This is a genomic window from Aliirhizobium wenxiniae (genome assembly GCF_014201355.1).
Classification (GTDB): Bacteria; Pseudomonadota; Alphaproteobacteria; order Rhizobiales; family Rhizobiaceae; genus Neorhizobium; species Neorhizobium wenxiniae.
In genome coordinates this window covers 1-57,671 of the sequence record NZ_JACHEG010000004.1, presented here as the reverse complement: position 1 = coordinate 57,671, position 57,671 = coordinate 1, and the positions used below count along the sequence as shown (strand labels likewise).

The window sequence follows — 57,671 nt, the reverse complement described above, 5'->3', positions numbered from 1 at the left end:
CGTGCCTATGGCACGCTGCAATTCGCCATCATCCCGGCAGAAGGCGAGCCGACCCTGTTCTGCCGTGACGTCGAGGAATATTATCTCGACAGCACCTGTGTCTTCTCCGACCGGGTCATGTGGAGCGATAGCGACGACCGCATGGCCGTTGCCGCCTCCGCCATCGAAAGCCGTATCGGCAAAAGTGCCAAGCTCGGCATCGAGCTTTCCGCATGGCCGCTTTCGGCCGGCCGTTACGAATATCTGAAATCGGCTCTGCCCGGCATCGTCTGGCAGGACGAAAGCGCCATGACGCCGCAGATGCGCCTCATCAAGTCGCCTGCCGAAATCGCCTATCAGCGCCGCGCGGCAAAGGCCGCCGAAGCCGGCATGCAGGCGGCGATCGACAGTGCCGCAGTCGGCGTCAGCGAGCGCGAAATGGCAGCCGAAGTCTGCGCCGCAATGATCCGCGCCGGCTCCGACCTGCCGGGTCCGGGCGTCATGTCATCCGGCGAGCGCGCCTTCCACCTGCATGGCGGTTATTCCGACCGGGTGCTCGAAGCCGGCGATATCGTCCAGATCGAGACGACGCCGAACGTCAAACACTACCACGCCCGTTTCATGCGCCCGATCCGGGTCGGACCGGTTCAGGATGACGATTACAAGGTCGTCGAACAGCTGATCGCCATTCAGGATGCCGCCATTCGCGAGGTAAAGCCGGGCGTTTCGGTGCGCGTACCCGATGCGATCTACCGCGACGGCGTGCTTTCGGCAGGCCTGCGCGAAACCTACACGAACAAGACCTTCTATTCCGTCGGCTTGCTTCTGCAACCGAATGGCGGCGAACCGCTGGAATCGGCCGAAAACAGCACCTGGGTCTTCGAGCCCGGCCAGACCTTCCACACCTATGTGCTGGCCCGCGGTTTCGGCATGTCGGAAACCATAACGATCACCGAAACCGGTTACGAAAAACTGACCAATTTCCCGAGGCAGCTCTTCGTCAAGTAAGCCGACCTATCCCGGAACACCCTGCGGCGGCGCGCCCGTCAGGCTGAAATAGGCATAGATCGCGGCGAACGCGGCGATCACGGTCAGAATGGTAAGAACGCGCTTCAGCCACGGCGGCGTCTGGCGCGGCGGCTTCGGTTGTTCGGGTCGTTTGAACTTGATGACATTATCGCTCATGCAAATGTTCTAGCCGAGCCGCAGGGCAAAGCCAACGAGGATTGCGGGTCCGTCCCCGGCGCGTCATACGCTGTCTTCTCTTTTCTGTTTGGGCACGGCCGCCGAGCTCTCTACGGATTCCCATCTGCGATCGCGCTGACGCGCCACCTGAGACACAGGTGCACGCCGCGATACTGACAACCTGTCACGACATTCACTTGAACGTCACAAAACCGAAATGAGCGCGTCACAAACCGCAGATATTCGTCCTGAAAGTTCAAATGAACATTCGGATGAACATGCCAAGCATAACGCCGCGCCAGCAGGAAATTGTCGACCTTGTCCGGGTCAACGGGTTCACCCCCGTGGAGAAACTGGCCGAACATTTCGCCGTCACGCCGCAGACGATAAGACGCGATGTGAACGGTCTGTGCGACGCAAATCTGCTGCGCCGCAAGCATGGCGGCGCCGAATATGTGGATTCGCCGGCGGTCAACCTGCCCTATGGTTCGCGTCGCATCAGCAATCTGGCCGCCAAACAGGCGATCGGCGCCTATGTCGCAAGCCAGATTCCCAATCACGCCTCGGTTGCCTTCGGCATCGGCACGACGCCCGAATTCGTCGCACGGGCCATGGTCAACCACGAAGATCTCACCATCGTCACCAACAACGTCAATGTCGCGGTGGCGCTCAGCGCCAATCCGTCCAACAGGATCGTCATGCCCGGCGGCGTGATGCGGCTGCCTGATCTCGATTTCCTGGGGCCGCAGGTCGAGGAAATGTATCGCAGTTACCGCGTCGACTTCGGCGTCTTCGGCGTCGGTGGCATCGAGCCTGACGGAACATTCGTCGATTTTGACCGTACAGAAGTCCTTGCGCGCATGGCCATTCTGGAAAGCTGCAGGCTTTCGGTTCTGGTTGCCGATAGCAGCAAATTCGGGCGGCTTGCCCCTGCCAGCGGTGGTGGCCTCGCCGATCCCGACATGATCGTGCTCGACAGCCTGCCGGATCTTGCAGCCCATCCGCGGCCTGCCGAAGCCGCGATTGCCGATAAAATCCGTATTGCCGGAGAGATTGCGATATGAGCGCCCAGCCATTCGTCCGCTTGAAAAACGTCACCCGCACCTTCGACGGCGGCGGTGGGGTGGACAATCTGTCGATCGACATCGCCAAGGGCAGTTTCACCGTCTTACTTGGCCCATCCGGTTGCGGCAAGTCGACGACGCTGAGGCTGATCGCCGGGCTGGAAACGCCGGATCGCGGCCGGATCGAAATCGGCGGGCGCGACGTCACGGCTGCAGGCCCATCCGAGCGCGGCCTTTCCATGGTTTTTCAGTCCTATGCCCTGTTTCCGCATCTCGATGTCGCCGAAAATGTCGTCTTCGGTCTGCGCGTGCGTGGCGTTGCCAGGAAAGAGCGTGACAAGCGGCTCGCGGAGGCTTTGGCGCTGACCGGGCTTGAAGGCCTTGGTGATCGCAAGCCCGGCCAGCTTTCCGGCGGCCAGCGGCAGCGCGTGGCCTTGGCCCGCGCGATTGTGGCCGACCATCCGCTCTGTCTGATGGACGAACCGCTTTCGAACCTCGACGCCAAACTTCGTCATTCCGTCCGGCAGGAAATTCGCGCCCTGCAACGGCGGCTTGGCATGACGGTCGTCTACGTCACCCACGACCAGACGGAAGCCATGGGCATGGCCGATCAGATCGTGCTTCTGCAGAAGGGCCGCGTCGAACATATGGGGCCGCCCGCCGAACTGTACGAACAGCCGGCCACCGCTTTCACCGCGAGCTTCATCGGCAGCCCGGCCATGACGCTCATCCCGGCAGCGGCTCTCCCGCACCAGTTCCTGCCTTCCTCCGCCAGGGTTTCGGAGCTGCAGCTCGGTCTTCGTGCCGAAGATATCGAGCTGATGCCCGAAGGTCGCGGCCCACTTGCCGCCACCATCGTTTCCAGCGAATTCCTCGGCGCGGAGACCTATGTCTATCTCGCCGTCGACGGAGCACCGCCGCTCATCGCGCGCCTGCCCGGCCGCGACGAAAGGGCAGCCGGACAGCGCGTTTCGCTCGGCTGGTCACCCGCATCCCCTCATTGGTTCGATCGTGAAAGCGGCAAGCGAATTACGCTCAGCTCCGATCAGACCTCGTCTGAATTGGTCAGCCAGCCCGCAGCCGTCTGACCCTTTATGCCTGCTTAATCCTGTTATCCATTGATGGAAGGAACTTGTCGTGAAAAACTTTATGACTGCTGCCGTCATGTCGGCCGGCCTTCTTGCCGCCACCGCCATGCCTGCCTTTTCCCAGACCGAACTCACCATGTATTACCCGGTCTCGGTCGGCGGCCCGCTGACCAAGGTCATCGACGGCATGATCGACGGTTTTGAAAAGGAAAACCCGGAGATCAAGGTCAAGGCCGTTTATGCCGGCAATTATGACGATACCCGCGTGCGTGCGCTGTCTGCCATCCAGAGCGGCCAGCCGGCCCAGCTTTCCGTGCTGTTCTCGATCGACGCCTACGACCTGATGGAACAGGACCTCATCGTTCCGTTCGAGGACGTGGTGAAGACCGACGAGGAAAAGCAGTGGCTCTCCAGCTTCTACCCGGCGCTGATGGCCAATGGCCGCATCGAGGACAAGACCTGGGGCATCCCGTTCCAGCGCTCGACGATCGTCATGTACTACAACAAGGACATGTTCCGTCAGGCCGGCCTTGATCCTGAGAAGGCACCGAAAACCTGGCAGGAAATGATCGACGCCGGCAAGAAGCTCACCAAGGACGGCCAGTATGGCCTGATGGTTCCCGGCACCGGTTATGCCTATTGGATGCTGCAGTGCTTCGCCATCCAGAACGGCAAGGAACTGATGAGCGACAACGGCACCAAGGTTCATTTCGATGATCCGGATGTGATCGACGCGCTTTCCTTCTGGCGCTCGCTGACGACCGAGCACAAGATCTCGCCGGAAGGCCTCGTCGAGTGGGGCACGCTGCGCCAGGCCTTCGTTCAGGGCCAGACCGCCATGATGTGGCACACGACGGGCAACCTCACCGCCGTCAAGAACGAAGCCAAGTTCGACTTCGGCGTCGCCGAACTGCCGGCTAACAAGCAGCCGGGTTCGCCGACCGGCGGCGGCAATTTCTACCTGTTCAAGAAGGCCACCGACGAGGAGCGTGCCGCTTCGCTGAAGCTGATCCGCTACATGACTGCTCCGGACCGCGCTGCCGAATGGTCGATCACGACCGGTTATGTCGGCGTCAGCCAGGCATCCTACGAAACGCCGAAGCTCGAGGCCTATGGCAAGGAATTCCCACAGGCTCTCGTCGCCCGTGACCAGTTGAAGGTTGCCATCGCCGAGTTCTCCACCTGGGAAACCGCTCGCGTTCGTGAAGCCCTCAACAACGCCGTCCAGGCGACGTTGACCGGCACCAAGAGCGCTGCGGACGCCCTGAAGGAAGCTCAGGCAACCGCCGACACCCTGCTGAAGCCCTACCAGGAATAAGCAACATCTGATCGGGGCGGATCATCCGCCCCGATCATTCCCCAATGGCTGCCGCGAGCGGTAGCTCCCAAGACGCTCCGCCGGGTTTCACCATGGATCAGATCGCCCTTTACCAGCGCCGCAGGCAATCGCTCTACGGCTGGATGCTCGCCGCACCCGCGCTCATCCTGCTCACCATCTTCGCCTTGATTCCGACAGTCACCACGCTCTGGGCGAGCTTTTACTCCAAAGGCACCGTTCGCCGCCCGTCCGCATTCAATGGCCTCGACAACTACACAAGCCTTATCCACGATCCTGCCTTCTGGACCGTGGTCTGGAACAATGCGCTTTACGCCGGCATCACCATTCCCTTTTCGATCGCCATCGCGCTTGCCATGGCGCTCTGGGCCAATGCCAGCATTCCTCTGCGCGGTGTCGTACGCGGCGCCTATTTCACCCCCACCATGCTGCCGATGATCGCCGCCGCCAATATCTGGCTGTTTTTCTACACGCCCGGCCTCGGTGTTATCGACAGCATAACCGGGCTTTTCGGCCTGCCACCCGTCAACTGGCTCGGCCAGCCGCAGACGGCGCTCTGGTCCGTCATCGTCGTGACGATCTGGAAGGAAGCCGGCTTCTTCATGATCTTCTACCTTGCCGCCCTTCAGACCATTCCGCCCGATTTCAAGGAAGCCTCCGCGATCGAAGGGGCGGGGCGCTTCACCTATGCGCGCCGCGTGCTGATCCCCCTCCTGATGCCGACTACCGCCTTCGTCTTCATCAATGCGCTGATCAACTCGGTCAAGCTGATCGATCACCTGTTCATCCTTACCAAGGGCGGACCGAACAACGCGACCAAGCTCATCCTCTACTGGATCTGGGAAATGGCCTTCGCCTATTTCGACCGGCCACATGCAGCGGCAATGACCGTGCTGATCCTGCTCTTCCTCGGTGCCGTCGCCATCTTCCAGTTTCGTGTTCTCGACAAGCGGATCCACTATCGATGACCAGTTCCGCCATAACGCTACGCCGGACCATTCGCATTGCCCCTCTTCTCGACACCGCGGGCGCCTGGCTGCTTGCGCTGATCTGGGTCGCGCCACTGCTTTTCGCCATCTGGGCGTCGCTCACGCCATCCGGCCAAGCGCTGAATTTCTCCGGTGAGGTTCGCCTGACACTGGAAAATTACCGCAGCGCCTGGGACGCGGCACCCTGGGCGATCTATTTTCGCAACACGCTGTTTCTCGTCACTTTCACTCTGATCGGCCAGTTCATTTTCTGCACACTTGCCGGCTATGCGTTTGCACGGTTTGATTTCTTCGGCCGCGAATTCGTCTTCGTGCTGGTGCTGCTGCAGCTTTTCATCCTGCCGGAAGTGCTGATCGTCGAGAACTATGCCATGGTTTCACGGCTTGGCCTGTTCGATACGATCGCCGGCATGGGCTTGCCCTATATTGCCTCGGCCTTCGGCATCTTCCTGCTGCGCCAGGCGTTCAAATCGGTTCCCGTGGAGCTTGAGGAAGCGGCGCGCATCGAGGGCTGCACCTGGCTCGGCGTGCTCTGGCGCGTCTATGTGCCGGCCGCAAAACCGACCTATCTCGCCTATGCACTGGTCTCGGTCGCCACCCACTGGAACAACTTTCTCTGGCCGCTGATCGTCACCAACTCCCCCGACACACGTCCGGTGACTGTAGGCCTCTCCCTGTTTGGAGCGCCGGAAAGCAGCGTCAACATCTCGACGATCAGCGCTGCCACGGTCATGGTGATCGCGCCTCTGATGATCGCCTTCCTGATATTCCAACGGCAGTTCGTTCAGGCGTTCCTGAGGGTCGGTATCCGTTAGCGCTGAACGCTCGGCTGGAGGGAACGTTTCCTGACCTCAAAAAGAAAAGGGCGGCCCCAAGGCCGCCCTTTCTTATTTTCGATGACCTGGCGCTATCAAGCAGCCTTGGCGTCGCCGTCGAACTGGCCGCACCAGTCGTTGGCGGAAACCACTGGCCAGAAGCCACGGGAATCGGCCGCCGGCTGCGTGACCGGCGGGTTGACGCGACAGAGACCGGCATCTGCCGGAGCCGAACCGGCGTTTACAACGTGATCTTCATAAAACGAGCAGGCCTTGCAGGAATTTTCTTTAGACATGGTAGCTCTCCTTCTTCAAATGTTGGGCTCAAAACCTGAGACCCATACTCATAAATCTTAGAATGATTCTAAAAGAAGGATCCGAATTTGGCAACTGTCCAAAGGCTCTCTGGAGATGTATTCCATCAATTTCGTCTGCGGCATTTGATCGCCCGGTCGCTGATTACGCGGAAGCCTGAGATTGCCGCGCGCGTTCCTCGGGCATCGTTCAATCCGATTATTTCACCTCCACTGGCGCGTGAACGCGCGCAAGCCAGCCGGTACGACTCACTCTCGTTCCGCTGATACTGATTCTCACTTTCCGGAGACAAAAACCCGCCGTTTTGCCACCAGCCTTGCTGATGCCGGCGAGGGTGTTCGACATCGGCATCGGTTCCTGATAAGCTTGAAAACCAAGTATTATCAGATAGATAGCGAAATTTTCACGGAATTGGATTCTGTTGGATTAAGGGTCGGTTTACTAGAAATTCCTTGTAAGCCTTCGAGAAAGGCGGATACTGGCGGCAGTTTCCCTGAAACTTGAGTTTTATCGCCAGAACGGTTCCCTATATGAACGCGCATTCGAAATTGCCGTCTTTCGAGTTTGACGAAAAGATCCTGCTGCAGGGTGCAGAGATCTCGCGTCGCCTCGATCAGCTGAGGATGGAAAAGTTTCCACCGAATGCAAGAAAAACGTTGCGTCTGTTCTCCATGGCGGAAGTGGCACATTATCTCGGTGTCAGCCCCAACAATCTGAAGCGCCTACATCTCGAAGGAAAGGGCCCGACCCCAAAGACCTCGACGGGCGGCCGCCGTTTTTACACCGGTGAGCAGATGCGCGAACTGCGCTTCTTCCTCGACAAGACCGGCAAGTCCGACGCCAAGAAATACGTCCCGCATCGCAAGGATGGCGACAAGTTGCAGGTGATCGCTGTCGTCAACTTCAAGGGCGGTTCCGGCAAGACGACAACGACGGCCCATCTTGCCCAGCATCTGGCGCTGACCGGCCATCGCGTACTTGCCATCGACCTCGACCCGCAGGCCTCGCTTTCGGCACTTCACGGTTTTCAGCCGGAACTGGACAAGAACCCCTCCGTCTATGACGCGATCCGTTATGACGACGAGAAGAGGCCGATTGCCGATATTATCCAGCAGACCAATTTTCCGGATCTGGACATCATTCCGGCCAATCTGGAACTGCAGGAATACGAATACGACACCCCGCTGGCGATGCAGACTTCCAGCGAGGGCAAGCGTTTCTTCACCCGGCTCGGCAAGGCGCTGCAGCAGGTCGAGGACCGCTATGACGTGGTGATCGTCGACTGCCCGCCGCAGCTCGGTTACCTGACACTGACCGCCTTGACGGCAGCGACCTCGGTGCTGATCACCGTCCATCCGCAGATGCTCGATTTGATGTCGATGAGCCAGTTCCTGCTGATGCTCGGCAATATCATCAAGACGATCAAGCGTGCCGGCGCCAATGTCGAGATGGACTGGTTGCGGTATCTGATTACCAGATATGAGCCGACCGATATACCGCAGGCTCAGATGCTCGGCTTCATGCAGTCCATGTTGGCTGAGGAAATTCTCAAAAATCCAATGGTGAAGTCGACGGCGATCTCCGATGCCGGTCTGACCAAGCAGACGCTCTATGAAGTCGAGCGCGCGAATTTCACCCGCGAAACCTATGACCGCGCCATCGATTGTATGGACAGCGTCAATTTCGAGATTCAGGGACTGATCCATCGTGCCTGGGGGAGAATGTGATGGCGCGCAAGAACCCGTTTGCCAATGTGATGAACGAGGACCGGCCGGATAACGGCGTGGCGCTCGACTACACCGTCAAAGGCGCGTCCCGTACGATCATGTCGACGATCGACGAGCTGGCCGAACGTGCCGACAAGATGCTGGAAGGCGAAACCGTCGTCGAGCTTTCGCCCAAGACGATCGAGGAATCCTTCATTCGGGACCGTCTGGAGGAAGATCCGCAGGCGTTCGAGGATCTTGTCGCGGCCATCCGTGAACACGGCCAGACGAGCCCTATCCTTGTGCGCCCTCACCCGCATCACGACAGCCGCTATATGGTGGTTTTCGGCCACCGACGGCTGAAGGCCGCAACCGTGCTCGGCCGTAATGTCCGTGCAGTCGTCAAGCCGATCTCCGACCGCGAACACGTCATTGCCCAGGGGCAGGAAAATTCCGCTCGTGCCGATCTTTCGTTCATCGAAAAGGCAACCTTTGCTCGTCGGCTTTCAGAGTTACACTACGACAATGACAGCACGATTGTGATGACCGCCTTATCTGTGGATAAGGCGACGCTCTCCAAGATGATGTCGGTTGCCAACATGCCCCGCGACATTCTGGACGCTATCGGCGGCGCCAAGCTGCCGGGTCGCGACCGCTGGTATGAACTCAAGCTGCTTCTGGAACGTCCGGCCAATCTCGCGAAACTGCGCGAAGTCCTGGCCGCGACCGATCTTGACGGTTTGAACGGAGACGCCCGTTTCGCCTTCATCGTTGATGCCCTGACCCGCAAGAAGACCTCGGGTTATGCACGGCCTCCGCAGAAGTCGAAATGGGTGCCGAAGGATAAAGGCGTTGCGCGGGCGGTTTCGGCCGAAATCCGCAACGACGGCAAGAACTACACATTGGCATTGAAGGCAAAGGATGCCGTGGGTTTTGGCGAATTTATCGCCGACAGCCTCGACGATCTTTATGCTGAATATCGTCGTCTGATGAAGGAATAGGAACCGACCAAAAGAAAAAAGCCCCCAAAACGTTTCCGTCGTGGAAGCTTCTCTCTGATTAAGCACCTGCAGAATCGCATTTCCACGAATCACAGTCAAGAGTTTTTGGCACCGTTTTGGTGAGCGGCTTTCTTTTGCCTGAAGAAAGGTGAAGTGAAAGATGCGAACTGGACTTGTGACGACGCCTTTCGGGCGGCGGCCGATGACGCTTGCCTTGGTAAAAGGCCAGCTTCAATCGTCCGACGACCGGATGAAGCGTCCTGTCGAAAAATGGAAAGTGTTCCGCGACATTTCCGAAGCGCGTCAGTTGCTCGGTCTGCATGACCGTGCGCTTGCGGTTCTCGATGCGCTCCTGACCTTCCATCCGAAGAATGAATTTGCCGCCGGCGACAGGCTTGTCGTTTTTCCGTCGAATGCCCAGCTTTCGGTCCGTGCCCATGGCATAACCGGAACGACCCTGCGCCGTCATCTCGCTGCCCTGGTCGAAGCCGGTCTCATCCATCGCCGGGACAGCCCGAACGGCAAGCGTTATGCCCATCGCGGACATGGCGGCCAGATTGAGGAAGCTTTCGGTTTCGACCTTCAGCCGCTGATGCTGCGCGCCGCCGAGCTTGCCGGACTTGCGCAACAGGTCGCTGCCGAAAAGATCCGTTTCAAGCGTGCCAAGGAAGCCTTGACCCTTTGCCGCCGTGACATCCGCAAACTTCTGACCGCCGCTGTCGAAGATGGCGTCCAAGGCGACTGGCAGATGATGGAAGAGCTTTATGCCTCCCTGATCGCCCGGCTGCCCCGTTCTCTAAACCGGTTCATCGTCGAATCCGTACTCGCCGATCTGGAGGTCTTGCGCCAGGAAATCGTCAATCGTTTGGAAATGCAGATAAAAACGGAAAATCCGGACACCAATGACATCCAGAATGGATGCCACATACAGAATTCAGATTCCGAATCCATCTATGAACTTGAACATGGCTCTGAAAAGGAGCTTGAAGCGAAATCCGAGCCAACCAAGCTGAAGCAGCACGAGACGCCAAGAACCTTCCCGTTGAGCATGGTGCTGCGGGCCTGCCCGCAAATGCTGGATTATGCCAGCGGCGGCCAGATCGGCAATTGGCGTGATTTCATCGGGACAGCCGTTCTGGTCCGCTCCATGCTGGGGGTTAGCCCGTCCGCCTATCAACAAGCCTGCGAGGTGATGGGACAGGAAAATGCCGCCGTGGCGCTAGCCTGCATTCTCGAACGGGCAGGACATATCAACTCAGCCGGTGGTTATCTGCGAGACCTGACGGCAAGGGCTGGACGTGCCGAGTTCTCGCTTGGGCCGATGCTGATGGCTCTCATGCGGGCCAATGCCAGTGAGGGACTGAAACGAACGGGATAACCGCGCAAACCCGTCGTTGACGGCAGTCAAAATGCCTATTTTCTTCAAACATTTCCGTTAGATAAGCGGGAATGAGGGAGTTTCTTTGACCTATGATCAGGCTAGCCAGTGGGAGTAATCCTGCAGACAGCTCGGTTTTAGCGACGAAACGGCATGTTGGAACCGACTGGAACGGTTTGGACGAGAAAGCTGAGATCAAGAAAAAGGCCGCTCCTACTTTCGTAAGAACGGCCTCAACCGGGTTTCGAATTATCAGACAATTCCACCGCTGCCACCGACAACGGCCGGGCGTTCAGCGGCGACCTTCTTGCGGTAACCGCTTTGACGATAGGCAGCGATCGGATCGATGGCACCGCCAGCGCGGCGACGGGCTTCGGCGAGGATCGGCTCGACATCGGTGCGATAGGCGCGCTTCAGAGTATCGGTTGCCATCAGGGCATCGTTATCCTGCTGATAACCGTCCAGCGCATTGCGGTCGACGATCAGGGCTTGAGCATAGGCGCGGCGGATCTCGTTGGCGCTGGAGATCAGGCTTTCGATCGGGTCCGTCACGTTATGAGACTGGTCGATCATGTGTGCCGGGTGGAAACCCTTGACCCCACGAGCTTCGGCATCGACCAGCTCGTTGAAGACGAGGAAGAGACGGTAAGGCTCGATCGAACCGGCATCGAGGTCGTCGTCGCCATATTTGGAATCGTTGAAGTGGAAACCACCGAGCTTTCCGAACTGGATCAGCCGGGCGACGATCATCTCGATATTGGTATTGGGCGCATGGTGGCCGAGATCGACCAGGCAGAAAGCCTTTTCGCCGAGCGTCTGGGCAATCAGAAGATTGCTGCCCCAATCCTGTACGACGGTGGAATAGAAGGCCGGTTCGTACATCTTGTGTTCGGAGAACAGCCGCCAGTCATCCGGCAGCGCCTTGTAGATATCCGCCATCGAGGAAAGGTAACGTTCGAACTGGCGGGTAAAGTTCGCCTGGCCGGGGAAGTTGGAACCGTCGCCGATCCAGACGGTTAAAGCCTTGGAGCCGATGGCGTTACCGATCTCGATACATTCGATATTGTGCTCGACGGCCTGTGCGCGGGTGGCCGCATCGGTATGGCTGAGCGAACCGTATTTGTAGGAATGGGCTTGGCCGGGGGCATCGGAAAAGGTGTTGGAATTCATCGCGTCGAAGCCGAGGCCAAGCGAGTTTCCCTTGGCCTTCAGCTCTTTCGGGTCCGTCTTGTCCCACGGGATATGCAGCGAAACGGTCGGTGTCGCGCGGGTCAACTCATTGATAACGGAGCAGTCTTCCAGCTTGTCGAAGATACCGCGGGGTTCGCCCTGTCCCGGGAAACGGGCAAAACGGGTGCCGCCAGTACCGACACCCCAGGAGGGGACGGCGACGAAAAATTCCGAGACCTTCTGGGTGATCGCTTCGATATCGATGCCGCGACGGGAGAGGTTTTCGCCAAGCGCTGCATAATCGGAGGCAAGCGCTACCTCGTTGTTTTTATTGTGTTCGCCGATCACATCGGCGGAAATCATCTGATCCGTCATTTTTCCTCCTCGGCCAAGCGAACGAACTGGCTTTGCCTGCGTTATCGTGTGCAATTATTTCAAAGACGAGGGTTTTATGGACGTCATTCGCATCCTTCTCGCCATCATCCTGCCGCCTGTGGGCGTGTTCCTGCAGGTCGGCATCGGCCTGCATTTCTGGCTGAATATTCTGCTGACCTTATGCGGTTACGTTCCCGGTATCATCCATGCAATCTGGGTGATCCTGCGCAAGTAGCGCAAACCCGCCACCGGGATAGGATTTCCCGATGGCAGGCAGATGTTTTTAGCGCGTAAAGCTCTGGGCGTTGCCGGCATCGACATTGATGATGTTGCCGGTGGATTTGGCCGAGAGGTCCGAGGCGAGGAAGTAGATCGCTTCGGCGATGTCTTCCGGGAAGACGTTGAGTTTCAGCATCGAACGCTTGCGGTAATGTTCCTCCAGCTCGGTCACGTCGATCTTGGAAGACGATGCGCGCTGTTCACGCCACTCGCCGCTCCAGATTTTCGAGCCACGAAGGACGGCATCCGGGTTGACGGTGTTGACGCGGATGCCGGCATCGGCCCCTTCGAGCGCCAGGCAACGGGCGAGATGGATTTCGGCAGCCTTGGCGGTGCAATAGGCAGACGCGTTGGGCGACGAGGCAAGGCCGTTCTTGGAGGCGACGAAGACGACATTGCCGCCGATTTTCTGTCGACGGAACAGGCGGAAGGCTTCGCGGGAGACGAGGAAATAGCCGGTGGCAAGAATGTCGATATTCTTGTTCCACATCGCAAGCGTGGTGTCTTCCACCGGTGCCGAAGAGGCGATACCGGCATTGGAGACGAGAATATCGACGCCGCCGAATTCGACGGATGCTTCGATGAAAGCATTCGCGACCGCATTTTCATCGGTCACATCGAGCTTTACGCCACGCACGGCATCGGCACCGAAGCGCTTGGCAAAATCGGCCTCCGTTTCGGTAAGTGCGTTCTGGTCGATATCCGCCAGAACCACGCAGGCGCCCTCGCCGATCAGGCGAGTTGCGGTGGCGCGACCGATACCGCCGGCGCCGCCGGTGACGAAAGCGACCTGCCCTGCCAGGCTTTTCGGCTTCGGCATGCGCTGCAGCTTTGCTTCTTCCAGCAGCCAGTATTCGATATCGAAGGCTTCTTGCTCCGGCAGGCCCTGATATTCGGAAACGGTCGATGCGCCACGCATGACATTGATTGCGTTGACGTAAAACTCGCCGGCGATACGGGCGGTCGCCTTGTCCTTGGCGAAAGACAGCATGCCGACGCCCGGAACCAGGAAGATGACCGGGTTGGGGTCACGCATTTTGGGCGAGTTATCGTGTTTGCAGCTCTCGTAATAACGGGTGTAGTCGGCCCGGTAATCTTCCAGTGCCTTGTCCAGACCGGCGATCACGGCATCGGCATCCGGCTTGGAAGGATCGAAATTGACGATCAGCGGACGGATTTTCGTGCGCAGGAAATGGTCGGGGCAAGAGGTGCCGAGGCTGCCCAGCGGTGCAAGGTTCTTCGAATTGACGAATTCGAGCACGGCATCCTGATCATCGAAATGACCGAGCTTGCGCTCCACCTTGCCGATACGGCCGCGAATTTCCGGCATAAGCTTTGCCGCGATGGCGCGGCGGTCTTCTGCGCCGAGGCTTTTTGCGACGGCACCACCGAAGATGGTCTTGCCCTCGGTTTCCTTGGCAAACCACTCGATCGCCTTGTTGATGATCTCGAGCGTCAGCAGGTAACAATCCTTGGCATCGTCGGCCCAGGTGAACAGGCCGTGGCTTTCGAGCACGACGCCCTTGGCGGTCGGGTTGGCCTTGACGAAGGCTTCGAGATCCAGCCCGAGCTGGAAACCGGGGCGGCGCCAGGGGAGCCAGCCGATATCGCTGCCGAAAATCTTCTGGGTCAGTTCCTTCGAATTCTTCGAGGCGGCAATCGCGATGATCGCATCCGGGTGCATGTGGTCGACATGGGTGAAAGGAACGAAACCGTGCAGCGGCGTATCGATGGAAGCGGCGCGCGGATTGAGGTTGAAGGTGCAATGCGGCAGGAAACCGACCATGCGGTCTTCGTCTTCCACGCCCTTGTAGATGCCTTTGAGTGCTTCCAGCTTGTCCATATAAAGGGTGGAGAAGCCGTCAAGCTTGATGGTGCCGACATCGCCGCCGGAACCCTTGACCCACATGACCTTGACCTGCCCGCCGGTCAGCGGATCGGTTTCCATGACCTTGGCGGACGTGTTGCCGCCGCCGTAATTGGTGATGCGCTTGTCGCTTCCCAGAAGATTTGAGCGATAAAGCAGCTTGCCCGGCTCATCGAGCTTGGCAGCATAAGCATCATCCCAGCGGTTATCGAGAAGGCGGATTTGGCCCGACATGTCGTCCTCCCTGACGGTATTTTGTGACGACGCTGGTCCTCCTGCGCCGTTTGTGCGACAGGATATCGCGCGATGTTTGGTCGCTTGTCAATCGCAATTGATCAAGTTCGATCATGTTGCGTTGCGGTAAAATCAATCTTGATCGTTTGTGATTGACAACTTTAAGAAACTGATAATAGTTGGCCTCAGGAGGAGACCATGCACGAACGCGAACGACATCGCATAATCTTGAGCGCGATCCAGGAAAAGCCTGTGATCACGGTGCAGGATATTGCCGATCTGACGGATGCGTCCGAGGCGACGATCCGCCGGGATATCGCGTCTTTGCACGTGCAGGGAAAGCTTCGCCGGGTGCGGGGCGGAGCGGAGGCGGTGCATCCGCCGCAGATCGGCCAGCTGGCCGCACGCTCATTCCGCGTGTCGGAATCGGTCAATATCGATAAGAAACGCTCAATTGCGCGCCAGGCGGTCGATCTGTGCGACGAGGGTGAATCGATCATCATCAATGGTGGAACGACAACGTTCCAGATGGTGCATTATATGGCCGCGCGCCGCATGCAGGTGATGACGAATTCCTTTGCGATCGCGGAGCATCTGGTCAAGCATTCCAAGAACAATGTGACTGTACCGGGCGGCACGATCTATCGCGAGCAGAGCCTGATCCTGTCACCTTTCGACAATGACGCAATTCGCAATTTCTACGCTCGCCGCATGTTTATCGGGGCGCAAGGGATCGGCCCTCTCGGGATCATGGAGCCGGATGCACTGGTGATCCAGAGTGAGCAGAAATTGATGAGCCAGGCCGAAGAACTGGTGGTTATGGTCGATTCATCGAAATTCCAGCGGCGGTCGAGCATGATCCTGTGTCCGCTAGAGCGCGTGACGACCATCATCACCGATGACGGCGTCTCGGAGGATGCGAAACGCATGGTGGAGGATGCCGGCGTGAAGCTGATCATCGCCGGTATGGCAGGTGCTGCACATAAGGGTGAGGAAGATACCCCGTCGGTCGCATAAGGCGTCGACGGGAGGAAATGGACATAAGTTCAATCTTTGGGAGGAGAATTGGCATGAAACTTTCGAAACAACTGGCGAAGAAGCTGGCTCTTGGCGCGGCACTGGCCGTTGCCATGATGTCGTCTGCGGCGAATGCCGCCGACATGAAGATCGCACTTGTGGTGAAATCGCTCGGCAACGGCTTCTTTGAAGCCGCCAACAAGGGCGCACAGGAAGCGGCGAAGGAACTCGGCGGCGTCGAGATCATCTATACAGGCCCGACCTCGACGACGGCGGAAGGCCAGATCGAAGTGATCAATTCGCTGATCGCTCAAGGCGTCGATGCAATCGCCATTTCCGCCAACGACCCGGATGCGGTCGTGCCGGCGCTTAAGAAGGCGGCGCAGCGTGGCATCAAGGTTATCTCCTGGGATAGCGGCGTGGCACCCGAAGGCCGTATCCTGCAGCTCAACCCGTCTTCGAGCGAGCTGATCGGCAAGATGTGCCTGCAGCTTGCAGCCAGCCATCTTGAAGGCGGCAAGGGCGATTTCGCCATTCTGTCCGCCACCACCACCTCGACCAACCAGAATATCTGGATCGGCGAGATGAAGAAGCAGCTGAAGGATTTCCCCGGTCTCAACCTCGCCACCACGGTTTATGGTGACGACCTTGCCGACAAGTCCTATCGTGAAGCCCAGGGTCTTTTGACCTCGCAGCCGAACGTCAAGGTCATCGTCGCGCCGACCACGGTCGGCGTGCTGGCGGCGTCCCAGGCGGTCAAGGATGCGGGCAAGATCGGTCAGGTCTATGTCACGGGTCTTGGTCTTCCGTCTGAAATGGCAGGCGCGATCAAGTCCGGTGCGACCAAGGAATTCGCCATCTGGAACCCGATCGATCTCGGCTACAGCGCCACCCAGATCTCCTATCATCTGGTGAAGGGTGATGCCGACGGTAAGCCGGGTTCGGAAATCCCGGCCGGCCGCATGGGCAAGATCAAGATCGGTGACAACGGCGAGGCCGCGATGGCTGATCCGTTCATCTATGACGCCAAGAATATCGACGAGTTCTCGAAGATCTTCTGATCCCTCCCGGGACTTCAAGGTCCGGCGCCGCCAGGTTTTTGGCGCCGGACCAGCGATGACTTCCAATTGGCAGATATGATGATGACCGCAGTTGAACGGACGGGCATGGAGATGGCGCCTATTCAGGATTCGAGAGGCTCCGAGCGAGCGACCATCCTGGAAATGCGTGGAATTTCCCAGATTTTTCCAGGTGTTAAGGCGCTGGATGGCGTCAATATCTCGCTTCATCCCGGTGAAGTGACCGCCCTGATCGGTGAAAATGGCGCCGGCAAGTCGACGCTGGTGAAGATCCTGACCGGGATCTACGTGCCCAGCGAAGGCGAGATCTTTATCGACGGCCAGCCGGTCAGCTTTGCAAGCGCGCAGGATGCTGTTGATGCCGGTGTGACGGCGATCCATCAGGAAACCGTGCTGTTTGACGAACTGTCTGTGGCCGAGAACATTTTTCTTGGGCATGCGCCACGCACGCGCTTCGGTCTGATCGACTGGAAGACCATGAATGCGCGCGCCGGTGAATTGCTGCATGTGCTGGAAAGCGAGATCGATCCGACCATCCGGCTAAAAGATCTTTCGATTGCGCAGCGGCATCTCGTAGCCATCGCCCGCGCGCTTTCGGTCGAGGCACAGATCGTCATAATGGACGAGCCGACGGCCGCCCTCTCCCGCAAGGAGATCGACGATCTGTTTCGCATCGTCGAAGGCTTGAAAAGACAGGGTAAGGCGATCCTGTTCATCAGCCACAAGTTCGACGAGGTCTACGAGATCGCCGAGAATTTCGTGGTGTTTCGTGATGGCCGGGCTGTGGGTCATGGGCGTCTGGCGGAAACACCGCAGGATACGATTGTGCGGATGATGGTGGGTCGCGATGTCTCCAACATCTTTCCAAAGGTCGAGGTGGCGATCGGTAAGACCGTGCTTTCGGTCGAGAATTATTGCCACCCGACGGAATATCGCGACATTTCCTTCGACTTGAAGCGCGGCGAAATTCTCGGTGTTTATGGGTTGGTCGGTGCCGGACGTTCGGAAATCTGCCAGTCGCTGTTCGGCGTGACACGGCCGTCTTCGGGCCGGCTTGTGCTGGAGGGCGAGACGCTTGAGATTCGTTCGCCGCGTGACGCGATTGCGGCGGGTATTGTTTATGTGCCGGAAGAGCGCGGTCGCCACGGGTTGGCGCTGCCCATGCCGATCTTCCAGAACATGTCGCTGCCGTCATTGGCGCGCACTTCGCGATCCGGTTTCCTGAAGGCTGCGAACGAACTGGCGCTGGCGCGCAAATATGCCGAGCGGCTGGATCTGCGCGCGGCGGCTCTTTCCGTACCTGTTGGTACGCTTTCGGGCGGCAACCAGCAGAAGGTGGTGATCGGCAAATGGCTGGCGACGCTGCCGAAGGTCATCATTCTCGACGAGCCGACCAAGGGCATCGATATTGGCTCGAAGGCGGCCGTGCATGGTTTCATCAGCGAACTGGCGGCCGAAGGCCTGTCGATCATCATGGTGTCTTCCGAATTGCCGGAAATTCTCGGCGTGTCGGACCGGGTGCTGGTGATGCGCGAAGGCCTGTCGGCGGGTGTCTTTGATCGTTCCGAGCTCAGCGCCGAAACGCTGGTGCGCGCCGCAACCGGCAATGCGTGAGGAAGCGCAAATGAAAAAACTGCTGAAACACCGCGAGCTGCTTCTGGTCGGCATTATCGCCATCATGGTGGCGGGTTTTGCCACCCGTGCGCCCGGTTTTGCCACGCCCGGCAACCTCGCCAATATCTTCAACGATACGTCGATCCTGATCATTCTGGCGCTCGGCCAGATGACGGTGATCCTGACCAAGTCGATAGATCTTTCGGTCGCCGCCAACCTGGCCTTTACCGGCATGGCGGTGGCGATGATGGATGCGGCCTATCCCGGCATGCCGCTGGCGCTGCTGGTCATCCTGGCTGTCGGTATCGGTGCGGCGCTGGGCGCCATCAATGGCATGCTGGTCTGGTGGCTCAGAATCCCGCCGATCGTCGTGACGCTCGGCACGCTGACCATCTATCGCGGCATGGCCTTCGTGCTTTCGGGTGGAGCCTGGGTCAATTCGCACCAGATGACACCCGGCTTCCTCAACTTCCCTCGCCTGCCCGTTTTGGGCATGCCGCTCCTGTCGTGGATGGCGATCGCCATCGTGCTGATGATGTGGGTCGTGTTGACGCGAACTCAGTTCGGACGCGCGACCTATGCTTCCGGCGGCAACCCAACGGCGGCGGTCTATGCCGGTATCGATATCGGCCGGACGCGGTTTTTCGCCTTCACGCTTTCGGGCGCGCTGGCAGGTCTTGCCGGCTACCTCTGGGTGTCGCGTTACGCTGTCGCCTATGTCGATGTCGCGGCAGGCTTTGAGCTTGATACGGTGGCGGCCTGCGTCATCGGCGGTATCTCGATTGCTGGCGGGATCGGTACGGTCGCCGGTGCCGTGCTCGGCGCGCTGTTCCTCGGCGTCATCAAGAATGCGCTTCCGGTGATCGGGATTTCGCCCTTCGCGCAGATGGCAATTTCCGGCATCGTCATCGTCGCGGCCGTCGTCTTCAATGCCCGCGCCGAGCGCAAGGCCGGGCGTATCATTCTGCGCGATCGTGGTGCCAAGGAGGTTTCCGCATGAGCGACACCCGCGACACAGGGGCTGAAACCAGGACGCGTTCCGCCATTCCCGATCGGCTCGGCACGCCGGTGAGCCGCCTGCTGGGCAGCTGGGAAGTGCTGCTTTTCGGCGTGGCGGTGGTGATCTTCATCGCCAATTCCTTCGCCTCGCCCTACTTCCTCAACGCCTGGAACCTTTCGGACGCGACGTTCAATTTTACCGAGAAGGCGATGATCGCCTTTGCCATGGCAATGCTGATCATCGTCGGTGAGATCGACCTGTCGGTGGCCGCCATCATCGCGCTTGCCTCCACCGCCATGGGTGCTGCTGCCCAGATGGGGATCGGCACGCCGGGGCTGGTAGCAATCGGCCTCAGTGTAGGGCTTGCCTGCGGGGCGATCAATGGCACGCTGGTCTCGGTGCTGAAACTGCCGTCGATCGTCGTCACCATCGGCACGATGAGCCTGTTTCGTGGCATCTCCTACATCACGCTCGGCGACCAGGCCTATGGCAAATATCCGGCCGATTTCGCCTACTTCGGGCAGGGTTATGTCGTCTGGGTCTTCTCGTTCGAATTCGTGCTGTTCATCGTGCTGGCCATCATCTTCGGCATCGTACTGCATGCGACCAATTTCGGCCGGCAGATCTTCGTCATCGGCAATAACGAATTTGCTGCGCGCTTCTCCGGCATTCCGGTCGAGCGGATCAAGTTCAAGCTGTTTCTTTTGACCGGGCTGATGTCCGGCATCGCGGCCGTCTGCCTCACCTCGCGCCTCGGCTCTACCCGTCCCTCGATCGCGCAAGGGTGGGAACTGGAGATCGTCACCATGGTCGTGCTCGGCGGGGTCTCCATCCTTGGCGGTGCCGGCACGATTGCCGGTGTCGTCATCGCGGCCTTCGTCATGGGCCTCGTTACCTTCGGGCTTGGCCTTTTGAACGTGCCGGGCATCGTCATGTCGATCTTTGTCGGCCTTCTTCTGATCATCACCATTGCGCTTCCCATCGTGGTGCGCCGCATAAGGTTCATGAGTACAAAATGATTTTAGAGAAATACGCATTCAAGATGAAACTGAACCCCGGCATGGAGGCCGAGTATCGCAAGCGCCACGACGAGATCTGGCCGGAGCTGAGTGCGCTTCTGCATGAAGCGGGCGTGCGCGATTATTCCATCCATCTCGACCGCGAGACAAACGCGCTGTTCGGCGTGCTGTCGCGGCCGGTCGATCACTCGATGGCGAGCCTGCCGGAGCATCCGGTGATGAAGCGCTGGTGGGCGCATATGGCGGATATCATGGAGACCAATCCGGATAATTCGCCGGTGCAGAGCGATCTCACCACGGTGTTTCATCTGCAATGAGGAAGTTCGAAAGGATCGCCGTTCTCGATATCGGCAAGACGAATGCGAAGGTCGTGATTTTTGATGCCGCCAGCGGTGCGGAAATCGAGATGCGGCGCATGCCCAACCGGGTTCTCTCAGGCCCGCCCTACCCTCATTACGATGTCGAGGCGCTGTGGTCGTTTCTGCTTGAAGCCCTTGCAGAATTCGCCAAGGCGCCAGGCTTTGATGCGATTTCGATCACGACGCACGGCGCTGCGGCTGCGTTGATCGATGCGGACGGGCAATTGGCCTTGCCGGTCCTCGACTACGAGTATCAGTATCCGCAAGACATTCAGCTCGCTTATTACGAGATCCGTCCGGATTTTGCCGAGACCTTTTCGCCGCGTCTGTCCGGTGGACTTAATCTGGGTGCCCAGATCCATTATCAGAAATCGGCCTTTCCCGAGGCGTTTTCGCGCGTCCGGTCAATCCTTACCTATCCGCAATATTGGGCCTACAGGCTGACCGGTGCTGCTGCCAACGAGGTAACGTCGCTCGGTTGCCATACGGATCTCTGGAGACCTCATGAGGGGCGTTTTTCCTCGCTCGTCGATGCGCTGGATATTCGCAACCTGATGGCTCCGGTGCATTCAGCCTTTGATCAGGTCGGTATGGTCCGCGCTGATATTGTTTCGGGAATTTCCCTGCCCGAACCTGTTCCGGTGTTTTGCGGCATTCACGATTCCAACGCTTCGCTTTTGCCGTATCTTACGGAAAGGGACGCGCCATTCGCTGTGGTTTCGACGGGTACATGGGTCATCAATTTCGCCGTGGGCGGCGATGTCGACCGGCTGGATATGATGCGCGACGCATTGGCGAATGTCGATGCATACGGACGTGTCGTCCCCTCGGCCCGTTTCATGGGCGGCCGGGAGTTCGAGATTCTGACAAGCGAGCTGGGCATTCTGGATCAGGATCGGGCCAGGGCCGCATTGCCTGACGTCATCGAGAAACGCCTGATGCTGTTGCCGAATATCGTTGCCGGATCCGGGCCGTTCCCGGGGCGCGTGCGAGAATGGATGAATGGGGAGAGCGCGTCTACCGATGAGCGCTGGGCTGCAGCCTGTCTCTATTTTGCGCTGATGACGGAGACCTGCCTTGAGCTGGCGGGCGGCAGGGGGCCTATCCTCGTTGAAGGACCGTTTGCTCTCAACGCACTCTATCTTAGTCTGCTCTCCAGCCTGACGGGCAGGGAGGTGATTGCAGTTCCTGGCTCGACTGGTACGAGCCAGGGGGCGGCTTTGTTGGCAGGCATAAAACCGGCTGACCGCCGCGGCGTTCCCGCCGTTGTAATCGATTGCACGGGCCTTTCTGCTTACAGGGCGGATTGGCTCACCAGCACTTGAGCCTTGCTCCGGCCGGAATGCACGTGGAGAGCCAAGTTGCGGGCTGGGGCTGTTGACAGCTGTCAACGTCTTCCGCATGCGCCGGAAAACAAGGCTCTTGATAACCGGGATCCCATGTTTTCAGACGATGCTCTTAGGCCTATAGTACGAATCAACAGGATATCCCTGCTCCGAGCCTTCAGCCAGATATGGTTAACTATCCAGTAGCGAAACTAAATGCTTGATTAGGTTTCGTATCGCCTAGCTTGTCGCGATTTTTCAAGATGTTAACTGGCCCGGATTTCCACCAAAACAACGTGATCTCGACGCCATCCGTTCCATATCAGGTTATGCCCAAGGGGTTTCATGATCCGTTAACGGGCAAGTCTCTGTGCCTTCATCTTTCAGGCTCAAGACGAGCTTGGCTGTGGCTTCGCTCTCAGCGTCCGATCGCAGGTTTCAATCGGCGGCGTGTCTCGCTGGGGCTTTCAGCGTAACTGGCACGATAGCTGCGCGAAAAAGCCGAAGCGGAGTTGAAACCGGTCTCGGCGGCAATATCGGCAAAGCTCGCTCTGGTCTCGATCACCTTTCGACGAGCGGCGTTGAGGCGAAGTGCGAGATAGTGGGTATGAGGCGCTGCGCCCATCGTCTGGTGAAAGAGATCCTGAAGGTGGCGGATACTGACGCCCGACCGTCTGGCGAGTTTTGAGAGAGAGAGTGGTGCCTCGACCGTATTCTCCATGAGCTTTACTGCAGCCTGTACGCGCGGGTCGATCTTTTCCGTGCTGCGGATAAGCGGATGATCGGCAAAATCTCTTTCGCGGCGCTCCTGTTCGTAAATGAACAGCCTCGATATCTCGAGCGCCAGCGAATAGCCGTTGGCACGGCGGATCAGTTCCAGCATGAGGTCGAGCGTTGGGAGCGGACCACCGGTGGTGATACGTTTGGCGTCGATAACGAACCGCTCGCGGATCATGGTGACCTGCGGATAGGCGCGGGAGAAATCGTCGAAATCCTCCCAATGGCTGGTAGCCGAGAAACCATCAAGCAGACCGGCTTCGGCGAGGATGAAAGCGCCGCTCTCTATGCCGGCGATCAATGTCCGGTGGCGGGCGGTTCGCGAAAGGAGAAATTTCAGTTCGCGGGTTGCCGCGCTTTTCCAGTTGTAACTGGCCAGAACAAAAAGCGGATCGGTTTCGCGGCCGGGGCGGAATGCGCCTGAGACAGGGACGGGGATGCCGGATGTCGTCTCGACCGATCGGCCGTCAGGAGAGTAGATCGTCCAGCGGTAGAGATTTCGCCCGGCGATACGGTTTGCAGCGCGTAAGGGCTCGATGACCGAGGATAGCAGAATGAGGTTGGTTTCAGGCAAGAGGAGAATGTCGATATGCTGGTTATCATCCATGCGCTTCCCTTCGCTGCATTCCGAAAATGTATAGAGCAGTGCCGATAGTGGAAAGCATTTTCCTTTTCCGTCGCTCGTAATGGCGGCAGCGAAAAGGAGGGAGCAATGCCGCTCGAGATGAACCGCGAGGTCTTCATTACCTGTGCCGTGACCGGTGCCGGCGATACCACTGGAAAATCCGGCCACGTTCCGATCACCCCGAAACAGATTGCTGACTCGGCTATCGATGCCGCCAGGGCAGGGGCGGCGGTGGTGCACTGCCATGTTCGAAACCCTCAGACCGGGGCAGCGGCGCGCAACCTTGAACTCTACAGGGAAGTCACCGATCGCATCCGGTCTGCTGATGTGGATGTCGTGTTGAACCTGACGGCTGGCATGGGTGGCGATCTGGTCTTCGGCAATGTCGAGGCACCGTTCCCTTATAATCCCGATGGCACCGATATGGCGGGTGCGACCGAGCGCGTTGCGCATGTCGCCGAGTGCCTGCCGGAAATCTGCACGCTCGATTGCGGCACAATGAACTTCTCGCTTGGCGACTATGTGATGACCAACACGCCCTCGATGCTGCGCGAAATGGCGCGGCAGATGACGGCGCTCGGCGTGCGCCCCGAGATCGAAGCCTTCGATACCGGTCACCTGTGGTTCGCCAAGCAACTGGTGGAGGAGGGGCTGATCGAGGACCCGGTGCTGATCCAGCTCTGCATGGGCATTCCCTGGGGCGCGCCGGACGATCTCAACACATTCATGGCAATGGTCAATAACGTGCCGAAGAGCTGGACCTTCTCGGCCTTCTCGATCGGCCGCAATGCGCTCGCCTATCCGGCGGCTGCGGTTCTGGCCGGCGGCAACGTCCGGGTAGGGCTGGAGGACAATCTCTACGCCGGCAAGGGGCAGCTCGCGACCAATGCGCAATTGGTGGAGAAGGCCGTCGGGGTGATCGAGGGCATGGGTGCGAAGATCATCGGGCCGGATGCGGTGCGAGAGAAACTGAAGCTGGTGAAGCGGTAGGAGTTGCCGCTCAATCACGAACTGCTGAGCGAAACGCCGCCCCTCACCCTCTCCCCGTAAACGGGGAGAGGGGACGTGCCCCGCTCGACAACGGCGAGGGACGGAGAGGTTGCAGCTAGCGTCCTTCTCTCCGTCAAGACGGGGAGAAGGTGCCGGTAGGCGGATGAGGGGCAACACGACGGAACACGGGGAGTAAAATCATGACGAGTATCCAGAAGGCAGCCTGTATCGGTGGTGGGGTGATCGGCGGAGCGTGGGCCGCCCGGTTCCTGCTCGGCGGGATAGACGTGTCGATGTACGATCCGCATCCGGAAGCCAAACGTATCGTCGGCGAGGTACTGGCGAATGCCGAGCGCGCTTATGCCATGCTGACCATGGCGCCGCTGCCGCCAAAGGGAAGGCTGACCTTCTGCGGGAGCGTGGAAGAGGCTGTCGCAGGGGCTGACTGGATTCAGGAAAGCGTACCCGAGCGCATCGACCTCAAGCGTAACGTGATTACCGAGATCGACAGATATGCCGATCCGGAAGCGCTGATCGGTTCGTCGACCTCGGGCATCATGCCGACCGAGCTGCAACGTGACATGCAGCATCCCGACCGGATGTTCGTCGCCCATCCTTATAATCCGGTCTATCTTCTGCCGCTGGCCGAACTTGTGGGTGGGGAGCGGACTTCAGCCGAAACGCTGAAGCGCGCCAGAGACAGGCTGGCGCCGATCGGGATGAAGGGCGTCATCCTGAAAAAGGAGATAGAGGCCTTTGTTGGCGACCGGCTGCTGGAAGCCATTTGGCGCGAGGGGCTGTGGCTGATTCATGACGACATCTGCGATACCGAGACGCTCGATGACGTGATCCGCTATTCCTTCGGCATGCGCTGGGCTCAAATGGGCCTGTTCGAAACCTATCGGATTGCAGGCGGTGAGGCGGGCATGCGCCATTTTCTCGCGCAGTTCGGCCCCTGCCTTTCATGGCCTTGGACGAAGCTGACGGATGTGGTCGATCTCGATGATGCGCTGGTCGACAAGATCGCCGCGCAATCGGACGCCCAGTCCGGTGCCCGTGGCATACGCGAGCTTGAGCGTATCCGCGACGAGAACCTAGTCGGCATCATGCAGGCTCTCAAGGCGGGAGATGGCGGAAAGGGCTGGGGTTCCGGGAAGGTGCTGGCCGATTTCGAAAAGCGTCTCTGGGCAAAGGGTGGCGGCAGGAAGGAAGCACCCGACATTTCGCAGCCGCTGCGGCTGGTCGATACAAGGGTAAGCGCTGCATGGGTGGATTATAACGGTCACATGACCGAACACCGTTATCTGCAGGTTTTCGGCGACACGTCCGATGCGCTTTTGCGGCTGATCGGTGTCGACTTCGCCTATGTCGAAGGGGGGCACAGCTATTACACGGTCGAAACCCATATCCGGCATCTTGGCGAGGCAAAGCTCGGGCAGGGGCTTTATGCAAGGCTGCAGGTGCTCGGCTTCGATGAAAAACGCATCCGGTATTTTACCACCATTCATGATGCGCAGAGCGACGAGGTGCTTGCGACCGCCGAACAACTGATGCTGCATGTGAGTGCCAAGGCCGGCAAGTCTTCCGCCGCACCGGCAGAGATTCTGGCCAGACTTGCACCTATAGCAGACGCTCATGCCAAGCTGCCGGTGCCGCAAGGGGTAGGGCGGTCCGTGGGGCAGAAGGTCGTATAGGGGGCGGTTACGTCCAGCAAGCGATCCTTCTTGCCAGATCAGGGAAACGGCCTGATCCGGTAAGGACGCCAAAATTGCGAAACCGAAAAAGCCGCCGAGGACATTCCCGGCGGCTGTTTGCTTATTGGAGATGGCTCTGGATCAACTGGCCTTTGCCTTCAGCTCCAGCCTGCGACGGTGAAGGACCGGCTCGGTGTAACCGTTAGGCTGCTCGCGCCCCTTCAGAACCAGATCGAGTGCAGCCTCAAATGCGATAGAGCCGTCGAAGTCTTTTGCCATTGGATTATAGAGCGGATCACCGGCGTTCTGGCCGTCGACCACCTTTGCCATGCGCTTCATCGTCTCGACGATCTGCTCTTCGGTTACGACCTTGTGGTGCAGCCAGTTGGCCATGTGCTGGGCCGAAATGCGCAGCGTCGCACGGTCTTCCATCAGGCCGACATTATTGATGTCCGGCACCTTGGAGCAGCCGACGCCCTGATCGATCCAGCGCACGACATAACCGAGAATGCCTTGTGCATTGTTGTCGAGCTCGCGGCTTATTTCCTCCGGCGTCCAGTTGGGGCGCGGCGCCACCGGCACTGAAAGAATGTCGGAAAGCTTGGCTCGGGCACGGCTTTTCAGGCTTTTTTGAACTGCTGCCACATCGACCGTGTGATAGTGGGTAGCATGTAGCGTTGCCGCCGTTGGTGACGGTACCCAGGCGGTATTGGCGCCCGCCTTCGGGTGGCCGATCTTCTGTTCCAGCATCGCCGCCATGAGGTCGGGCATCGCCCACATGCCCTTGCCGATCTGGGCATGGCCGGAAAGACCGCATTCGAGCCCGATATCGACATTCCAGTTCTCATAGGCCGCGATCCATGCAGCCTGTTTCATGTCACCCTTGCGGATCATCGGGCCGGCTTCCATCGAGGTATGGATCTCGTCGCCGGTGCGGTCGAGGAAGCCGGTGTTGATGAAGACGACACGATCCTTCGCAGCCCGGATCGCTTCCTTGAGGTTGACCGTCGTACGCCGCTCCTCGTCCATGATGCCCATCTTTATTGCATTCCTGGGCAGGCCGAGCGCATCTTCCACGCGCGAAAAAATTTCGGCGGCGAAGGCGACTTCTTCCGGCCCGTGCATCTTCGGCTTTACCACATACATCGAGCCGTGCCGTGAGTTCTTCCTGCGGCCCTTCGATCCGTCGGTCCGGCCGATATCGTGGATGGCGATCAACGCAGTGATCATTGCATCCATTATGCCTTCCGGCACTTCAGCGCCGTCGCGATCGAGGATGGCCGGGTTGGTCATCAGGTGGCCGACATTGCGAACCAGCATCAGCGATCGGCATTTCAGCTCGAAACTCGACCCGTCCGGTGCCGTGTAGTCGAGATCAGGATTGAGCTTGCGGGTGAATGTCTTAGCCCCTTTGGACACCTCTTCCGTCAGATCGCCCTTCATCAGGCCGAGCCAGTTGCGGTAGACAACGACCTTGTCTTCGGCATCGACGGCTGCGACCGAATCCTCGCAGTCCATGATCGTTGTAATCGCCGATTCAACCCAGACATCCGAGATATGGGCCGGATCATCCTTGCCGATTGCGGTCGTCGCATCGATCAGGATCTCGACATGGAGATTGTTCTTCTTCAGGAGGATCTGCGTCGGCGCCGCAGCATTACCCAGATAGCCGGCAAATTGAGCCGGATCGGTGAGCCCCGTTACCTGTCCATCGGTGAGCGTCACGAACAGGGCCGAGGTATCGATCTTGAATGACGCAACATCTTTCCAGCTCGCGCCGGAGAGCGGCGCAGAGCGATCAAGAAAATCGCGCACCCAGGCAATGACTTTCGCACCGCGGACCGGATTGTATCCCTTGCCCTTATCGGCGCCCTCATTTTCCGGGATCGCATCGGTACCGTAAAGCGCATCATAGAGCGAACCCCAGCGAGCATTGGCGGCATTCAGGGCGTAGCGGGCATTCATCACCGGCACGACCAACTGAGGGCCGGCGATAGTGGCGATTTCCGAATCGACGTTTTCGGTCGAAACACGGAAATCGGGGCCTTCGGGCAAAAGGTAGCCAATCTCACGCAGAAAGGCCTCGTAGACAGCCATATCGCTCGGCGCACCGTTCTTCCGGTACCAGTCGTCGATCTTGGCCTGGAAGGCATCGCGCTTGGCGAGAAGGGTGCGGTTTTTCGGAGCCAGCTCGTGGACGATCGCCGAGAACTGCTCGAAAAAGCGATCGGTATCGACGCCCGTATCGGGAAGAGCTTCCTCCACCAGGAAGCGATAGAGTTGCTCGTCAATCTGAAGACCGGCGATTTCCTTGCGTGCCATACGGTTTCTCCCCTAAAACGTTTCTATTCTGCGAAAGATGGCGGCGAATGATTGGTAATTACAACAGACATCAATGAAAATGACTTGTTCCCAAAAGGATAAAATCATTTTTTTGAACCCGTCGTTTCCCAATAAGGTTCGGGTCCGTAGATCCGCTGAAGATGTTCGGAAAATGCGCGAACCTTTGGCGGAATGAACTGGCGGCTGGGGTAGACGGCCGAGACTGTTGTGTTTTGCGGCCCTTCATACCCTGGAAGCACTTGTACCAGTCTGCCTGTCGAAAGCTCCGTGCCGATATCCCACGTGGAGCGCAACGCTATGCCAAGTCCGGAAATCACCGCTTCACGGATAACCTCGCTGGAATTCGTCTTCAGCTTGCCCTCGGGACGATGGGTGAGAGATCCTTCCGGCCCCTCCAGTCGCCAGGGCTCTCCGTTGTGCGCCGGCAGACATGTGTGATTTGCCAACTCCCGCATTGTCTCGGGAACGCCAAACCGCGCGAGATACTCCGGGGAGGCGCAGAGTATCCGTCGGGTTGCCGCCAGTTTTCGCGCGACCAGTCCGGAATCCTTGAGGGCGGAGATGCGGATGGCGAGATCATAGCCTTCACTGATGATATCCGTGAAGGCGTCAGACAACACGAGCTCTACAGAAACATTCGGATAAAGCTCCATAAAGCCTCTGAGATGCGGTGCTACATGCATTCGCCCGAAAGAAGTCGGAGCACTTACCCTCAACTCGCCCGCGATTTCTGCTGAACGTCCCGAAACGAAATTCTCGGCCTCCTGCACGCTTGCCAGAATTTCGATAACACGCTCGTAAAATGCTTGCCCCGTCTCGGTGATCGCGATCTGTCGGGTCGTTCTCTGGAGTAGTCGTACCCCCAGTGAAGTTTCAAGACGCTTGATCGCCTTGGAGACGACGGCAGGAGAAAGGCCGAGAATACGGCCGGTCTCAGACATGCTGCGCGTCGACGCGACCTTGGCGAAAATCTGGAGATCGCCCAAGTCTTTCATCGATATTTTCTCCCCGCCAGAATAAATAATCTACATTATTTCCCATAGCGGACCTTAGAGGATTGCACCAGATTTCGATTTCTTCGTGCAGAAACCCTGCCGAATTCTGGAGATCTTGTGGTGTTGGTCGTCAAGCGTCTTGAGGAATAGCGCTCCATCAGCGACGCTGACCGCACTTACCGGCGTGTCGCAGCAGCATTGTTGCCAGCCCCACGCCTATGTTTGGTGTGTGCCTTCAAGATTTCGGCGTCCGAGGGCGGACACATCAGATGAAATCCCACATCGTTCCAACCAAGGGTGTCCCCCGGTTGGAACGTAGATTTCACAGGGTGGGCGGCTTGATATCGAAGCAGTCTCTCGTTGTTGAATAGGCGCTACCTCCCATCCTTCCAACGGCATCAAGTGCCATCGGGTCTATGTGGAAACGCTCGTTGATGATGTCGCTTCGCAGTCGTGCGGCGACGATCTCGCCAAGAATAATTTCTCGCGATTTGCCCAAGTCGATGAAGCTATGCAGCCTGCATTCCAGTGCCGCGGGAGATTCAGCAATTGCTGGAGACGCTACCTTGACGCCCGAACGAAGGGTCAATCCCGCCATTTCGACTTCGTTGACATGTTCGTCAAACGGGAAAGCAGTGGTGTTCATTGCATCGGCGAGCGAATGGGAGACTATGTTCACCGTAAAAACGCCGACATCGCGAATGTTGCGAGCGGTGTCCTTTGAACGGCCATCGGCTCGGTATTCGATGCCTAGGCCGATGATCGGCGGATCGGAACTGAGGCAACCGAAAAAGCTGTAAGGGGCTGCATTGGGCCGGCCACCGGCATCGACCGTCGTCACCCAGGCGATTGGCCTGGGTACGATCGTGCCGATCATGATCTTGTATTTGTCGCGCGGCTCTATTTCCGAAAAATCGATGGTAATCGTGTCTGTCATTGACCTGCTTGAATTCCTGAAAGAGATCCCTTCGGCCATGATGACGGCCGAAGGGAAAGAAGGCTTGCCTTTCGGCGGCTATTACTGGCCTGCGTCGATTTTCACCTCGGCCATTGCTTGTCTTTCCAGGCCGTACTTCTTGAGCAGGGACATATAGGTACCGTCCTTGATGAGTGAGGTGATTGCTCCCGCCACCGCGTCACGCATGGCCGGGTCTTTCTTGCTAACGGCAAGACCGAAAAGTGTCTCGATCAGCGGATCGCCGACGAGAATATAGGTGTCAGGCTCGTCTCGCATTAGGTGGCTTACATATTCCGGGCCAAGCACGGCGGCATCGAGACGACCCTGCTTGAGATCCAGGCGCGCCGCAGTGGCCCCTTGCGTGCCGTTCACGGTCATGGCCGCCTTGCCGGTGCCGACGCAATTCTTTTCATTCCATGCTTTTGTAGCAGGGAAATAATTCGTTGAACTGGGCGCTCCTACGGTCAATCCGCAGAGGTCGGCACTGGTCTTCAACTTTTGCGCGTTCGCAACAGTCGTGAAGGGCTGTGCCCCGGTGCGCAGATAATCCACGAATGTCATTTTCTCGCGGCGGCTGGGAAGATCGCTGATCGCAGTTCCCACAAGATCGACGCGCCCAACTTCCAAGGCGGTCGCCAACTGTTCGAAACTCAGTTCTTCCCATTTGACCTCAATACCCATTTTTTGGGCCATTGCGGTGACCAGGTCGACATTGAAGCCAAGTCGTTCATTGGTCTTCGGGTTCCGATAGGCCATCGGCGGATAGGTCGACTCGATCGCTACAATTATGTTGCCTTTTTCCTTCAGTGCTGGCGGCACGACAAGATCCGAGGCATTCGAGGTGTATGGGGTAAGCAGTGTCGCGGCGAGAAAAACGGCCGGGGCGAATACTGATTTTGCACTTTTCATATCTGTTCCCATTTTTTCTTTGTCACAGAGTATCCGGCCGCTAGCGTTGCCGGACTGGTATGCGCGGAAAGAATGCGAATGAGAATTTTTTCAGCCCAACGAATTAATTTCGTAGAATCTAGTCGCATTTGGAATAGATCGGGCTGACGCGATGAAAACAGGGTGGTTGGCAAAGATGTCTATTCGCGCGCCGAATAATCCTGCCCTATTTATTATAGTCAGGGTCAGAAGTACTCAGGGATTGCAACCCCGCGAATAGAAGGCTCACGCCTGCGTATTCAGTGTGGCGTGTTGTACCATCGCGACCCTAACGCTTCGAAGGAAGGCTTTTGCAACACGCGATAACGGCCTCTTCCCTGATTGTACGGCCGATGCACTGACCTCGCAGGAGGTGCTGAGCGGGCGCACCACGATCGCATCCTGTTGTACACAGAGCGGCGACAAAGGATCGACGATCGCAACCCCCACGCCATTACTGGCCAATATGCAGGCTGCGTGGCAATAACGAACCTCGATCGAGAATTGATACGGCACGTTTGCCTTGTCGAAAATTGTGCGAACAAGATTTCCCATGCGCGTGTGGCGATCGAGCGCAATGAACGTGTGCTGTGCCAAATCCTCCGGCATGATGACGGTTTTATCCGCAAGTGGATGTCCGAGCGGCATGACGCAAACCATGCTACCGGAGTAGAGCCGTTCGGTATCAAGCATCGGCTGATGCTCGCCCAGCGCCATGACAAAACCGAGCTCTGCAATACCGGCGTCGACGCTGTCCAGCACATGCTCCAATCGCCGTACATCGAAAGAGACCTTCACATTGGGCATATCGCGTCGGAACGCCGACAGCGCCTTGGGGATGATGCTGTAACCCATGGGTGGGGTTGCAATGATCCGTACATGGCCGGCTTTGTGTTCCCGGAAGTCCTGCACCCGCAATTCAAGCGCGGCGTGCAACGAGAAGATCGGCTCGGAGTCTTCATACAGCGAACGGGCTTCCATGGTCGGAAACAGGCGGTTGTTGATCCGCTCGAACAGGGGAAAGCCGAGTTGCGTTTCCAGATGCTTGATTGCATTGCTGACCGCTGGCTGCGAGAGCCCTAGCTCACGCCCCGCGCCTATCGTCGTTTCGTTGCGAATGACCGCCCGAAGCAGTTCCAGTTGACGCAGGTTCATATAATTTCGCTCGATATATCCATGCTATTCCATTCAATATGCAAATAGTATGCCGTATGGGAATTCATCCTCCTATAATCACCTCGAATAGCAGGACCGTTTTTATAATAGTCGTCTCGACTGCCGTCATGAGCACCTCTCGGCTAAGCTATGGCAATCAGGTGCTCCGGATTTTGTGATCCTGCAAGTCCAGCGCCAATTGCTTTGTCGACTTCCTCTCCTTGAATAAAAAGTCATGCAGATAGTGATCATCAATCCGAACTCGTCGCCCGAAGTGACAGAGGCCATCGATGAAAGCATCGGGGCGATGCGCCTTGCGGGCGCGCCGGAACTGCGTGCCGAGAGGCTTGAGGACGGCTCGTTTTCACGATTAATGGAGTAAAGACATGCCACAAGTGCCGCGGAAGGCAACCGGAACCACAGCCGTTTATGGCAGCTACGTTCTCGTTCGCGAAGAAGGCTTGCCGGTTGTCAAACGCGATCAGTGGGTGGTGATCGAAGGAGACCGGATCGCTGCCGTTTCCGCGTCTCGGCCGGCGAATGCCGATCATGTGCTCGACCGTCCCGGACGGTTCATTCTTCCGGGGCTGTTGAACCTGCACAATCACTGCTTCTCCGAAGCTGTCGCCCGTACCCATGCAGAGGATGGTGGCGGTCGCAAGAACAGCCAGAGCGTCGTCTACAGCGTGCTTCTGCCTCTGACGAAAAGCGGCATCGACATCCTGACGCCCGAGGAGCGCATGGCGATCGGGCGCCTCGGCATCCTGCAGCTTCTCAAGGGTGGTGCGACGACGGTGATGGAACCGTTCCGCAACGGGATACCCGAAATGTTCGATGCGGCGCTCGAAATGGGACTGCGTTTCTATGGTGCTCCCTATCTGTTTTCCAGCGCCAATCCGAAGGCTGATGCAAAGGGCGTCGTGCAATATGATGTTGCTGACGCGTCAGGCAGCGATTCCGAGCGAGATCTTGCCACCTGGAACGACATCCACGGCAAATGGCATGGACTGGACGGCGGGCGTATCCAGGTCACGATGAGCCCGCATGCCACGGATACTTGCGATCCCGACCTGCTGCGGGCAGCTCACGCACGTGCTCGCGAACTCGGCGTCCAGGTAACCACACATCTCGCCCAGAGCGTGCGTGAAGTCGAAGTGATCGGCCAGCGTTACGACGGGCGCACCCCTGCGGAATATCTCGACTGGCTCGGCCTGCTCGGACCGGATCTCCTGGCAGCGCATTGCATTGCCTGCTCCGATACCGACCTCGACTTGATGGCAAAACGCGACATGACGGTTCTCAACTGCCCGCGCGTCTTCGCGCGCACTGGCAAGACGGCCGCTTTCTCCCGTTTCGCCGAAAAAGGCATTCGGACCGTGGTCGGCACAGATGGTTACAACATGGACCTGCTCGGAGAGATCAATGCGGCAGCAATGATTTCCAAGATCGTCTTTGGCGATGCGACCGTCGCATCCTCGCAGACGATGATCGATGCCGTGACGGCTCAGGCTGCCGCCGCCATCAGGCGGCCGGATCTCGGGGAAATTCGCCCTGGCGCCACCGCCGATCTGACGGTGGTCGACATGACCCATCCTCATCTGCAGCCGCTGTTCGATCCCATGAAGGCGCTTGTCGCACTCGCCAACAGGGCCAATATCGACAGCGTCATCGTCGATGGCCGGGTTCTGGTTGAGAACGGCGCCTACAGGCTTGCCGACGAGGCGGCAATCACCGAGGCCGGAAGTGCCGCGATTGCCCGCATATGGGACCTGCCGGAAGCCCGGGCGGCCTTCGCATCCTGATCCGGAGCGTCAGCGTCACCCGCTGACGCATTCATTGACCGATGCCGGATGTGGGTCGGCAGTCAGTAGCGACATAAAAAGGGAGGCAATTGCCTCCCTTTTTCGTTCTCTGCTTGTGACAGGCCGTGGAAGTGTCCTCAGGCCTCCGTTTCCCATTCCGATCCCCAGACCTGAACCTTGTGATCCGCTGAAATCTCGCGGAATTCGCGCTTTTGCGGAACATAGTCGATCGAGCGAATAGGGCTTTTCAATTCCAATGGCGCGGCGGCGCTTGGTCCCCGGCGTAAAGTGGGATCGGGGATCGGGACGGCCGAGAGCAGGCGCTTGGTATAGGGATGCTGCGGGTTCTCGAAAATTGCGGTCCGTGAGCCGATCTCGACGATTTCGCCAAGATACATGACCGCTACCCGATGGGCGATGCGTTCCACCACCGACATGTCGTGACTGATGAAGAGGAAGGATATGCCGAGAGACGCCTGCAATTCCATCATCAGGTTGACGACCTGTGCCTTCACGGAAACGTCCAGCGCCGAGACGGATTCATCGGCGACGATCAGCTTCGGATCCAGCATAAGCGCGCGCGCGATGCAGATGCGCTGACGCTGGCCACCGGAGAACTGGTGTGGAAACCGGTCGATCGCGTCCGGCCCGAGGCCGACGCGGCGCAGAATTTCCGCGACCTTCTCCATGGCCTCAGCGCGCGTGCCAAGACCGTGTTCGAGAAAAGGCTCGGCAATCGAAGAACCAATCCGCGCGCGGGGATTAAGGCTGGAGAATGGGTCCTGAAAGATCATCTGGATGCTGCGGCGCATCCGACGCAGATCGGGGCCTCGAACCGACTTGGCATCGAAACCGTCGACGGTGATGGAGCCCGAAACCGGCTCGGTCAGCCTCATGATCGAGCGCCCGGTCGTCGACTTGCCGCAACCGGATTCTCCGACCAGCGCCAGCGTTTCGCCTTCAGCGATCGAAAAGGAAACATTCTCGACCGCATGAACCCGCCCCGAGATGCGGTTGAGCAGACCCGAACGGATGTCGAACCGCGTCACCAGGTTCTGCACGTCAAGGACCATCGGTTGGTAACGAGCCGGTGCCGCTGTCGGTTTTTCCGGCTCCTGAATTGCGCCGGTTTCCATATCCACCTTGGGGAAGGGAACCGGCAGTTCGGTGCCGCGCATGGAGCCGAGCCGAGGCACGGAAGCCGGCAATGCCCTTGTGTAGGGATGGGCGGGTTGCCGGAAGATCGTTTCGGTACGCTCGGTTTCCACCTGATCGCCTCGGAACATTACCACCGTGCGGTCGGCGATCTCGGCGACGACGCCCATGTCGTGGGTAATGAAAAGCACGGACATGCCGCCATCGGCCTGCAATTCCCGAATGAGGTCGAGGATCTGCGCCTGGATGGTGACGTCGAGCGCAGTCGTCGGTTCGTCAGCAATGAGCAGTTTCGGACGGCAGGCTAGCGCCATCGCGATCATCACACGTTGCCGCATCCCGCCGGAAAGGTTGTGCGGATATTCCGCCAGACGCCGTTCGGCGGCCGGAATACGGACACGGTTGAGCAGCCTGCGTGCTTCGGCGAGTGCCTCGGCATTGGAAAGATCACGATGCCATTTCAAGGCTTCCGCGAGCTGGAAGCCAATGGTCAGAACCGGATTGAGGCTGGTCATCGGCTCCTGGAAGACCATTGCCGCCTCATCACCGCGCAGGGCCTGCATGGCCTGCGGCGGCAGATCGAGTACGTCGCGGCCGTTGAGCAATATCTGGCCGTTGATCCGGCTTGTCGCCTTGGGCAGGAGCCGCATGATTGCAAGAGCCGTAACGCTCTTGCCTGAGCCTGACTCGCCGACCACGGCGACAGTCTCGTTGGCGCCGACATCGAAGGAAATATTGCGGACGACAGGTTTCCAGTAATCGGCAGAACCGAAGGAAACTGTGAGGTCGCGCACTGAAAGGACTGTATCGGAAGTCGTCTCAGGTGCCGGATGAAGAGTGTCTGACATGATCATGGCGCTCACCGGGACGTTGTTCTTTGGGCATTGCGGGGATCCAGCATGTCACGCAGTCCATCGCCGAGGAGATTGATGGCGAGAACCGTGATCGACAGGAAAACTGCCGGGTAAAAGATGATGAAGGGCTTCACCAGCCAGAGGGCGCGCCCCTCCGCCATGATATTGCCCCAGGACGGAATGACGGGAGGCACGCCTGCTCCGATGAAGGACAGGATCGATTCCGAAATCATCGCGCTGGCGCAGACATAGGTCGCCTGGACGATCAAGGGAGCAAGCGTGTTGGGAAGGATGTGCTTGAAAATGATCGTTGGCAGGCGCGTGCCTCCGGCGACCGCGGCTTCGACATAGGGCTGCTCACGCAGGCTGAGCACCGTGCCGCGCACCAGTCGTGCCGTTCGCGGGATTTCCGCAATGGTGATGGCGATGATGACGTTGGTCACAGATCCTTTGCTGATCGACATCAGCGCCACGGCAAGCAGGATCGCCGGAATGGACATGAGGCCGTCCATAAACCGCATGACGACGGCGTCGATTGCCTTGACGAAACCCGACATGAGGCCGATCGCAAGGCCGCCAATGGTCGATAGAACCGCCACCGCAAAGCCTACGATCAACGAGACCTGGGCTCCGTAGAGCACGCGCGTATAGAGGTCGCGACCGAGCATGTCTGTGCCGAACCAGTGGCTGGCCGAGGCAGACTGGGCGCGCCGCGCGGCGTCGATGTAGGACGGATCCGTGTTTGACAGCAAAGGTGTGAGAAATGCGATCAGGAGGATGATGCCGAGCAGGATGGCTCCGGCAATGACCGTGGGATAACGCGTGGTTTCCTTGAGGAAGCCGCTTGCGGATGTGTCGATGGCAGACATCGTTTCGCTCCCTTCAATAGCGGATGCGTGGATCGACGAAGGTGTAGGCGATGTCGATCAGCAGGTTGACGAGAACGTAGGAAATGGAAAACAGCAGGACGATCGCCTGGATCACCGGGTAGTCGCGCCGCAGGATCGATTCCATCGTCAGGCGCCCGAGGCCGGGAATGGCAAACACGCTTTCCGTTACGACGGCGCCGCCGATAAGAAGCGCGACGCCGATGCCGATGACGGTAATGATGGGGACGGAGGCGTTTTTCAGGGCATGGACGAACAGGATGGCGTGGCGGCCGACGCCCTTGGCCTCGGCAGTGCGGATATAATCCTGCTGCAGCACCTCCAGCACGGCCGTCCGGGTGATACGGGTAATCAGCGCGATATAGGCCGAACTCAGTGTAAGACACGGCAGGACGAGATGCTGGAACCAGCGCGAAACACCCTGGCCGATCGGGGCATAACCCTGAACCGGCAGCCAGCCGAGTTTTAGTGAAAAGCTCCAGACCAGCGCATAACCGACGACGAAGACGGGAACGGAAAAACCGAGGACCGCAAAAACGGTGATGAAGTGATCGACTTTGGTGCCGGCGCGCCATGCGGCGATGACGCCGAGCGGTACGGCAATGCAGACCGCCAGGATCAGGGTCGGCAGCATCAGGGACAATGTCGGCTCGATCCGCTGCCCGATCATCTGCGACACCGGCATGTTGGTCAAAAGGGAGGTGCCGAGATCGAACTGCATGATCGATGCGATCCAGGTGCCGAACCTGAGAAGAAACGGGTCGTTCAGCCCGAGATTGGCACGAATGCGCGCAATGTCCTCAGCCGTCGCATGTTCGCCGGCAATGACCGCCGCGGGGTCGCCGGGCGTCAGATAAAGAAGCGAAAAGACGATGAACGCGACAATCAGCATTACTGGGATGGTCGCCAGGATGCGTCTCAAAATATAGGCATACATGGACTGTTCCCTTATGCGCTGGTTTCGACGCAGGTATTCGCTCGCGTCACCGTTTCTTCCAGAGGGGGACCGACATGATCGGCGACCCACAAGGCAAGCAGGGCGCATGCCTTCATGAAATCGTTGATCTCCATGGCTTCGTCCGGATTGTGGCTGCCGTTCTCATTGCGAACGAAAAGCATGGTTGCGGCGACACCGGCTTCCGCAAAGGCTGCCGAGTCATGCGAGGCCGGGCTGCCGATCTGGGTCACGTTGAGGCCGGCGGCCGCGGCCGCGGTCTGCATTTCCGAGATGATCTTCTGCGACATGACGCCGACGGCCGCACTGGCGCGCTTGCCAAGTTCGAAACGCACGCCGCGTTCGCGTTCGATACGAGCGACCTGCTCAAGGAAAAAAGCCTCGAGACGGGCAAGCACTGAGGGATCGTAGGCACGGACATCGAGGCTGAACGCGAAAGCGCCCGGCACGCTGGTCATGCCATGCACGGCCGAGTCCGTGTGGAAACGCCCGAATGTCACCGCCAACGGCACGCCGGCTGCCTCCTCCTCGCGCCATTTTGCATCCATTGCCATGGCAAGGTCGGCTGCCGCCATGGCGGCATCCCGGCGAAAACGGCGAGGCGTTCCGACATGGTCCTGACGGCCAGTGATATTTGCTTCTGGATAGCGGAAATTGCCAGGAATGCCGCTGCATATCGCAAGCGGCACCTGCATTTCGACAAGGCTGGGGGCCTGCTCGATATGAACCTCGAGAAACGCCTGTATGGAAGAGGGATCAAGGGATTTTTCCCGGCGGGCGATTGCCTGCGGATCGCCGCCGCATTCGGCGATATGTTCGGCCAGTGTCCGGTTTGTATCGATCCGGCGTGCTTCGAGCCCGCCATCCGGCAAGCTACCCAATGCCGAGCGGCTGCCGATATAGGAAACTCCAAACCAGACGCTTTCTTCCGCCCTGACGCCCATCGCGATGACATCGCAAGCGGGCTTCAAGCCCAGGTCCTTCAGAGCCGCGATTACCGCCAATCCGGCGACAACGCCTGCGGCACCATCGAAGTTGCCGCCATGCGGGACGCTGTCGAGATGCGAGCCCATGATGATTGAGCCTGCCTGCGGGTTGCTGCCTTGCCAGGTGGCAAACGTGTTCAACGCTGCATCCTGCGTAATGGTGAGGGACAGCGCTTTTGCGTGGTCTGCCATGAGTGAGTGTGCGAAATTCTCGCCGGCACCATAGGTGTCACGAAGGATGCCGGGATTGCCCGGGCTACCGGCCGCAAGTGACGCGAAAAGATGTTCGACATCGCCGCGGCGTGCTTCGACGGCGGAAAGAATCTGCTGAATGCTAGGGGGCATGGAATCGAGGCTTCTGCTGGTGTGATGGCCGGCCCCGCCCGAAGGCGAGAAGCCGGCTCCTGCTTGTTGGGGCCGGCTCGAAACGAGACGGATGGCCCAGGGATCGCATTGGGGGTCAGACGCGGCGGACGTTCCAGAAGACGGACGTGCCCTTCATGATACCCTCGATATCGGCGCGGTGCAGAGCAGGCTGCTTGTACTGGCCGATCGGATAATAGGGCACTTCTTCGAAAGACAGCTTCTGGATATCGTCTGCGATGCGAACCTGTTCGCTGGCGTCCGCGGTCTCGATCCACTGCGTGCGAAGTGTTTCCATCTTGTCGCTTTTGTACCAACCGGGAAAGACGCCATCGCCGCGAAGCGTGCTGTGGCCGAGCGGATTCAACCAGTCTATACCCTGCCAGTTTCCGACGAACGCGTTCCAGCCGCCTTCATCTGCAGTGCCCTTGTTGACGCGGCGCTTGAGGACCGATCCGAAGTCGATCGCCACATATTCGACGTTCATACCGGCCTTGCGCATGACATCGGCTGCTATGTCGCCAAGCGGCTTCTGAGCAAGTGAATCTGCCGGAACGAGCAGAACGACCTTTTCTCCATTGTAGCCTGCCGCCTTGAGTTCGGCCTTGACCTTTTCGTAGTCGCGGGGACCGGTAAACACGTCGAGGCCGCTCTTGCTGGCCATCGGGGTATTCGGGGTGAAATAACCGAGCGGCGAATAGCGGAAGCGTGGATCCGAGCCGGCGACCGCCGTCATGAATGCTTCCTGATCGATAGCGCCGAGCAGGGCCTTGCGGATGGCCGGATTGTTGAATGGCGGTTGCAGATGATTGACGCGCATCTGGCAGGTGAAGCCTAGGTCGTCGAGGATCTGGGTTCGCAGATTGGAATCGGCCTCGACAAGCGGCATGAAATCATGCGGCATGGCTTCCTGCCAGTCCTGCTCGCCGGCCTGGACAGCGGTCGTTCCGGTCGCCGCGTCCGGCATCGTGGTCCATTCAACGCGATCGAAGTTGACGATCTTGGGCCCGGCGGTCCAGTCGGGTGTGCCGCTTTCACGCGGTTTGTACTTGTCGAACCGTTCATAGACATTGCGCGAGCCCGGCACCCGCTCGTTGGCGACATAGCGGAAAGGGCCGCTGCCGATCATTTCCGGGATCTGCTTGAATGGATCCGTATTGGCAAGCCTTTCCGGCATCATGAAGCAGGCCGGCGAGGCCACCTTGCCAAGCGCCAGCGGAAGATAGGGGAATGGACGCTTCAGGCGGAAGCGGATGGTCTTGTCGTCCGGTGCCGAAAGCTCGTCCGTCACCTGCATCAACGAACTGCCATAGGTGTCGCGTGCTGCCCAGCGGCGGATACTTGCAACGCAATCGCGCGCCAGAACCTTCTCGCCATCATGCCAGAACAGCCCGTCGCGCAGCGTCAGCGTCCAGAGCTTTCCGTCGTCCTCGACCGTGTGGCCCTCAACCATCTGCGGCGACACTTCGAGATTCTTGCTCATTCCGTAGAGCGTGTCGAAAACCATGTATCCGTGGGTACGGCTTACCTGAGCGGTCGTGGCGACGGGATCAAGAAAGGCAAGATCGATGACGGGAATGAAGCGCAAGGTCGATTGCGACGCCGCACGTGTAATGGAGGGGCTCCCGATAATCGTCGCGGCCGCAGCGGCCTGAAGGAAAGTTCGGCGTCTAAGCATGTGTTCCAGCCTCTTTAGCGACGCAAGCCAACTCGCGCGCAGAGCATGGCTCTGCACGAGTGATCAGGTCGCGCCTTTGTTGTTATGACTTGGAAAGAATGCCGCAGTGGGTCAGCACAAAGCAATGGACGCCAGTATGAAATATCAAGGCGTTCTATTCATGCTGTGAATAGCCCGGGAGATTGCAATCTCATAGATATTCCAGACGTTCTCTGCACCCGGATGCTGCAGTCGGGCGGAGATATCTAATCTCTTGCGAGAGCGCCTTCGCTGTTAATCCATTGCGTGAAAAGCCGCATGGACTGGCTTGTGGGAAGACTGCGCGGACGCGCGAACCAATAGCCGTAGTCGCTGCGGTAGCCGATACCTGCGGGGTTTACGAGGCGGCCGGAGGCAAGTTCCTCAGCGATCAGCCCCTGCGGAATCAGTGCCATGCCCTGGCCGGCGAGAGCGGCACGTATCACCATTGTATAGTAACCAAACCGCATCGTATGGCGCGCTTCGAGAGTCGAACTGCCGTGGAAGGCAGCCAGGAACGGCCAGTGAAATGGTGTCTGGGGATGTTCAAGCATCACGCCCTTCGAAGCAGCTTCGACCGATGCCGGCTCGCCTATTTTTTCCCAATAAGAGGGTGCACTGACAAGACGGATATCGTGACCGAACAGATAATCTCCCTCCTCGTCATCAGACGGCTTTACAACGAAACGAACCATACCATCGGGAACTTCCGTCTGGGTCTTGGAGACGAAGGTCGTGAACTGGACCTCGATTTCCGGATGAGCCTCGGTAAACTGAGCGAAGCGCGGCAGAAGCCAGCGATCCCCGAAGATAGGCGGCACCTGAAGGCGAAGCACGCGAGGCCCCGGTTTCAGACGTGAAACTTTCAGGGCTGCGTCTTCCATCGCCTTGATGGCAGTGCGCGCATGCTCAATGTAGATGCTTCCCAGCTCCGTCGAGATCATGCCGTTCGGTGTGCGAATGAAGGCGGGGCCACCAATGGCCTCTTCAAGATTTATCAACTGCTTGCTGACTGCACTCTGTGACAGCGACATGGGCTCGGCTGCGGCGCTCGTAGACCCTCTTTCAGCCACGGCTAGCAGCACTTGCAGTCCCGTCATCGAAGGGAATTGTTTACGACCTGCCACTCCGACCTCATGTAGCATTTGGCGCTCCGTTGCCCGCATATGTCGGACAAAACGGAATGCGAGAAGAGAAGGGATATGGGACGCATCTCACGTGAACCCGCATCACCTTGTCATAGCTGTTTTCAGAATAGGCACTATTACCACCTACTGGCTAGTCGTTTTCTTCATAGGGCAACCAATTATCTTCGCTTGCCTCTTTATAGGCCTGGTGAGACCGTTGCCTAAATTTTTGACAAATAAGGGAACACTGATGTCTGAACCGACACAGCTTTGGGGTGGACGTTTCAAGTCCGGCCCGTCCGAAGCACTTGCCAATCTTTCTCGCGCACATCCCTCGTATTTCCGCCTCTATCGCGAAGATCTGGCCGGTTCCCGCGCGCATGCTTCCGAACTCAAGCGCGCCGGCGTATTGGACGAGACTGAATTCACGACGATCCGTGCCGCACTCGATCAGATCGAGCTCGACATTGCCGAAAAACGCGAAGAGCCGATCCCGTCGGACGAGGACATTCACACCTTCATCGAGCGCCTGCTGATGCAGCGTCTCGGCGCCCTCGGCGGCAAGTTGCGCGCTGGACGTTCGCGCAACGACCAGACCGCCAACAACACCCGCCTCTATCTACGCCGCATGGCCCGCGAAATCTCGCGGGGCATCATCGATGTGGAGAAGGCACTCGCCGCACAGGCTGCAAAGCATACCGAAACCGTAATGCCCGGCTTCACACACCTGCAGCCGGCACAGCCTATCGTGCTCGGCCATCATCTGATGGCGCATGCGCAGAGCCTATTGCGCGATATCGAGCGTTTCGAGGATTTCGATCGCCGCTTCGACCGTTCTCCGCTCGGTGCAGCCGCTCTTGCAGGTTCAGGCATCGTCAACCGCCCGGACCTGGCCGCCATCGAGCTCGGTTATTCCGCTGCCTGCGAAAACTCGATCGACGCCGTTGCAGCGCGTGACCACGTTGCGGAATTCCTGTTCATCTGCTCGCTGGTCGGCGTCAGCCTGTCGCGTCTGGCGGAAGAGATATGCATCTGGGCCTCCAAACAATTCAGCTGGGTCAAGCTGCATGACAGCTATTCGACCGGCTCGTCGATCATGCCGCAGAAGAAGAACCCGGATATCGCCGAGTTGACGCGCGGCATGAGCGGCACTCTGATCGGCAATGTCGCCGGCTTCCTGGCCACCATGAAAGCCATGCCGCTCGCCTATAACCGCGACCTCGCCGAAGACAAGCGCGTCCTGTTCGAAAGCCTCGACGTTCTCGAACTGATCCTGCCGGCTTTTGCGGGCATGGTTGAAACGCTGGAATTCGACGTGGCCAAACTGCGTGAGGAAGCGCCTAAGGGCTTCACGCTGGCAACCGAGGTTGCCGACTGGCTGGTCTCGCAGGGCGTGCCGTTTGCCCAGGCTCACGAAATCACCGGTGCCGTCGTCCGTTACTGTGAGGAACACGGCCACGATCTGGCTGGCCTGACAGAAGCCGATCTGCCGAACATCGATGATCGCCTGAACTCTGGCGTTCTAAAAGCCATCACGATCGAAGGTGCGCTTGCAAGCCGTACCGGTTATGGTTCCACCTCACCGGCAAGCGTGCGCGATCAGATCGCGCGCTTCAATGCCGCATTGGAGGCCAAGGCAGCTTTCGCCGCCGCCGCGCTGCTTCCGGCGGGCGCAGCAGCCGTGCCGCAGCAAACGCGAGGCGCGCGATGAGCACAGCAGACGTAACATCCTCGACCAATGACCAGAAATACGAAATCGCCCATCTGAAACTGGTGCCGAAACGCCATATCGGGCGGATGATCGCAGCAGCCATCGTGCTGCTGATCCTCGCCGCCATCGTGCGCGCCTTCAGCGTCGGCCAGATCGAATGGAGTTATGTTCGCGACTTCCTTTTTGCCCCGGCCATCCTGGACGGATTGAAGAGCACGCTGATCATGACCGTTGCAGCTATGGGGTTAGGCATCATCCTCGGCGTGGTCATTGCGATCATGCGTGTATCCGGCAATCCGGTACTTTCCTCGATTGCGATCGGTTACGTCTGGATCTTCCGTGGCGCACCTGCGCTGCTGCAGCTGATGATCTGGTTCAACCTGGCTCTTATCTTTCCGACGATGGGCATCCCCGGCCTATTCGAGTTCCGCACCGTCGACATCATGACACCGTTTGTCGCCGCCATGCTCGGTCTCGGCATCTCGCAGGGAGCCTATACGTCGGAAGTCGTGCGCAGTGGTCTTTTGTCGGTTGACAGCGGCCAATATGAGGCCGCCCGCGCGATCGGTATGACGCAGTTCAAGATGCTTCGTCGTATCGTGCTGCCGCAGGCCATGCGTGTCATGGTGCCGCCGATCGGCAACGAGGTGATCGGCATGGTCAAGCTGACTTCGCTTGCCAGCGTCATCCAGTATTCGGAGATCCTCCACAACGCCCAGATCATCTACTTCGCCAATACCCGCGTGCTCGAACTGCTTCTGGTCGCGTGCTTCTGGTACCTCGTCGTCGTCACTCTTCTGTCGATCGGCCAGTACTATATCGAGCGCTATTTCGGCCGTGGCAGCAAGTCCATCACGGCGTCGATGTGAGGTGTGAGATGACCAAGGATATTATTGTAAAAGCCGTCGACGTCACCAAGCTCTACGGCCCGTTCACCGCACTCGACAAAGTCAGTCTGGAGATCGCCAAAGGCGAAGTCTGCTGCATCATTGGCCCGTCTGGATCGGGAAAAAGCACGTTCCTCCGCTGCATCAACCAGCTCGAGAAAATGAACTCGGGTGCGATCTGGGTGAATGACGAACTGGTGGGTTATCGCCGTGAAGGCAATAACCTTCACGAGATCAACGATGCGGACATGGCGCGTCAGCGCCGGCGTGTCGGCATGGTGTTCCAGCGGTTCAATCTTTTCCCGCACATGACTGCGCTGGAAAACGTGATGGAGGGCCCCGTCCAGGTTCTAAAGGAGCCTGTGGCGGAAGTTCGCAAGCGCGCCGAGGATATTCTCGCCCGCGTCGGGTTGAGCGACAAGATCAGCCATTATCCGTCGCAGCTTTCCGGTGGGCAGCAGCAGCGTGTGGCAATCGCCCGTGCGATGTGCATGCGTCCCGATCTGATCCTGTTCGATGAGCCGACGTCTGCGCTTGACCCGGAACTCGTTTCGGAAGTGCTGGATGTGATGAAGGATCTCGCTGCAAGCGGCATGACGATGATCGTGGTGACGCACGAACTCGGCTTTGCCCGAAATGTCGCCAACACCGTGGCCTTCATGGAGGCGGGCAAGATGGTTGAGATCGGCCCGGCATCGGAAGTCCTGACCTCGCCGAAAAGCCCGCGCACTGCGGAATTCATCAAGGCGGTGCATAGCTGAGACAATCCGGCGGGCCGGGACTTTCCAGCCTGCAAATCAGAAAACAAACATCAATCCAACCCAGGTTCAATAAGGGGAACTTACATGAAGACTGCATTCATTGCCCTCGCGGCAGTTCTGGCATCGACGGCCGCACATGCCGAGGGGCTGCCGGACCGCGTCAAGACCGCCGGCAAGGTCGTCGTTGCCAACCAGCCGAACTACCCGCCGATGGAATACAAGGATCCGGCAACCAACACGCTGATGGGTGTTGACATCGATCTGGGCCTGGCGCTGGCAAAGCAGCTCGGAACCACCGTCGAATGGGCCGATATCGGCTTCGAACAGATGGTTTCCTCGCTGGAAACCGGTCGCGTCGACCTTATCCATAGCGGCATGAGTGACTTGCCGAAGCGTCGCGACACGCTCGACTTCGTCGACTACATGAAGTCCGGTGCGCAATTCTACACCTCGGCTTCACGCAAGGAAGAGTTCAAGACACCTGCCGACTTCTGCGGCAAGACGATCGGCATGAGCCGCCGTACCTCCTTCCCGGATGAAACGGCGAAGTGGAGCGCTGCCAACTGCGAAGCCAAGGGACTGGCAGCCATCAAGGTCGTCGGCACCGAAGGTTCGGCCGACGCACGCGCACAGCTGAAGCAGGGCCGTCTGGACGGCGCAGTCCAGGGTTCCGAAACCCTGCCTTACCTGACCAACCTGGAAAAGAACACCTATGCCATCGTCGGCGAGCCCTTCACGGCCGTCTACCAGGGCATTGCCTTCTCCAAGAAGGATCCGGCCCTGCGTGACGCCTATGCAGCGGCCCTCAAGGCCCTGATGGCATCCGGCGAATACAAGGCCATCTATGCCAAGCACGGTCTCGAAGGCACGATGCTCGACGGCATCTACATCAACGGCGAAGCCGTCAAGTAATTCCATATCAAGATGTCCGGACGCGAACCTCGCGTCCGGATGCTTCTGCGGCATCTATCCCGACGATCGCCGCTTCGTCGAGCACCTCCAGAGCATCTCATGAACCGTTCTCTCGCCGACTCGCCGGTCGACAGGCTGGCCCGCTTCGTTTCCTCTCTCGACTATGACGCCCTGCCGGCGAGTGTCGTTGCCAAAGCCAAGATCCATATTGCCGATACGCTGGGCGCTGCCCTGGCTGGCGCGCGCTCCAACGAGTTCGCCATTTCGGTGAAGTCGCTTCGGCCCGCTGGCCCCGTCCCGCTGTGGGGAACCGGTCTTGCTGCCTCGACCCGTGACGCGGCAATTCTCAACGGCTGTGCCGCACACGCTTTCGAGCTGGACGATTCCGGCGGCTGCGACCATTCCGGCGCCGTGGTGCTGCCGGCCTTGTTCTCAGCATTGCACGAAGTCGGTCGACCAATAGACGGCAAGCGGATGATCACCGCTGTGGTCGCAGGCTATGATGTCGGGCGACGTGTCCTGGAGGCGACGGGCGGTTATGATGCGCACAATAGTCTCGGGTGGCACTCGACCGGCACCTGCGGCACTATTGGAGCGGCGGCCGCATGCGCCAACCTGCTCGGTCTCGATGCAGCCGCAACACGGGATGCCATCACTCTGGCCACGAGTTTTTCCTCTGGCCTTTGGGCCTTTATTCATGACGGCTCGCAGGCGAAGAAGCTTCACGCCGGTCGCGCTGCCGAAGGCGGCCTGCTCGCGGCGTTGCTTGCAGCAAACGGCTTTGCCGGCCCGTCGCGCGTCTTCGATGACGTCTGGGGCGGTTTCTTCAAATCCTACAACAAGTCCGCCTGCCAGCCCGAACTGCTTGCCGAAGGTCTGGGTGAGGTCTGGAAGGTCAATCGAGCCGTGCTCAAGCCCTATGCATCCTGCCGCGGTGCCCATTCTGCCGTCGATGCGCTTGAAGACCTCCTGTCTGAAACAGGGCAACAAGCCTTCGATATCCAGCATATCGACCTTCGCATGAGCGCCATGCTCAAAGACATGTGCGGCGCCAAGGTGGGCGCTGCGATGGCTCCGACTCAGATGAGCCTTCCCTATGCGCTGGCTGCCCGCTGCACATTCGGCACGGCCGGCCTGCAGGCCTATACCGAAGAGCATCGTCATCATCCTGATGTCCATGCGATGATGGACCGGATCGATGTTGCGGTCGATGAGGCAATGGATCCGATGGCCGAGCCGGTGGTGACGCTTCGGTTCAAGGATGGCATGGTGGTCGATCGCATGGTTCCTCGCGCGACCGGTTCCGCCGAGCGGCCAATGCAGGCAGCTGCCATCGAGGCCAAGTTCCGCGAACTTGTGGCGATGAGCCTGACATCCGATCAAGTCGAAGCCCTGTGGAAATCCTTGGGTTCGCTCGAACAAATCGAAGACTGCTCTGAAATCGAAGCGCTGATGGCAGGCAATGCCGACAGCATCCCCACCTTCCGTTGAAAGCTCAAGAGATGACATTCGATCTTTCCCCACGCCCGCTGAATCCCGCTCCGGCGACACCGAAGATGATCTGGCCGAATGGTGCAAAGAGCGCCTTGTTCATCGGCTTCGATGTCGATGCCGAGACCGCCTGGATTGGCAATAATCCCTCCAATGTCGACCGGATGGTCACGACATCGCATGGCGGTTACGACGCCCGTGTCGGCATCGCCAAAATCCTCGAACTGATGGCCGAACTTGATCTGAAAGGCACATTCTTCACGCCCGGCTGGACGGCACTTGCTCATCCGGCACAATGCGAAGCGATGGTGGCGGCCGGACACGAGATCGGTCACCATGGCTATCTCCACAAGCTGCCGGACCGGACCAAGCTCGACGAAGCCTTCGAGGAGATCGATCGCGGGTTCGAGGCTCTGCAGTCGGCTCTCGGCATCCGCCCGGTCGGCTATCGCGCGCCTTCCGGTGAAAATTTCCCCGAACTGCTCGCTTATTTGAAGAAGGCCGGAATTCGCTATTCCAGCTCTTTCCGCGACGACATTCTCCCCTATCGCCATGCCGGTCCCGATGGCGCTGTCGGACCTGTCGAAATCCCCGTCAATTTCGCATTCGACGACTGGAATTTCGGCATGTCGTGCCGGACCAGCTCGCGCCCACTTTTCGGTCGCGACGCAGTGTTGCAGTTGTGGATTGACGAATTCGAAGCGACCCACGCGTGGGGCGGAGTGACTACGCTCGTCCTGCATCCACAGGTTTCGGGGCGTCCGATGCGCTGGCATATCCTGCGCGATTTCCTCAAACACGTCATCGACAAGGGCGACGTCTGGATTGCCACGGGCACTGAGATCACCGATCATTACGAGGCGCTTGAGGCAGCTTCGGCCCGATAATCATTTAGGACAGTGAAGGATTTGACCATGGCTCTCGATGAAGAAGCGCTCCAGCGTCTGCGCGAACGATATGGCGAAGGCCATGGCGGAAGCATCCATGACCCGGAATTTCGCGCTGTCGCCGACCGCATTTTCTCGGCTTCGGGGACGCGGGCGGCGCCGTTCAGCGGCATCCCGACCTTGCTCGACGCAACATACCGGCAGATTGATCCGGCAAAACCGGACCTCTCTGATCTCGATGTCGCGCTGATCGGCGTTCCGATGGATCTTGGCGTCACCAATCGACCCGGCTCTCGTTTCGGGCCACGCGCCTTGCGATCGATCGAGCGCGTCGGGCCTTACAACCACGTGCTGAAAACCGCGCCGCTGTTCGAGATCAATGTGGCCGATATCGGCGACGTGCCGTTCCGCAGCCGTTACCGGCTGGAAATGAGCCATGAGGATATCGAGGCGCATTTCAACAAGGTCATCGACGCCAATGTCATTCCGCTGGCAGTCGGCGGCGATCACTCGATCACCCACCCTATCCTCAAGGCTGTCGGTCGCGACAAACCGGTCGGTATGATCCATATCGATGCCCATTGCGACACCGGCGGCGCTTACGACCTGACGAAGTTCCATCACGGCGGACCTTTCCGCAATGCCGTTCTCGACGGCGTGCTTGATCCGACCCGCGTGATCCAGATCGGTATTCGCGGGGCCGCCGAATATCTCTGGGAATTTTCCTATGAGAGCGGCATGACGGTTATCCATGCCGAGGAAATCGGCAGGATGGGTATTGAAGCGGTTATCGCCAAGGCACGCGAAGTCGTCGGTGACGGGCCGACCTATCTTTCCTTCGATATCGACAGCCTCGATCCGGCTTTCGCTCCCGGCACCGGCACACCGGAAATCGGCGGCCTGACGAACCGCCAGGCACTCGATATCCTGCACGGGTTGAAGGGCCTGAACTTTGTTGGCGGCGATGTCGTGGAGGTTGCACCGCAATACGATGCGACCACGAATACGGCCCATAACGGTGCACAGATGCTATTTGAAATTCTGAGCCTGATCCGATTTAGCCCGACTGTTTCGCCGCGGTCCTGATCATCGTCGAGGCATGTCTCCCGAAGCGGATTTCCTGCTTCGGGGAAATGCTCAAAACAATATAGAAGATAATGGCCGATCCCATATCCATGCCCTCAACCGGCCCGACAGCTTCTGTCATCGAAAGCCTCAAGCAGGTTGTTGGCGCGCAAGGCTGGAGCACCGACGAAGCCGAGCGCCGAAGCCATGCGACCGACTGGATCGGACGCTTTTTCGTCGATCCTCTCCTTGTCCTGAAACCGTCAACCACCTTCGAAGTTTCGGAGATAGCAAGGATCTGCAACGACAACGGGCTGAAGGTAGTGCCGCAAGGTGGGAATACCTCGCTAGCCTGCGGTTCCATTCCGACAGGTCAGGGTGACGAGGTCATCGTCAACCTGTCCAGGCTCAATCGTATCCGTAACATCGATATGTTCAACGACACGATTTCAGTCGATGCCGGCTGCACGCTTGCCTCCGTACAGCAGGCAGCCGAAGAGGCAGATCGACTATTCCCCTTGAAGCTCGGATCGGAAGGCAGCTGCCAGATCGGCGGCAATATTGCCACCAATGCGGGCGGCACGAATGTCTTGCGTTACGGCACCATGCGCGACCTCGTTCTCGGCCTCGAAGTCGTGCTCGCGGACGGTCGCATTCTTGATGGAATGCGGGCGCTTCGCAAGGATAACACGGGCTATGATCTCAAGCATCTCTTCATCGGCAGCGAAGGAACGCTCGGCATCGTCACAGGAGCGGTTCTCAAACTTTTCCCCATGCCCAGCACGGCTGTCGCAGCGGTCTGCACCGTTCCCTCTCTGCAGTCTGCGCTTGATCTTCTCGTTCTGTGCAAGAAGCACGGAGGTGAAAGCCTCACCACTTTCGAACTGATGCCACGCGCCGGGCTCGAACTTGTATTCAAGCATTTTCCATCAACCCGCTTTCCACTCGGGGAGTTACAGGACTGGCAATTGCTGATTGAGTTCAGATCGAATGACGGAGAGGAGAGAGTTCGCGAACTGTTCGAAACCATTCTGTCTCAAGCGTTTGAAGCAGAGACGGTCATCGATGCGGCGATTGCCCAGTCCATCCAGCAAAACAAGGATTTCTGGGCGCTACGCGAAGGACTAGCGGAGGCAGACTTCATGGAGGGGGCTGTGATCACCACAGATATCTCCTTGCCTCTTTCTGCCGTTCCCGTGTTCATGGATGCCTGCTCGCGTGCCGTGCTCGCAATTGTTCCAAAGGGACGCGTTGTTGCATTCGGCCATCTTGGAGACGGAAATATCCATTTTGGCCTGCTGCAACCGCTGGGTTCTGACTCTGAGCAATTTCTTAGCCGGAGTAACGAGATCCAATCCATCATTCACACCATGGCGCTGTCGATGCAGGGCTCCATGTCGGCCGAGCATGGGTTGGGTTTTGTGAAAAACGATGCGGTAGCCCAATATCGCGGCCAAGTAGAACATGATCTCATGCTGACGATGAAAGCAGCCTTGGACCCGAAATCAACGCTCAATGTGGGCAAGGTTCTGACGATCGAAAATGGTGCGCTTAGCGCCTGCAACACGTAGATGACAAACCAACATGTCCGGACGGGTCATGAGCGCGCAGAAACAAGCGCTTGACCGATGGCGTTTTCGGACGGCGTTGCGGGAAGCCAGAGATGCTCGGCTTTGTCGAATTCGCCCCGATCAAAGGCTGCGATGCCCGGCAGCATCAGGTCACGGCCGATGCCCCCTCGATCTGTTGAAGAATCCGTCTTTGATTTTGGTTGGATAGATTGGGTCACGGCATTCTTTAAATGCCAGGAACACCGCGGCCCCGATGCGTATCAACGCGATCGGGGCCTCGATTTTATCAAGCCAGATCGTCTGGCAGGACTCCGGCCGGAATGTTCTGATAGCTCACGGGCCGCAGAAACCGTCGGATAGACATGGTTCCGACCGAGGTTGCGCCAAAATTGGTACTGGCGGGATAAGGACCGCCGTGAACCATGGAGTCCACGACCTCGACGCCCGTTGGAAAACCGTTGACCAGAACCCGTCCTGCCTTGCGCTCAAGGATCGGAAGCAAATTCCGAGCAAGAGCGGTGTCTTCATCCGCCATCTGCATTGTGGCCGTAAGCTGGCCCTCGAAATTCTTTGCCAATGCAGGCATTTCCTCAGCCGAAGCGACGCGCACGACAAGGCCAAGCGGGCCGAAGACTTCCTCGGATAGAGCATGATCTTCGATGAATGCCTCGGCCTGTACCTCGTAGAGATTTGGGCGGCATTCACGTCCGGCACTTTCGGTCGCAAGCACTGAGCGAACGGAATTGCGGCCATCAAAGCGCGCCTTTCCGTCGTGATATGCCTGCGCTATGCCCGACGTCAGCATGGTTTGCGGAGCGGTCTTGGCAAGAGCTTCGGCCGTTGCCGCGACGAAAGCATCGCCTTCGCTGCCGCGAGGAACGATCGCGATGCCCGGATTGGTGCAGAATTGTCCGGCTCCCATGACAAGCGATCCCGCCCAACCGGCCGCAAGTTCTGTTGCCCTCTCCTTCAGCGCGCCTGGAAGTACGAACATCGGGTTGACCGATCCGAGTTCACCAAAGAATGGGATCGGTTCGGGGCGCTGTGCGCAAAGATCGAACAATGCTCTACCGCCCGCGAGTGAGCCGGTGAAGCCGACAGCCTTGATGAACGGGTTTTTGACAAGAGCGTGGCCGACGTCCCGCTTGCCGCCTTGGATAAGCGAGAAGGTTCCCGGATGAATGCCGCAGCTTTTGATGGCGGCAAACATGGCCTCTGCGACGATCTCGCTGGTGCCTGGATGCGCCGAATGGGCCTTGACCACAACGGGGCACCCGGCAGCAAGTGCTGCAGCCGTGTCGCCGCCGGCTGTGGAAAACGCCAAAGGAAAGTTTGATGCGCCAAATACGGCGACCGGCCCAACTGGACGTTGCATCAGCCGTATTTCCGGTCGAGGTGCAGGTTTGCGATCCGGCTGAGCCTCGTCATGTCGGCGATCGAGATAATCGCCCTTGAGGATATGGTCGGCGAAAAGCCTCAATTGTCCAGTCGTTCGACCCCGCTCACCCTGCAGGCGGGCAGCAGGCAAACCGGTCTCGGCACTACCGATTTCGGTTATCGCTTCGGCGCGCGCCTCGATCTCGTCTGCGATCGCGTTGAGAAAAGCCGCGCGTTGCGCCCTGCTGGTATAGCCGTAGGACCAGAATGCCTCTTCTGCGGCTGCGCAAGCGCGGTCGACCAGATCTACTGTTCCGACCGAAAAATTAAATATCTCGCCATGTGCCGGATCGTTGGGGAAGGTTTCGGCTGTTGCCACCCATTCTCCGGCGACCAGATGCTGGCCATGTGGTTTAAACACGATCTTCACTCCCATTCATTGAAATCATGATGCTAAAGATTGGGCGTACAGGTTTTAAGTCTGTACGCTGTGGTCGCTCAGCGTCCGTGTTTCTTGCGCCAAGCCTCATATTTTTCTCGGTATTCGTCCTTTGTTTGAGGGTATAGGCCGATGATCGCGTCACCGGCTTTGACCTGTTCAAGAACGAAATCTTCGTAGCTTTCCATTCCGGTGCATTCGTCAGCAAGCTCATCTGCCAGATGTGCCGGAATAACCATAACGCCATCGCGGTCTCCGACGAGCACGTCGCCTGGAAAAACCGGGGCGTCGCCGCACGAGATCGGCACATTGATGTCCAACGCTTCATGCAGCGTCAGGTTGGTTGGTGCAGAGGGTTTGGAATAATAGGCTGGCATGTCCAGTTCGCCTATGCCGTTGGCATCGCGAAAACCACCGTCTGAAACGACCCCGGCAGCGCCGCGAAGCGCCAGGCGGGTGATAAGAATAGATCCGGCAGTAGCAGCTCGTGCGTCCTTGCGCGCGTCCATGACAAGGACCCAGCCTGGAGGGCAGGTTTCCATTGCGACGCGTTGGGGATGCTGGGGATCACGAAAGATGGTGATTGGATTGCGGTCCTCGCGTGCAGGGATGTATCGCAACGTGAAAGCCTGGCCAACCATGTTTTCGGCTTTTGGAGAAACCGGAATGACGCCCTGAATGAACTGGTTTCGCAGCCCACGTTTGTAGAGCGCAGTCGCGATCGATGCCGTGGAGATTTTCTTGAATTTGGCGCGTGTCGCCTCGGAAAGGATATAGTCTGTCATGATCTCCTCAAAAGATATCAGGTTCGCCAGGTGCGCAACTCATTTCTCTCTTCCAAAGATATACTGATGCATTAGTGCTCCAATGGCAATGAGTCTATCGCAAGAGCATCGGTCGTGCCGTCGAGCCGATGCCACCTCGCGAAAAGATCCTCGGAATGCGGTTGCCGGTGCGGTCAGCAGCGCCGCGTGCGCCATTCGCCGGCAACGCCGTCGAGGCCTTCCTTGGCGGCTTGTTTCTCGATAAGTTTCCGTGTCTCCAACATCTGGCTTGGGAGATACAGAATGCCCGGTTGACGGGCGATCGAGATATTCGCCTTTTCCTGCGCCATGCTAGGACATGCCAGCTCCATAGCCGGAGCCATAGCGATAGCAGTCACGCTGCTGATGAACAGTCGCATGATTATCCTCCAGAAAATGAGGGGCGATTGCCTTGTTTTGCGTTAAGCGCAAGACGATTAAATACATTGGAGCACTAAAACATCAGTGCATCAAAGCCGGATTTATGTTCTAGATGGGCTGGCATTTTTCGGGGTTGATGGAAACGATAATGGGTGACGTTATCAGGCGTGGGCAATTGGACCGTTCGAAGCCAGTGGCACCGCAAGTGCATGAGATTTTGCGCGAACGTATCCTGAAAGTTGAGCTTGTGCCGGGCACGGTACTTTCTCGGGCCTCACTCCAGCTGGAATTCGGCGTGAGCCAGACGCCTGTTCGCGATTCGCTGATGCGTCTGCAGGAGGAAGGACTTGTCGAAGTTTATCCGCAATATGCAACGGTTGTCGCCAAGATTGATGTCGATCATGCGCGACAGGCGCAATTTTTGCGGCTGTCGATTGAGCTCGAGGCCGTGCGGCGACTGACCGGCAGCGCTCCCACGGAAACGGCCGATGAATTGGGCGAGATTTTGTCACGGCAGAAGGCTGTGGCAAGCCCCGAGACTTATGACAAGTTCGATGCAATCGATCGTGAGTTCCATCGGTGGCTCTATGAAAAGGCCGGTATTCCTCAGCTCTGGGCGAATGTCCGCAGGCAGAGCGTGCATCTCGATAGACTTCGACGGCTCAACTTGCCAATGCCGGGTAAGATGGAGACCGTTCTCGCAGACCATCAGGCAATTATCGATGCTATTGCGTCTGGGGACCCGAATTCAGCGGCTGATGCCTTGCGCAGGCATCTTTCGGGAACACTATCGATTATCGATGTGATCAGCGCCGAATTTCCGGAATATATCGAGGAATCTCCATCTCGAAGCAAGAACCTTCTCACTGACCGGCCATAATTAGCTTTATAGAGAAGATGCCTTAGTGGTGTCGGTTGAAGCGGTGGGGAGCGAGCCCGAAACGAGGTGTATGCTACATCCTGATTGCACCTTTATCCAGGTTCCCTGGGCGGTTCTCGATCAACGAAAAATGCTTTGTTTCGTGTCCGCCGAAGATGTGCATCGAATGCCGGTCGATGCCAAAAGGCTCTGGATTTCGGCGCGACGAATGGCCGGGTGCTCCAGGCGATTGCCGGCGAACTCCCAATGCCGTCTTACCTGTTCTGAAGTCGTTCGAAGAAAACATCTTGCTTGCAGCTAGAGCGAACTCCTGCGATAGCTAATCGAACGTGCCTGACAGGTTGGTAATAGCGAGGCGATATTGGAAGACATTACCGCGACAGCTGGACGGGATACATCCCACGCATCAAGGATCAGTTCGGATCTCCGCAAGCAACTGACGAGCGGTGCATTTCAAGCCGGTGACCGGTTGCCCAGTGAAAACGCACTGGCCAAGCAATATTCTGTCAGCCGAACAGTCGTGCGCGAAGCGATCGCCATTCTACGTGCAGATGGCCTCGTCCAAGCTCGGAAAGGGGCGGGGGTTTTTGCGCTTGAGGCCAGGCGCGAAGAGGAAAGCCCGTTCAAAGATCTGAAAACCGAGCGTATCTCATCTGTCATCGAGTTGCTCGAATTGCGAACCGTATTTGAGGTTGAGGCCGCTGCGCTGGCGGCGGCGCGACGTTCGGCCGCCCAGATCGAGGCTATACTGGAAGCGCACAATCAGGTCAGAAGCTGTCTTGCAAACGGGGCACCAACCCGCGATGCGGATTTCGGCCTGCATCTGGCCATTGCCCAGGCAACGCAAAATCGACGGTTTCCCGAGTTTCTTCAGTTGATCCGTTCAGGGATCATTCCTCGCGGAGAGCTTCAGGGGGCTGCACCAGGATCCCGTCCAAAGGATTATAATCTTCATCTGCAGGAAGAGCATGCGCGAATTGTCGATGCCATCATTGAAGGTGATGCCGATGCCGCACGCGAGCACATGCGCGCCCACCTGCGTGGAAGCCTCGAGCGTTACAAGGCACTGCTGCGTTCGAGAACCTTGCCAATGGACGACGTAGTCACTTCTTCATAGACGTGTTGTCATACAGAAGTTAAACCTTATATGGTGACATTGTGATTGTTGTCAGTGAGGTTTCATGTCTTTACCTGTTTTTCCCGTCATATCGCCCGATAAGGGTGTCCAGCGGCAGGTCCTTTCCGAAGCGCCTGAGCTCATGGTTGTGTCGTTTCGCTTCGAAGCTGGGGCCGAGGGCAAGTTGCATAGCCATCCGCACGTGCAGTCGACCTATGTCGCTCGCGGTCGCTTTAGGTTTATCCGTGGAAACGAAGCTTATGAGCTAGCTGCGGGTGACAGTCTCGTCATTCCGAGCAATGTCGTGCACGGTTGCGAATGTATGGAAGAGGGTGAGTTGATCGACTGCTTTACGCCTCGGCGCGAAGACTTCCTGTGATCAGTGCTTGACAGTACGAACAGCATGTGACAACTTTCGTTAAGTTGTCTGACAGGATGGGAGCCTGTCCCCGCCGATGACCGGCGGCCGACATACGGAGGTTACATGTCGACAAGACGCCCCTCGATGCAGGGCGCTTTAGGGCAAATCGGTACCATTCTGGTGACTTTGCTCGGGCTGCTCGTACTTACCTTCATCATTGGCCGGATGATGCCTGCGGATCCCGTGCGCGCCATGGTTGGCGAGGACGCGACCCGCGAGACCTATGAGCAGGTCTTCCGCTCGCTCGGCCTTGATCGGCCGCTCTGGGAACAGTTCTTCTATTATCTCGGCGACGTGCTGACAGGCAATTTCGGCACGTCGATCCGCACCGGCCAGCCGGTAATCCAGGACATCCTGCATGTCATGCCGGCAACGATAGAGCTGGCGACTTTCGCCATCCTGATCGGTGCTGGCCTTGGCGTGCCGATGGGCGTCATCGCCGCGGTCAACAAGGATCGCTGGCCGGACCATGTGGTGCGCGTGCT

52 protein-coding genes (1 of these 52 running past the window's edge) are annotated in these 57,671 nt (G+C 58.4%); 33 read left to right on the top strand and 19 right to left on the bottom strand.

The genetic code is table 11. The annotated features are described in order from the left end of the window. Positions 1-987 carry the 3' portion of a M24 family metallopeptidase gene (locus HNQ72_RS17890; protein ID WP_183993838.1) on the top strand. 144 nt of this gene lie to the left of the window's left edge, so the window shows 987 of its 1,131 coding nt (coding positions 145-1,131); its start codon lies beyond the left edge, outside the window; the stop codon is at positions 985-987. Between the two features lie 6 nt (positions 988-993). On the opposite strand, the gene HNQ72_RS17885 is transcribed toward HNQ72_RS17890, so the two are convergent. Further along, positions 994-1,164: a hypothetical protein gene (locus HNQ72_RS17885; RefSeq protein WP_183993836.1), complete on the bottom strand. Its 171-nt coding sequence runs from the start codon at positions 1,162-1,164 to the stop codon at positions 994-996. Positions 1,165-1,436: 272 nt separating this feature from the next. Here HNQ72_RS17885 and HNQ72_RS17880 point away from each other — a divergent pair, with 272 nt between their 5' ends. The 5 genes from HNQ72_RS17880 to HNQ72_RS17860 all read left to right on the top strand — a co-directional run bounded on the left by HNQ72_RS17880 (position 1,437) and on the right by HNQ72_RS17860 (position 6,456). Beyond that, entirely contained in the window at positions 1,437-2,228 is a 792-nt protein-coding gene (locus HNQ72_RS17880; RefSeq protein ID WP_183993834.1) for a DeoR/GlpR family DNA-binding transcription regulator, read from the top strand. Further along, on the top strand, positions 2,225-3,316 hold the full coding sequence (locus HNQ72_RS17875; RefSeq protein WP_183993832.1) for an ABC transporter ATP-binding protein: 1,092 nt from the start codon (positions 2,225-2,227) through the stop codon (positions 3,314-3,316). The genes HNQ72_RS17880 and HNQ72_RS17875 overlap by 4 nt, the downstream gene beginning before the upstream one ends. 49 nt (positions 3,317-3,365) lie before the next feature. Next, positions 3,366-4,634, top strand: coding sequence for an ABC transporter substrate-binding protein (locus tag HNQ72_RS17870; protein ID WP_244654592.1), 1,269 nt, complete (start codon positions 3,366-3,368; stop codon positions 4,632-4,634). A gap of 92 nt (positions 4,635-4,726) precedes the next feature. After that, a complete protein-coding gene (locus HNQ72_RS17865) occupies positions 4,727-5,620 on the top strand; it encodes a carbohydrate ABC transporter permease (RefSeq protein ID WP_183993830.1) in 894 nt (297 codons plus the stop codon). Beyond that, positions 5,617-6,456: a carbohydrate ABC transporter permease gene (locus tag HNQ72_RS17860; RefSeq protein WP_183993828.1), complete on the top strand. Its 840-nt coding sequence runs from the start codon at positions 5,617-5,619 to the stop codon at positions 6,454-6,456. The genes HNQ72_RS17865 and HNQ72_RS17860 overlap by 4 nt, the downstream gene beginning before the upstream one ends. A gap of 95 nt (positions 6,457-6,551) precedes the next feature. Here the strand turns inward: HNQ72_RS17860 and HNQ72_RS17855 are convergent, their stop codons facing one another. Next, on the bottom strand, positions 6,552-6,752 hold the full coding sequence (locus HNQ72_RS17855; protein WP_183993826.1) for a hypothetical protein: 201 nt from the start codon (positions 6,750-6,752) through the stop codon (positions 6,552-6,554). A 549-nt stretch (positions 6,753-7,301) separates the two neighbouring features. Here HNQ72_RS17855 and repA point away from each other — a divergent pair. The 3 genes from repA to repC all read left to right on the top strand — a co-directional run bounded on the left by repA (position 7,302) and on the right by repC (position 10,856). Continuing rightward, positions 7,302-8,498 (top strand): plasmid partitioning protein RepA, encoded by a 1,197-nt coding sequence (repA, locus tag HNQ72_RS17850; RefSeq protein ID WP_183993824.1) that lies wholly within the window; start codon positions 7,302-7,304, stop codon positions 8,496-8,498. After that, positions 8,498-9,478 (top strand): plasmid partitioning protein RepB, encoded by a 981-nt coding sequence (repB, locus tag HNQ72_RS17845; RefSeq protein ID WP_183993822.1) that lies wholly within the window; start codon positions 8,498-8,500, stop codon positions 9,476-9,478. The genes repA and repB overlap by 1 nt, the downstream gene beginning before the upstream one ends. A 160-nt stretch (positions 9,479-9,638) precedes the next feature. Then, entirely contained in the window at positions 9,639-10,856 is a 1,218-nt protein-coding gene (gene repC / locus HNQ72_RS17840) for a plasmid replication protein RepC (RefSeq protein WP_183993820.1), read from the top strand. 252 nt (positions 10,857-11,108) lie between these two features. On the opposite strand, the gene rhaI is transcribed toward repC, so the two are convergent. Next, the gene (gene rhaI / locus HNQ72_RS17835; protein WP_183993818.1) at positions 11,109-12,401 is read right to left on the bottom strand and encodes an L-rhamnose catabolism isomerase; all 1,293 of its coding nucleotides are present in this window, start codon (positions 12,399-12,401) and stop codon (positions 11,109-11,111) included. A 76-nt stretch (positions 12,402-12,477) separates the two neighbouring features. On the opposite strand from rhaI, the gene HNQ72_RS17830 reads away from it, so the two are divergent. After that, positions 12,478-12,636 carry a YqaE/Pmp3 family membrane protein gene (locus HNQ72_RS17830; RefSeq protein WP_148146741.1) on the top strand — a complete coding sequence of 53 codons (159 nt, stop codon included), beginning with the start codon at positions 12,478-12,480 and terminating at the stop codon, positions 12,634-12,636. 48 nt (positions 12,637-12,684) lie between these two features. Here the strand turns inward: HNQ72_RS17830 and HNQ72_RS17825 are convergent, their stop codons facing one another. Further along, the gene (locus HNQ72_RS17825; protein WP_183993816.1) at positions 12,685-14,781 is read right to left on the bottom strand and encodes a bifunctional rhamnulose-1-phosphate aldolase/short-chain dehydrogenase; all 2,097 of its coding nucleotides are present in this window, start codon (positions 14,779-14,781) and stop codon (positions 12,685-12,687) included. Positions 14,782-14,979: 198 nt separating this feature from the next. Here HNQ72_RS17825 and HNQ72_RS17820 point away from each other — a divergent pair, with 198 nt between their 5' ends. The 7 genes from HNQ72_RS17820 to HNQ72_RS17790 all read left to right on the top strand — a co-directional run bounded on the left by HNQ72_RS17820 (position 14,980) and on the right by HNQ72_RS17790 (position 22,194). Continuing rightward, on the top strand, positions 14,980-15,798 hold the full coding sequence (locus tag HNQ72_RS17820) for a DeoR/GlpR family DNA-binding transcription regulator (RefSeq protein WP_183993814.1): 819 nt from the start codon (positions 14,980-14,982) through the stop codon (positions 15,796-15,798). A 53-nt stretch (positions 15,799-15,851) separates the two neighbouring features. Beyond that, on the top strand, positions 15,852-16,859 hold the full coding sequence (gene rhaS, locus HNQ72_RS17815) for a rhamnose ABC transporter substrate-binding protein (protein ID WP_183826569.1): 1,008 nt from the start codon (positions 15,852-15,854) through the stop codon (positions 16,857-16,859). Positions 16,860-16,964: 105 nt separating this feature from the next. Then, on the top strand, positions 16,965-18,491 hold the full coding sequence (locus HNQ72_RS17810) for a sugar ABC transporter ATP-binding protein (protein ID WP_183994413.1): 1,527 nt from the start codon (positions 16,965-16,967) through the stop codon (positions 18,489-18,491). A gap of 10 nt (positions 18,492-18,501) precedes the next feature. After that, entirely contained in the window at positions 18,502-19,491 is a 990-nt protein-coding gene (locus tag HNQ72_RS17805) for an ABC transporter permease (RefSeq protein WP_183993812.1), read from the top strand. Further along, the gene (locus HNQ72_RS17800; protein WP_183993810.1) at positions 19,488-20,510 is read left to right on the top strand and encodes an ABC transporter permease; all 1,023 of its coding nucleotides are present in this window, start codon (positions 19,488-19,490) and stop codon (positions 20,508-20,510) included. Before HNQ72_RS17805 ends, HNQ72_RS17800 begins: the two co-directional genes overlap by 4 nt. Further along, positions 20,507-20,827, top strand: a complete 321-nt coding sequence (gene rhaM / locus HNQ72_RS17795) for an L-rhamnose mutarotase (protein WP_183993808.1) — start codon at positions 20,507-20,509, stop codon at positions 20,825-20,827. Before HNQ72_RS17800 ends, rhaM begins: the two co-directional genes overlap by 4 nt. Then, complete coding sequence (locus HNQ72_RS17790; protein WP_183993806.1) at positions 20,824-22,194, top strand: FGGY-family carbohydrate kinase; 1,371 nt, start codon at positions 20,824-20,826, stop codon at positions 22,192-22,194. Before rhaM ends, HNQ72_RS17790 begins: the two co-directional genes overlap by 4 nt. A gap of 418 nt (positions 22,195-22,612) precedes the next feature. On the opposite strand, the gene HNQ72_RS17785 is transcribed toward HNQ72_RS17790, so the two are convergent. After that, positions 22,613-23,578 carry a GlxA family transcriptional regulator gene (locus HNQ72_RS17785; RefSeq protein WP_183993804.1) on the bottom strand — a complete coding sequence of 322 codons (966 nt, stop codon included), beginning with the start codon at positions 23,576-23,578 and terminating at the stop codon, positions 22,613-22,615. A gap of 105 nt (positions 23,579-23,683) precedes the next feature. Between HNQ72_RS17785 and bcoG the strand changes: the two genes are divergently transcribed. Together bcoG and HNQ72_RS17775 are read left to right on the top strand one after the other, a co-directional pair. After that, positions 23,684-24,586 carry a 3-dehydrocarnitine:acetyl-CoA trimethylamine transferase BcoG gene (gene bcoG / locus HNQ72_RS17780; RefSeq protein ID WP_183993802.1) on the top strand — a complete coding sequence of 301 codons (903 nt, stop codon included), beginning with the start codon at positions 23,684-23,686 and terminating at the stop codon, positions 24,584-24,586. 200 nt (positions 24,587-24,786) lie between these two features. Further along, positions 24,787-26,280: a carnitine 3-dehydrogenase gene (locus tag HNQ72_RS17775; RefSeq protein ID WP_183993800.1), complete on the top strand. Its 1,494-nt coding sequence runs from the start codon at positions 24,787-24,789 to the stop codon at positions 26,278-26,280. Between the two features lie 141 nt (positions 26,281-26,421). Here the strand turns inward: HNQ72_RS17775 and HNQ72_RS17770 are convergent, their stop codons facing one another. From HNQ72_RS17770 to HNQ72_RS17750, 5 genes are all read right to left on the bottom strand, one after another. Continuing rightward, positions 26,422-28,602, bottom strand: a complete 2,181-nt coding sequence (locus HNQ72_RS17770) for a malate synthase G (RefSeq protein WP_183993798.1) — start codon at positions 28,600-28,602, stop codon at positions 26,422-26,424. A gap of 104 nt (positions 28,603-28,706) precedes the next feature. Further along, a complete protein-coding gene (locus tag HNQ72_RS17765) occupies positions 28,707-29,618 on the bottom strand; it encodes a LysR family transcriptional regulator (RefSeq protein WP_183993796.1) in 912 nt (303 codons plus the stop codon). A 322-nt stretch (positions 29,619-29,940) separates the two neighbouring features. Continuing rightward, positions 29,941-30,555 carry a flavin reductase family protein gene (locus tag HNQ72_RS17760; protein WP_183993794.1) on the bottom strand — a complete coding sequence of 205 codons (615 nt, stop codon included), beginning with the start codon at positions 30,553-30,555 and terminating at the stop codon, positions 29,941-29,943. Between the two features lie 81 nt (positions 30,556-30,636). Next, complete coding sequence (locus HNQ72_RS17755) at positions 30,637-31,485, bottom strand: transporter substrate-binding domain-containing protein (RefSeq protein ID WP_244654593.1); 849 nt, start codon at positions 31,483-31,485, stop codon at positions 30,637-30,639. 264 nt (positions 31,486-31,749) lie between these two features. After that, positions 31,750-32,658, bottom strand: a complete 909-nt coding sequence (locus HNQ72_RS17750) for a LysR family transcriptional regulator (protein ID WP_210319641.1) — start codon at positions 32,656-32,658, stop codon at positions 31,750-31,752. 235 nt (positions 32,659-32,893) lie between these two features. Here HNQ72_RS17750 and HNQ72_RS17745 point away from each other — a divergent pair, with 235 nt between their 5' ends. Both HNQ72_RS17745 and HNQ72_RS17740 read left to right on the top strand, forming a co-directional pair. Further along, the gene (locus tag HNQ72_RS17745) at positions 32,894-33,040 is read left to right on the top strand and encodes a hypothetical protein (RefSeq protein ID WP_183993790.1); all 147 of its coding nucleotides are present in this window, start codon (positions 32,894-32,896) and stop codon (positions 33,038-33,040) included. 4 nt (positions 33,041-33,044) lie between these two features. Further along, complete coding sequence (locus tag HNQ72_RS17740; protein ID WP_183993788.1) at positions 33,045-34,460, top strand: amidohydrolase family protein; 1,416 nt, start codon at positions 33,045-33,047, stop codon at positions 34,458-34,460. 137 nt (positions 34,461-34,597) lie between these two features. Here the strand turns inward: HNQ72_RS17740 and HNQ72_RS17735 are convergent, their stop codons facing one another. The 6 genes from HNQ72_RS17735 to HNQ72_RS17710 form a co-directional block, all read right to left on the bottom strand. Next, positions 34,598-36,469, bottom strand: coding sequence for an ABC transporter ATP-binding protein (locus tag HNQ72_RS17735; protein ID WP_244654594.1), 1,872 nt, complete (start codon positions 36,467-36,469; stop codon positions 34,598-34,600). A 5-nt stretch (positions 36,470-36,474) separates the two neighbouring features. After that, complete coding sequence (locus HNQ72_RS17730; protein ID WP_183993786.1) at positions 36,475-37,338, bottom strand: ABC transporter permease; 864 nt, start codon at positions 37,336-37,338, stop codon at positions 36,475-36,477. Positions 37,339-37,351: 13 nt separating this feature from the next. After that, entirely contained in the window at positions 37,352-38,293 is a 942-nt protein-coding gene (locus HNQ72_RS17725) for an ABC transporter permease (protein ID WP_183993784.1), read from the bottom strand. An 11-nt stretch (positions 38,294-38,304) separates the two neighbouring features. Then, complete coding sequence (locus HNQ72_RS17720; RefSeq protein ID WP_183993782.1) at positions 38,305-39,642, bottom strand: hydantoinase/carbamoylase family amidase; 1,338 nt, start codon at positions 39,640-39,642, stop codon at positions 38,305-38,307. 115 nt (positions 39,643-39,757) lie between these two features. Then, entirely contained in the window at positions 39,758-41,338 is a 1,581-nt protein-coding gene (locus HNQ72_RS17715) for an ABC transporter substrate-binding protein (protein WP_183993780.1), read from the bottom strand. 245 nt (positions 41,339-41,583) lie between these two features. Further along, a complete protein-coding gene (locus tag HNQ72_RS17710) occupies positions 41,584-42,501 on the bottom strand; it encodes a LysR family transcriptional regulator (RefSeq protein WP_183993778.1) in 918 nt (305 codons plus the stop codon). A 232-nt stretch (positions 42,502-42,733) separates the two neighbouring features. Here HNQ72_RS17710 and argH point away from each other — a divergent pair, with 232 nt between their 5' ends. The 8 genes from argH to HNQ72_RS17670 all read left to right on the top strand — a co-directional run bounded on the left by argH (position 42,734) and on the right by HNQ72_RS17670 (position 51,768). Next, positions 42,734-44,194, top strand: coding sequence for an argininosuccinate lyase (gene argH, locus HNQ72_RS17705; RefSeq protein ID WP_183993776.1), 1,461 nt, complete (start codon positions 42,734-42,736; stop codon positions 44,192-44,194). Then, on the top strand, positions 44,191-45,063 hold the full coding sequence (locus tag HNQ72_RS17700) for an amino acid ABC transporter permease (RefSeq protein WP_183993774.1): 873 nt from the start codon (positions 44,191-44,193) through the stop codon (positions 45,061-45,063). The genes argH and HNQ72_RS17700 overlap by 4 nt, the downstream gene beginning before the upstream one ends. Positions 45,064-45,071: 8 nt before the next feature. Further along, positions 45,072-45,842: an amino acid ABC transporter ATP-binding protein gene (locus HNQ72_RS17695; protein ID WP_183993772.1), complete on the top strand. Its 771-nt coding sequence runs from the start codon at positions 45,072-45,074 to the stop codon at positions 45,840-45,842. An 84-nt stretch (positions 45,843-45,926) separates the two neighbouring features. Further along, the gene (locus HNQ72_RS17690) at positions 45,927-46,754 is read left to right on the top strand and encodes an ABC transporter substrate-binding protein (protein WP_183993770.1); all 828 of its coding nucleotides are present in this window, start codon (positions 45,927-45,929) and stop codon (positions 46,752-46,754) included. Between the two features lie 99 nt (positions 46,755-46,853). Further along, the gene (locus HNQ72_RS17685) at positions 46,854-48,245 is read left to right on the top strand and encodes an MmgE/PrpD family protein (RefSeq protein ID WP_183993768.1); all 1,392 of its coding nucleotides are present in this window, start codon (positions 46,854-46,856) and stop codon (positions 48,243-48,245) included. A gap of 11 nt (positions 48,246-48,256) precedes the next feature. Next, positions 48,257-49,132, top strand: a complete 876-nt coding sequence (locus HNQ72_RS17680; protein WP_183993766.1) for a polysaccharide deacetylase family protein — start codon at positions 48,257-48,259, stop codon at positions 49,130-49,132. Between the two features lie 27 nt (positions 49,133-49,159). Continuing rightward, positions 49,160-50,218 (top strand): agmatinase, encoded by a 1,059-nt coding sequence (speB, locus tag HNQ72_RS17675; protein ID WP_183993764.1) that lies wholly within the window; start codon positions 49,160-49,162, stop codon positions 50,216-50,218. 71 nt (positions 50,219-50,289) lie between these two features. After that, positions 50,290-51,768: an FAD-binding oxidoreductase gene (locus tag HNQ72_RS17670; RefSeq protein WP_183993762.1), complete on the top strand. Its 1,479-nt coding sequence runs from the start codon at positions 50,290-50,292 to the stop codon at positions 51,766-51,768. Positions 51,769-52,054: 286 nt separating this feature from the next. Here the strand turns inward: HNQ72_RS17670 and HNQ72_RS17665 are convergent, their stop codons facing one another. The 3 genes from HNQ72_RS17665 to HNQ72_RS17655 all read right to left on the bottom strand — a co-directional run bounded on the left by HNQ72_RS17665 (position 52,055) and on the right by HNQ72_RS17655 (position 54,767). Continuing rightward, entirely contained in the window at positions 52,055-53,569 is a 1,515-nt protein-coding gene (locus tag HNQ72_RS17665) for an aldehyde dehydrogenase (NADP(+)) (protein WP_183994407.1), read from the bottom strand. A 74-nt stretch (positions 53,570-53,643) separates the two neighbouring features. Next, entirely contained in the window at positions 53,644-54,369 is a 726-nt protein-coding gene (locus HNQ72_RS17660; RefSeq protein WP_183993760.1) for a ribonuclease activity regulator RraA, read from the bottom strand. Between the two features lie 173 nt (positions 54,370-54,542). Next, complete coding sequence (locus HNQ72_RS17655; protein ID WP_244654596.1) at positions 54,543-54,767, bottom strand: hypothetical protein; 225 nt, start codon at positions 54,765-54,767, stop codon at positions 54,543-54,545. A 149-nt stretch (positions 54,768-54,916) separates the two neighbouring features. Here HNQ72_RS17655 and HNQ72_RS17650 point away from each other — a divergent pair, with 149 nt between their 5' ends. From HNQ72_RS17650 to HNQ72_RS17635, 4 genes are all read left to right on the top strand, one after another. Continuing rightward, positions 54,917-55,648 (top strand): GntR family transcriptional regulator, encoded by a 732-nt coding sequence (locus HNQ72_RS17650; RefSeq protein WP_183993758.1) that lies wholly within the window; start codon positions 54,917-54,919, stop codon positions 55,646-55,648. A 370-nt stretch (positions 55,649-56,018) separates the two neighbouring features. After that, a complete protein-coding gene (locus HNQ72_RS17645; protein WP_373289510.1) occupies positions 56,019-56,765 on the top strand; it encodes a FadR/GntR family transcriptional regulator in 747 nt (248 codons plus the stop codon). 64 nt (positions 56,766-56,829) lie between these two features. Further along, the gene (locus HNQ72_RS17640; protein WP_183993754.1) at positions 56,830-57,144 is read left to right on the top strand and encodes a cupin domain-containing protein; all 315 of its coding nucleotides are present in this window, start codon (positions 56,830-56,832) and stop codon (positions 57,142-57,144) included. Between the two features lie 105 nt (positions 57,145-57,249). Continuing rightward, positions 57,250-57,671 (top strand): ABC transporter permease (locus HNQ72_RS17635; protein ID WP_183993752.1); only part of this gene is annotated, 422 nt, incomplete at its 3' end.

Bases quoted from the DNA above. Each gene is read 5' to 3' on its own strand.
- HNQ72_RS17755 (WP_244654593.1), bottom strand. From the start codon at position 31,485: ATGAAAAGTGCAAAATCAGTATTCGCCCCGGCCGTTTTTCTCGCCGCG.
- HNQ72_RS17880 (WP_183993834.1), top strand. From the start codon at position 1,437: ATGAACATGCCAAGCATAACGCCGCGCCAGCAGGAAATTGTCGACCTT.
- rhaS (WP_183826569.1), top strand. From the start codon at position 15,852: ATGAAACTTTCGAAACAACTGGCGAAGAAGCTGGCTCTTGGCGCGGCA.
- HNQ72_RS17715 (WP_183993780.1), bottom strand. From the start codon at position 41,338: ATGCTTAGACGCCGAACTTTCCTTCAGGCCGCTGCGGCCGCGACGATT.
- HNQ72_RS17820 (WP_183993814.1), top strand. From the start codon at position 14,980: ATGCACGAACGCGAACGACATCGCATAATCTTGAGCGCGATCCAGGAA.
- rhaM (WP_183993808.1), top strand. From the start codon at position 20,507: ATGATTTTAGAGAAATACGCATTCAAGATGAAACTGAACCCCGGCATG.
- HNQ72_RS17695 (WP_183993772.1), top strand. From the start codon at position 45,072: ATGACCAAGGATATTATTGTAAAAGCCGTCGACGTCACCAAGCTCTAC.
- HNQ72_RS17670 (WP_183993762.1), top strand. From the start codon at position 50,290: ATGGCCGATCCCATATCCATGCCCTCAACCGGCCCGACAGCTTCTGTC.
- HNQ72_RS17710 (WP_183993778.1), bottom strand. From the start codon at position 42,501: ATGCTACATGAGGTCGGAGTGGCAGGTCGTAAACAATTCCCTTCGATG.
- rhaI (WP_183993818.1), bottom strand. From the start codon at position 12,401: ATGACGGATCAGATGATTTCCGCCGATGTGATCGGCGAACACAATAAA.
- HNQ72_RS17825 (WP_183993816.1), bottom strand. From the start codon at position 14,781: ATGTCGGGCCAAATCCGCCTTCTCGATAACCGCTGGGATGATGCTTAT.
- repB (WP_183993822.1), top strand. From the start codon at position 8,498: ATGGCGCGCAAGAACCCGTTTGCCAATGTGATGAACGAGGACCGGCCG.
- repA (WP_183993824.1), top strand. From the start codon at position 7,302: ATGAACGCGCATTCGAAATTGCCGTCTTTCGAGTTTGACGAAAAGATC.
- HNQ72_RS17770 (WP_183993798.1), bottom strand. From the start codon at position 28,602: ATGGCACGCAAGGAAATCGCCGGTCTTCAGATTGACGAGCAACTCTAT.
- HNQ72_RS17790 (WP_183993806.1), top strand. From the start codon at position 20,824: ATGAGGAAGTTCGAAAGGATCGCCGTTCTCGATATCGGCAAGACGAAT.
- HNQ72_RS17685 (WP_183993768.1), top strand. From the start codon at position 46,854: ATGAACCGTTCTCTCGCCGACTCGCCGGTCGACAGGCTGGCCCGCTTC.
- HNQ72_RS17700 (WP_183993774.1), top strand. From the start codon at position 44,191: ATGAGCACAGCAGACGTAACATCCTCGACCAATGACCAGAAATACGAA.
- HNQ72_RS17875 (WP_183993832.1), top strand. From the start codon at position 2,225: ATGAGCGCCCAGCCATTCGTCCGCTTGAAAAACGTCACCCGCACCTTC.
- HNQ72_RS17855 (WP_183993826.1), bottom strand. From the start codon at position 6,752: ATGTCTAAAGAAAATTCCTGCAAGGCCTGCTCGTTTTATGAAGATCAC.
- HNQ72_RS17660 (WP_183993760.1), bottom strand. From the start codon at position 54,369: ATGACAGACTATATCCTTTCCGAGGCGACACGCGCCAAATTCAAGAAA.
- HNQ72_RS17730 (WP_183993786.1), bottom strand. From the start codon at position 37,338: ATGTCTGCCATCGACACATCCGCAAGCGGCTTCCTCAAGGAAACCACG.
- HNQ72_RS17760 (WP_183993794.1), bottom strand. From the start codon at position 30,555: ATGACAGACACGATTACCATCGATTTTTCGGAAATAGAGCCGCGCGAC.
- HNQ72_RS17640 (WP_183993754.1), top strand. From the start codon at position 56,830: ATGTCTTTACCTGTTTTTCCCGTCATATCGCCCGATAAGGGTGTCCAG.
- HNQ72_RS17725 (WP_183993784.1), bottom strand. From the start codon at position 38,293: ATGTATGCCTATATTTTGAGACGCATCCTGGCGACCATCCCAGTAATG.
- HNQ72_RS17765 (WP_183993796.1), bottom strand. From the start codon at position 29,618: ATGAAAGACTTGGGCGATCTCCAGATTTTCGCCAAGGTCGCGTCGACG.
- HNQ72_RS17785 (WP_183993804.1), bottom strand. From the start codon at position 23,578: ATGGATGATAACCAGCATATCGACATTCTCCTCTTGCCTGAAACCAAC.
- HNQ72_RS17805 (WP_183993812.1), top strand. From the start codon at position 18,502: ATGAAAAAACTGCTGAAACACCGCGAGCTGCTTCTGGTCGGCATTATC.
- HNQ72_RS17690 (WP_183993770.1), top strand. From the start codon at position 45,927: ATGAAGACTGCATTCATTGCCCTCGCGGCAGTTCTGGCATCGACGGCC.
- HNQ72_RS17810 (WP_183994413.1), top strand. From the start codon at position 16,965: ATGGAGATGGCGCCTATTCAGGATTCGAGAGGCTCCGAGCGAGCGACC.
- HNQ72_RS17830 (WP_148146741.1), top strand. From the start codon at position 12,478: ATGGACGTCATTCGCATCCTTCTCGCCATCATCCTGCCGCCTGTGGGC.
- HNQ72_RS17865 (WP_183993830.1), top strand. From the start codon at position 4,727: ATGGATCAGATCGCCCTTTACCAGCGCCGCAGGCAATCGCTCTACGGC.
- HNQ72_RS17885 (WP_183993836.1), bottom strand. From the start codon at position 1,164: ATGAGCGATAATGTCATCAAGTTCAAACGACCCGAACAACCGAAGCCG.
- repC (WP_183993820.1), top strand. From the start codon at position 9,639: ATGCGAACTGGACTTGTGACGACGCCTTTCGGGCGGCGGCCGATGACG.
- HNQ72_RS17680 (WP_183993766.1), top strand. From the start codon at position 48,257: ATGACATTCGATCTTTCCCCACGCCCGCTGAATCCCGCTCCGGCGACA.
- HNQ72_RS17860 (WP_183993828.1), top strand. From the start codon at position 5,617: ATGACCAGTTCCGCCATAACGCTACGCCGGACCATTCGCATTGCCCCT.
- HNQ72_RS17735 (WP_244654594.1), bottom strand. From the start codon at position 36,469: ATGATCATGTCAGACACTCTTCATCCGGCACCTGAGACGACTTCCGAT.
- HNQ72_RS17745 (WP_183993790.1), top strand. From the start codon at position 32,894: ATGCAGATAGTGATCATCAATCCGAACTCGTCGCCCGAAGTGACAGAG.
- HNQ72_RS17655 (WP_244654596.1), bottom strand. From the start codon at position 54,767: ATGCGACTGTTCATCAGCAGCGTGACTGCTATCGCTATGGCTCCGGCT.
- argH (WP_183993776.1), top strand. From the start codon at position 42,734: ATGTCTGAACCGACACAGCTTTGGGGTGGACGTTTCAAGTCCGGCCCG.
- HNQ72_RS17775 (WP_183993800.1), top strand. From the start codon at position 24,787: ATGACGAGTATCCAGAAGGCAGCCTGTATCGGTGGTGGGGTGATCGGC.
- speB (WP_183993764.1), top strand. From the start codon at position 49,160: ATGGCTCTCGATGAAGAAGCGCTCCAGCGTCTGCGCGAACGATATGGC.
- HNQ72_RS17750 (WP_210319641.1), bottom strand. From the start codon at position 32,658: ATGAACCTGCGTCAACTGGAACTGCTTCGGGCGGTCATTCGCAACGAA.
- HNQ72_RS17740 (WP_183993788.1), top strand. From the start codon at position 33,045: ATGCCACAAGTGCCGCGGAAGGCAACCGGAACCACAGCCGTTTATGGC.
- HNQ72_RS17650 (WP_183993758.1), top strand. From the start codon at position 54,917: ATGGGTGACGTTATCAGGCGTGGGCAATTGGACCGTTCGAAGCCAGTG.
- bcoG (WP_183993802.1), top strand. From the start codon at position 23,684: ATGCCGCTCGAGATGAACCGCGAGGTCTTCATTACCTGTGCCGTGACC.
- HNQ72_RS17720 (WP_183993782.1), bottom strand. From the start codon at position 39,642: ATGCCCCCTAGCATTCAGCAGATTCTTTCCGCCGTCGAAGCACGCCGC.
- HNQ72_RS17800 (WP_183993810.1), top strand. From the start codon at position 19,488: ATGAGCGACACCCGCGACACAGGGGCTGAAACCAGGACGCGTTCCGCC.